Raw genomic sequence first — 57671 nt, 5'->3', positions numbered from 1 at the left:
GACGCAAAGACATTCCATTAATAAACATTAATTGCTCCAGATCCTTTAGTTGGATTATTCACCGTTTTCAATTCGATTGATTAAATCAGTCCAATTTTTTGTACCACCGCTGGATGGTTTTGTGCTGCCTAACCCTTGTGCTTTTGCTAACCATAATCCTTGTCCATTAAATGAATAGACTGGCTTTAAATCACGACGCTGGTCAGCAGGTAAAATCTTAGTTTTTAAATTATCCAAAACCAGGGGCATCGATTTTGGGGTTTCAAAATAAATCAGTACCATATGTGGCTCGTCAATCAATAATGCACGCACATACATCAAGCGCATTTTGCTTTCATCTACGCCCATTGCTTTTAAAGTAAAGTACTTAAATATGGCAAAATCCTCGCAATCACCACCTTTAGTGCCTAATGATTCAAGCGGTGTTGCCCAATAATCACTTTTGTGCCAATGCTCACTATCACTCACAAAACGAATCCGTCGATTAGCGAACTGATTAGTTAAAAGTAACTTATCGTAATCACTTACTAGAGAACCTTCATTTATGATGTCATGCCAGTCACTAAATTCTTCTACACTTTCAGTGCCATAGCGGATCTCTACTTGTTTAAAAAAATCGGGTGTAAATAGGTCGTTGGTTATGTTGGCAATACACACAGCCGAAAAAATCACTGACAAGATAAGCCAGTGACGATATTTATCCCTATAAAACAAAATTAGCTTGATACGTAAATCCTACAAAAATGATGGTTAATCATAACACTGTAACTAATTAACATAAATTTATGCAATAACGGCCACATCATAAGCTAGTTAGTAAAAGAGCGACAATAAAATGACGCCACTTACTAGAGTATATACATAAAAATAACAAATTGTCTGAGATTAGATCGAAATCAGCCTGTTCAAATCAAAACCAAGTTTGTTAGTAAACACAATTGGTGGCGGCGTCAAATTATTGGCATGATTGTTGTTATGTAAATAGGTTGTAAATTGATTTTAGTCATTTTTGTAGACAGTAGTATTGCTGGTTTTTGTGAGTTATTTACAGTTTATTTTTATTTATTGTTTTAAATCAATAGCTTTGTGGTTGATCATGCTTGTGATAAAAGAAATTTTTTCATAAGTAATAACAAAATAATTGTATTTACAGGCACAAAAATAGTGCACATGATTATTTAAAATAACATTTATGGTGCAAAAGAAACAATGTAAACAGATTTTTGTAAATCCAATTTGAAGACAAATAAGTAAATTTATAGCTGGTCTATGCCAAAAGAGTCTGAAATTAAACTACTGCTAAAGGAATGTTTTTTCAGTACTTTGATTTCTGACTGAACAAATTGTCATAAAACTGACCTTTTAATGGTGAGTGTCAAAAAACTGTCATTAAATTGCTGTATATCATATACTCATAACATTATTAAAGATGAATAATGCAAAACAGAAAGTAGAAATGGACAATTTAAACAAGGAATGAAGTCTGTGATAACAGTATTGAAGCCGTAAACCCTATGATTTTGCTTCATATTTTATCGATGTATTCTCATTTTTATATTTGTCCTATAGGGTCGAAAGGGATTATTTTCTACTGTTTCGTTTAATTCATAAAATGTTAACAATTTGAAATGAATCATAGCAATCTGGAAGCTGTAATCTAGTGGCGGTAGCGTGTCTTTTTTCTAGTGTTTGTTGAGTATGCTACCGTCAATTTTCAATGCTAGAGCTTAGTTAAACGACATAATTTGAAAGACTAAATGAAACCGATCCGATTTTGATTTAAGTCAGTACCTTAAAGTTTTGTTATTGGAGTTCAACTTTAGATGTTCCTTTGCTCACACGGTTTGCATGGGCAGATTTGCAGTCATCTTTTACCGGTCAATAGAATTTGGGCTTTAGGAAATATGCGAAGAAAAGGTTTATAAATCATAAGAGAGATAATAAATACTAATATTGGACTGATGATGAAGAGTGTTACGTAACTGTATGTCATTGGTTCAATGTGAAGCTTCTTTGCTATAATCCATATAAAACTGATTATTAGAGTATGGGAGCAAAATGTAAAAAATATGACTGAACTATATTTCCCTATATTGAATTTTTTCGTTAAAAAACAAGCTATATTCCAAAAGATTATTGCCCCAAAAACTCTAGATGTTAAAGATATTATAGTTTGAACCTCATCAGGTAAGTTTTCAGGTTTGATAAAGATTAATAAGTTTGTTGAAACTATTAATAAAATTAAACTAACAGTGAACAATAACTGGCTTTCAAATTGTTCAACATAGATATTTTTGTTTTTAGCTATGACCATTCCAAGAAAAAAGAAAATAATAATTTTATCATTAATAAATAAGTAATTGTTTAAATTAGATATTGATAAGGTTATTAATAAAACAAAGGTAACAATTGATTTTATTCCAGATGTTAACCGTAATAATAAAAATGATAGTGTTACACATACAAATATGTCTCTTAAAAAATATAAAGGTAGAATACCCGGCGTATCGTATATGGAAAGTAAGTAGTTTAGAACATTTTTATCTTCCAGTGGGGATGTGCCAAGTAGTGAGTCTTTAGTCAGTGATAAGAAGTTCCATGCCACTAAAGGTACTAATAGCGTCAATGTTTTATTTCTTAATAATTTAGTGTATTTGTATTTTGAAATGGAAGTAACGATAAGGTAACCACTAACAATACTGAGCAATGGAACACTAGACCTGCCAATAAGATTACTTATTAGCATAATAAAATAATCTTTGAAATTATTTACATCTGTTATTTCGCCATATAGAGGTGGAAAATGTACATAAATCAAACTTAAAATGCAAATTACGCGAGCAGTTGAGATTTTCTTAGATAGTGAGTTTTTCATGATTTAATAACAAATTCATTATACATTTTCGTTGATACTATTTCTTTAACTAACATAATTCAAGTAAAAATTAATAATTATGAATGACTATAAGTTGTTAAGAACAGATGTTATCTTAATATTTGTTGTATTTTCTTTCTTTTTCTCATTAGTATTTAATTCAACTATTGGTTCTTTAGCTGCGTTGATGTTTATTGTTTGTGGCGGTTCTATTTTGATTAATAATATTAGTGAGAGCTATCGAATCTTGTTGAGATATAGGGCGTTATTGATTATCCCATGTCTTGCTATAGTATCATCTTTTTGGTCCGATACTTCCATGATTGCATTTAGAGGTGGAGTTCAATTATTATTAACAACTGTATTTTCAATAGTGTTGATCTGCCGAGTAGATAAAAACTTACTACTTAACTGTTTGGTTTTTACGTTTATTATTGCAATGGGCGCAAGTCTTGCTTCCAATCGTGTTGCATTAAATGGAATGACTGGTGAAATAAGTTTAATTGGAATATTTTCAAGTAAGAATTATTTGGCTATACATACGGCTATTGGGGTTGGTGTTGGTGTTGTTATGTATTTTTATAGTGAAAAAACCAATAGATTATCACGTATTCTAGGCGGAATTTTGTTATTCCTTGCTGTATTGGTTCTATTAAAAGCAAAATCATTTGGCACCACATTATCAGTATCTATGTCGCTATTTTTAATGTATTTATTTATGTGGTACCAAACTAAAAATATTACATTTTATTTGAGATTAAATGTTAATTTTTTTATGGTGGCAATACTTATTTCAATTATTGGAATAGCGATTTATTCATTGACTCAAAGTTTTTTTGACGAATTTATGTATGATATCGGGAAGGATCCTACATTAACAGGAAGAACTTATATATGGCAAAGAGGTTTAGATTTGATTTCTGAAAACCCTATATTAGGTTCTGGGTATCAAAGTGTTTTCGTTATAAATAATATGGTTGCTGAAGATATCTGGGAGTACGCGAAAGTAGAGTCAGGTTCGGGATTTAACTTTCATAATATGTTTATTAATATATGGGTTGAATTAGGTTTTGTTGGTTTTTTTATCTATGTAGTAGGCCTTATTCTACTTATAAAAAAACTTTATAAAAACTATGACTTTACAAATCCATTATTGGTTTTGTCAATATTTGTGTTCTTCTTTTTCTTTACGCAATCTTTCCTTGAAGCTGTTCTGTTAAGACAATTTACATTAGCTCAGTTTCTGATTTGTTTGGCTTGGATTTCATTTAGTTCTGTAAGCAGGAGAATTGTTAATGTTGCATGATGTTGGTAAAAAAGTAATTGTTTTTGGTGGTTCAGGTTTTATTGGTAACCATTTGATCTGCTCATTGGATAATACTGTAGACAGAATAATATCTATTGATATAAAACCGCCAAAAAATATTGTAAAAAATGTTGAATATATTCAAGCTGATGTAAGAGATTTAGCATCTTTAGAGGTGTATGAAAATATTGATGTTATTTATAATTTAGCTGCAATCCACACTACGCCGGGACATGAACATCATGAATACTATGAAACTAATATAGTTGGTGCAATTGAAGTATGTAAATATGCTAAAAAATGCAATATAAAAGAAATTGTTTTCACGAGTTCAATTTCTGTATATGGTCCTGGTGAAGATCAAAAAGTAGAAACTACGGCCTTAAAGCCTACATCCTCTTATGGTTATTCTAAAAAGATAGCTGAAAGAATCCATCGTGATTGGCAACAATTTGATAGTAATTATAAACTGACAATTGTCAGGCCTGCTGTTGTTTTTGGTCATGGGGAAGGAGGTAATTTCACTCGATTAGCTACATTATTGTCTAAAGGTTGGTTTATTTACCCTGGACGTAAAGATACGATCAAAGCATGTATTTACGTTGGTGATTTGCTGAATGCCATCGAATTCGCCAGAGGGGCTCATAATGATGAAGTTACTTTTAATGGTGCTTACCATCATGGCTATACCTTAGAGGATATTATTAACACATTCACGAAAGAACACTTCCCAAAAGTTAATACATTTCTTGTCCCCAAGTTTATTGTGTTGGCAGCGGCTAAAGCATTCAAATTATTCAATGCACTAAATATTGGAATTCACCCAGATAGAGTGATGAAATTGGTGCAATCAACCAACATATACCCTCAGTGGCTAGTGGATAATGGTAAAACATTTGATGATGGACTTGTTAGAGCATTAGCAGAGTGGAAAAAGGACTCATCAGGAACTTTTAAGTAATGGATAAACAAAAAATTCTGATCATTATTCCTTGCTTAAATGAAGCAGAACATATCGGTCGATTGTTACATCAATTTTGCAAAAATAAGAATAGTTTAATTATTGTTGCGGATGGTGGAAGTTCAGATGGTACTCAGCGGATAGTCAAAGATTGTATCATTGTAAATTCTAATATTAAGTTGATTTTTAACGAAAAGAAAATTCAAAGTGCTGGTATAAACCTTGCTATTAAGCTTTTTGGGTTTGATAGTAAGTATTTTATTCGTATTGATGCACATGCCGATTATCCTGATAACTTTGTAACTGAGTTAATTCAGTCGGCTGAAGTAACGGATGCAGATTCTGTGGTAATAGCAATGGATACCGTCGGTAAAACAGCTATACAGAATATGTTTGCTATAACGCAAAACTCAAAACTAGGTAATGGCGGTTCGGCACATCGCAATATTAGCAATGAGGGGAAGTGGGTAGAACATGGTCATCATGCTTTAATGCGTGTTTCTGCTTTCACTGATGTTGGTGGTTATGATGAATTATTCGTTGCAAACGAAGATGCTGAATTAGATTTTAGATTAATTAAAGCAGGATTTAAAATTTGGCTAACATCATCAACCTTTATGACTTACTATCCTAGAAGTGATTTTATAGGGCTATTTAAACAATATTACCGCTATGGAATTGGTCGTGCTTCTAATGTTATTAAACATAAACAAATCCCAAAAATTCGACAACTTATACCACTGTCTGTTCTCCCAATATTACTACTTTGCTTATTATTTCCAATAAATATAATTTTTGCATTACCATTTATAAGTTGGTTAGGTCTGTGTTTAGCTTATGGTGTTTTACTGTCAATTCAGAATAAAAAATTATTTATTGTTTTGTCTGGACCAACTGCTGCACTTATGCATTTTGGTTGGTCGGCTGGATTCTGCAGAAAATTAATTTCAAAAATTTTATATAGATAGGATTAGTTATGGAAGTATGTATTGGCATCTGTACCTATAAAAGACCTGAAATTAGGTTAACTTTAGAGTCTATTAGTGCACAAGTTATACCTAAAGATGTCACAATTACAATAGTTGTTGCTGATAATGATGAAACGGCTTGTGCAAGAGAATATATCGAAGGCTTAGCGTTAGAATTAAAGTTAACTTTAAAATATATTCATGCACCTAAACGAAATATTTCTATTGCTAGAAATGCTTGTTTAGATCATACAACGAGCCCAATTTTTTTAACTATTGATGATGATCAAGTAGCATCAAATAATTGGCTTTCATTGATGCTGAAAAAATTAGAAACAGAAAATGCTGATGTTGTTTTTGGTCCTGTAAATGCAATTTATCAAGATCATACACCTAAATGGATACTCAACAATGATTTTCATTCGCATAAACCAGTGTTCATTAATAATGAAATTCAGACGGGGTATACGGGAAATACCTTAATAAATTTATCCAAAACTGATGGTTTACGTTTTAATTTAGATTATGGAAGAACTGGTGGCGAAGACACAGATTTTTTTTATAAAATGTATGAAAGTGGCGCTAAATTAGTTTTCGAACCAATGGCGATTGTTGAAGAGCCTGTTCCAGAAAATAGACTTACCAAAAAATGGATTTTGAAAAGAAAGCTTCGAATGGGTCAGTCTTTTGGACAGTTAAATTTAGATGATAATCGTGGTTTAAGTAAATTTAAATGTTTTATAATATCGTTATCAAAATTAACGTATTGCTTTGCTCTTTGTTTATTACATTTTTTTGATAATGATAAGTTTCACTTTTGGTTAATGCGCGGAACCTTTCATCTAGGGGTTAATTTAAAATCTTTGGGCTTAAACCATATTGAGAATTATTAATGGATAATAGTATTTCAGTTATAATTGCGGCCTATAATTGTGAAGATTCAATCGTAAAATGTATTAATTCAGCTTTAAATCAATCATTCGTCAAAAAAATATTTGTTATTGATGATTTCTCAACAGATAAAACACTTGAAATAATTAATAATACATACTTTTTAGAAGCTAAAGTTGAAATTCTTACTAATGATAAAAATATGGGACCTTCTTTTTCAAGAAATAGAGCACTTGAAATTTGTGATACAGAATGGGTTACTGTGTTAGATTCAGATGATTTTATGATTGAAAATCGATTTGAATCATTATTAACATATGATAATGGTTATGAAATAATTGGCGACGATCAATTTAGAACTTTTGAAAATAACCCTGCAACATTATCAAAAATGTTAAATGTTGAAATCCCACTACTTGTTGATATATATTATTTTGTTGAGTCAAATATAACTAAAAAAGATGAGTATAGAAAAGAACTTGGTTTTTTGAAACCACTATTGAGACTTAGTTTTATTAAGAAGTATCAAATAAAATATAAAGAAGAGATGAGGCTTGGAGAAGACTTTGAGTTTTATTCAAGGTTACTATTGCATGGCGCTCGCTTTATACTTGTCGAAGCATGTGGGTACGTTACAGTCGTAAGGGATGATTCTCTTTCTGCAACACATTCAGTTGAAGATTTAACATATTTAAGAGATTGTAACTTATCCTTAATAAATGATTTTGATTATGACACTAAGGTTCACTCATTATTTTATAAATTGTATTACTCAATAAATAAAAAAATAAAATGGATCGAGTTTTATACAGCAATTAAAAATAGAAATATACTGCGTTCAATATCAGTTTTGTTTTGCCGGTTAGATGTGTTTTTCTTTATTACAAGCAATTTATTGGAGCAATTTAAGATTAGGTTTTTAAATGAAAAATAAAAGCTCTATGTTTGCATTATTTATAAGTAAATTTTTTCCGCCAATTCTTAATTTTATTGTATTTGTTTACAGTGCTAGGATTCTGGACCCTGAATCCTTTGGCGAGGTGGCATTAGCATTAACATTGATTTTTCTAGTTTCTTCATTTTTACCTACAGGATGGCGAGATAATTTATTTAAGAGTGAATACATAACAAGCGAAATGATCTCTACTGTTATTTGGTTTCATGTTCTTATGTCAATTGTTCTAGTTTCTTTATTATTATTGTTTTTTTATTTTTTTGAATTTGATTTTTATACTGAAACTATTAACAATATGGTCATGTTACTTTTTGTAAAAGTCTTATTTGATTGCTTTGTAAATGTATATAATACCCTTTGTGTGAAATATGAATATTATTTCCAACTAGCTATAAGAACAGTTATTTGTACTTTGTCTTCAGCTATAACGGTATATGTTATGTTGCAGTTAGATTTTGGTGTATGGGCTTTGGTATGTAGTCAAATCATTATTTCATTATTTGGTTTTATTTTTTTATACATTAAATTTAGAGATCAAACTTTATTATATTTTAGTTTTGAAATTATTAAGGATATGTATCAGTTTTCAATGCCTGTTACATTTGTGAATGGATTTACAAATTTATTCATTCAAGCTGAATCATTTATTGTAGGGAGTTTTTTAGGTGTTAAAGAGTTAGGTTTTTTTAATTTATCAAAACGTCTATATGACATAATAGTAGATATTTTTATTAGTACGATAAATGAAGTTTCTTTAAGTAAGATCTCTAAAAATATTAATGATGTTAAAGTTGATAAAAGTAACGAATTTATAAAGCTAACGGCTGTTACTTGGTGGTTGATGTTGCCATTGATTTTTTTGGCTTATTATTTTAGCGAACCAATGTTCAATATTTTATTTACCAATAAATGGGTAGAGTCAATTAAAATATTCAATTTCTTTTGTATAATCGCATTGATTGTGTCCTTAGGTGTACCACAGAGGAATTTTATTATATTACTTGGTGGCGCTCGTCATTTATCGAAAATTCAAGTATGTGTTGCTACTATCTCTATTCCAATATATATGACTTTAGCATCATACAACATGGAATATTTCTTGTATTCTTTAGTGTTTTTTAAATTTGTTAATTATATGTCATCGTTGATATTAGTTAGGCGGTTTATTTGTTTTTCTACTAGTTCATACTTTAAAGTTTTATTTAACTCTACGTTGTCATTAATCTTGGCTAACTTTCTTTGTGAATTTTTGTTTACTGGTTTTATTCATAATATTTACATTTATATAGTTATCTACTCTTTATCGCTGATAGCTTTTTATATCGGTTTTTTAGAGTTTTTTTCTCGTCGATTTAAAATAATTCCATCGATTGGGAACTTTACTTTTTTAACAATAATTAAATAAGGATAATTTTTTGAAATTGACTTTTTTTGAATCAAACCCTCCAAACTTTGGTGATGAGTTAAACAAATATTTATGGAGTAATTTAATTGAACCTGGGTTTTTTGATGAGGACGAAAGCACTTTATTCTTAGGTGTTGGTTCAATTCTTTGGGATCATTATCCTAAAGATGCAACAAAAATAGTGATGGGTTCCGGATATGGTGGTTATACACCAATTCCTAATGTTCATGATGGTAGTTGGGATATTACGTTTGTTAGAGGTCCAAGAACAGCTCAACTACTCAATATTGATAAATCTAAAGTGATAACTGATGCTGCTATTTTAGTTAAATATCTCAAATTTCCATCACATATACAGTCACCAAATAGAGTTAGTCGAATTGGTTTTATGCCTCACTATCAGAGTATTCCTCGAGCATGCTGGAAAGAAGTTTGTGAAGTTGCTGGCCTAGTTTACTTAGATCCTACAGAACCAAATGTAACAAACACACTTTCTATGATTAAGAGTTGTGATTTTATTATTTCAGAAGCGATGCATGGCGTAATACTTGCCGATACATTACGAGTTCCTTGGATTCCTATTCAACCCAAAGTAGCTATTCATCGCAATAAATGGTTCGATTGGGCTGAGTCGATGGATTTATCATTATCCTTCAATGACTGTCCAAACTCTTCTATACTAGATTTCTGGTCTTCATTTTCGGGTTTACAAGCAACCGGAAAACGTAGCAATTATGTTCAAAATAAATTAAAAATGATCAATTCCATTTTCGTTAATAATGCAGCTAAAACATTATCGAATTTTATAATTGACGATGCTTTTTTGAGTTCTGACAGTGTTTTTGAAAGAAATTCTGTTAACGCTTTGGAAGCATTAAGTTCAAAATGCAAAATCGTTAGGGGTATCGGATGAAGCATTTAGCTGTAATTATTCCATTTTATCAAAAGAAATCCGGATTATTGCGTAATTCAATAAATTCGATTCTTTCACAGTCTGACATTGATAACATAAGAATTACTATTATTATTATTGATGATGAGTCTCCAATTAATGCTGAGAAAGAGTTAATAAATATAGAAAAAATACAAAATATAGAAATTGAAATTATTAATCAAGAAAATTCAGGCCCAGCCAAAGCTAGAAACGTTGGACTTGATTTGGCTGATTCTTTGAACGTTGATTATATTGCTTTTCTGGATTCTGATGATATTTGGCATGACGACCATATTAGTCGGGCGATGTTTTATCTAAATAAAGAAAGTGATTTCTATTTCTGTGATCATCAGCGGTTTGATAATGAAAATAGCTACTTTGTAGAAAATCCTTATATAAATGATTATGTCAATAAATATAAAGTTGAGCAATCTTTAGTTATTGAAATTAAGGCAAAAATTTTCTTTGTTAATTTAATTGAAACTTATTTTTGTCAAACTTCAACAATCGTTTTCTCTCGTAAAATACTTAATGGTTTACGTTTTGATGAAACATTGACTGTTGCAGGTGAAGATCATTTAATGTGGCTTCATTTAATTTCTCAATGTAACATAGTCACTATGGATTTAAAGTCTGGAGTTGATTATGGAGAAGGTGTCAATATATTTACGTCTAGCAATGACTGGGGAACGTCATTATCAATTAAAAATAACTTTGATCAGTTCAGCTTATTTCTTAAAATGAGTAAAGAATTTATTCTTGATAATGCAGTTAAAAAATTTGTAAAATATAAAATGGATGAAAAGTTTTCTTTTTACTCGTATCTAACAGTTAAATTTGCGCTAAGATTCGACTTCATTGGTTTTAAATTATTGTTTAATAGTGACCTTCCTAAGGTATCAACTTTTTTTAAAATTATTTATAATTTTTTCTATTTCATAATTATGAGACCATTGAAATGAGAAATGTTCTAGTTACTTGCCTTTCGGTTGGGTCTAGAATGAATAGCCTAGAAGAGTGCATTTCAAAAGTTAAATCTCTTGAAGTGAATAATTTTACTTTCGAGTTGCTTATTCTAGAAAATTCTATTACAGCTTCAACAGAAATACAAAACCTAATTGGTAAATATAGATCTAATGATTTTATTATAAATCATTGTTTAGAGAGTCGTTTAGGTATCCCATTTGCTAGAAATGCAGCTCTTAAATATGCAGTTGATAATAATTTTTCTTTTTTAGCTTTTATAGATGATGATGCTTATCCAGAAAAATTCTGGTTAAATCATCTTATGTCAACGCAAAAATCTTATAATGCTAATGCTGTTACTGGCCCACAGATCCCCATTTTTCCTCAGACGGCCAACAATTCGTTTAAATTTGCTTCAATTTTCTCTGAACGAAAGTTTGCTCACAACAAAACTATTTCATGGGCAGCCACTAATAATGTGCTTATGGATGTGAAATTTTTTAATAATAATAATCTATTTTTTAATGAGCAACTAACAGAAGGGGGAGAAGATAAAAACCTTTTTCTTCGGGCTACAAAGCAAGGAGCTACTCTTTATTGGGATGCGAATGCATTAGTTTATGAAAATGTAGTTGATTCGAGAATGACAGTAACTTGGGTAATGGATAGAAGCTTTAGGCATGGTGCAACAGGCTATGCAATTGAATCTTCGACTAAGTCAAAAATTTATACCTTTTTAACATGCTTATTTAAAGGTAATGCGTATATTTTAAAATCTTTTATCTGGCTTCCAGTTAATATTATTAATCCTAAAAAATCATTTCTAGATTCAATTTGTGATTTTTTTCATGGGCTTGGCTTCTTTTATGGTCTTTGGTCAAAAGGACGGTTTAAAAAATATATATGAATACCGTGATTGAAAATGATATAGATGTTTCTATTGTAATAGCTGCTTGGAATTCTGCTGATTTTATTGAAACTGCAATTTTTTCTGCTTTAAATCAAGTCGGTGTAAGTGTTGAGGTTATCGTCATTGACGATTGCTCGACTGATGATACCATTTCTGTTGTACAAAATATTAATGACCCTCGTCTTCGGTTAATTAAAAACATAAAGAATACTGGGCCAGGTGGAGCAAGAAATGCGGGTTTTGATGCGGCAAGAGGTCTGTGGATAGCCGTACTTGATTCTGATGATGATATGTTACCTGATCGATTATCGACTTTGCTTTCTTTAAAAAATGATAAAACTGATATTATTCTTGATAATTTTTATCAGAAACTAAATTCTGACTCAGATTTAATACCTTATTATAGTAAATCAGATCTTCCTTTGGGTGAGTTTTCTCTTTCGTTCTTGATTAATACCAACCTCATTTTTTCAAAGGTAAAATCAACTGGTTACTTAAAGCCCGTTTTTAAACGTAGTTTTATTAAAAATAAAGGGGTTAAGTATTGGCCCGAAGTTAGAGTTGGAGAAGATTATTATTTCCTCGCCAACTGTTTAGCTAATTCTGCTAATGCAGAGGTCGTTAAATATTCTGGCTACATTTATAATGTTCGTGGCGATTCAATATCAAGTGTTTTAAACTTACATCATATAAGTACATTGATTGATGCAGATACTAAACTAGTTAATTGTTTTTGTTTTGATAAAACTACTGAAATCGCGCAAGTTACCCGTACTAAAAATCTTCTACGATCATATAAATACCTCGAGATAGTTAACCTGTTAAAACAACGTAAGTTAATAAAAGCTTTTATTTATTCAATTTTATTTCCTTCAAGTTCATTTTTGTTACATCAATCAATTTTAAAAAGATTAAATATTATCTTAAGAGGCTCTAATGGATAGACCATCAAAGTTTCAATTCACTGGCGTACGATCGAATTTTTTATTACGAATTTTCGACATTGCTATTATCGCATTTTCATTATTAATTATGATGCGTGGCTATAATATTGGTTTCGATAAGGACTATTTGTTAGTTCTAATTGGTGTCTTATTCTTTTTTAGTTATGTTGGTGAATCATTAGGGTTATATCGTTCTTGGCGCTTAGGCCGCTTCTCTACAATGTGTAGAATAATATTGCTTAATGTAACCTTTGCATTTTTATTAATGACTTTAGTTTTATTTTTGTTTAAATACAGTGATACTTATTCGCGAATCGCTATGGGTGGCTGGTATTTTCTCTCTGTTGTGTTATTAGTCAGTTGGCGTTTTTGTGTTAGAGAGATAAAACGTATTCGCAGAATAAAAGGTTATAATGTTCAAAAAATTGCAATTGTTGGATTAACACAAACTGGCAAGCTCTTATATGATGAAATATTCAAACATGACGAATTAGGCTTTGAATGCGTTGGTTTTTTTGATGATAGAGAACCGAAGCGTATTGAAAACCTTGATGCGTCATTATTAAAAGGTTCTATAGACGATGCTGTCCAGTTGGCTCGTGCGGGTAATATACACAAATTATATGTTTGTTTGCCTATGTTGGCTGAAAAACGTATAGCCGATATTATTCTGACTCTCGGAGACAGCACTGTTGATGTGTTAATTACCCCCGACTTTTTGTTGAAAAACTTAATGCATGCTCGCATTGGCAGTGTTGGTGAAGTCGATACGTTAAGTGTTTTTGAGTCTCCAGTTGCTGGAATGAAGCGTTTTTACAAACGTAGTTTTGATATCATTTTTAGTTTATGTGCCATAGTGGCTATATCACCTGTACTCATTACTGTCGCTATAGCTGTTTATATATCATCACCCGGGGCAATTATTTTTAAGCAAGATCGTTATGGCTTAGATGGCCGGAAAATTAAAGTATGGAAATTTCGTTCAATGACGGTAACTGAAAATACAGATAAGGTTATTCAGGCTAAAAAAGGCGATGCCCGTATTACTAATGTAGGTGCATTTATACGAAAAACATCATTAGATGAATTACCTCAATTTTTTAATGTCCTCATGGGAGATATGTCAGTAGTAGGTCCACGTCCTCATGCTGTCTCTCATAATGAAGAATATCGTAAGTTAGTAAGTTATTACATGCTCCGACATAAAGTTCTACCGGGTATTACCGGCTGGGCTCAGGTTAATGGTTGGCGCGGTGAAACGGATACCCTTAATAAAATGGAGAAGCGGGTCGAATATGATCTTGATTATATTCGTAATTGGTCATTGTGGTGGGATATAAAGATTGTATTTTTGACTTTTTTTAAAGGCTTTGTCGGTAAAAATGTTTATTAAATATTCCGTAGGTTATTTATTCATTAACCTTTTTATCCCTTTTCTGACGATTATTTATTAGTCTTTCGGATGATGTTTGCCCTTTTGACATTCTGTTAATGTTTTGTAGGCCAAACCTAAGGCTTATAAAGTCAAACACAGCTAATTCAAGTTTTAAATTTTGCTCTTGGGCACTATAGCGTAAGTGTTGTTTTCCCCTCATACATTTTTTATAAGGATATTAGTCATGAACATACCGTTTAAATTGAGTCACATTGCTACTGTTATTACCTCATTAGTACTTATTAACCCTGTATTTGCAGCCGATGAAAAAGCTGGCATGATTCAAACTGAATCGGGTATTGATTTTATACCAGGTTTAAATAGTGGTATTAAATATGATGATAATATCAGCAGTGCTTCAGTGGATACTCAAGACAGTTGGATTTTAACTGTTACCCCAGCAGTACAAGCTCAGCTATTGGATGGTAACAATATTCATACGTTAGAGCTTGGGTTTGAATACGGTGATTATTTTAGTAGTAGTGATGATAACTATCTAGATGCTTTACTTCGGGCTAGTTCTGAAGTTGAGTTAAACCAGTCTAACCGTTTTAATTTTGAGGCTATGTACGTTGCTGGTCACGAAGATCGTGGTACTGGTGTTTTTGAGGGGAATAGCGGCTATATTCAAGAGGAACCTAATACCTATGATGTGTTTAGCGCCGGAGGGTTTTATGAATACGGTGCAAAAACAACGCCAGCGAGGGTTCGAGTTAATGCTGAACTTTATAGTAAAGAGTACAGTAATTATGAAACTATAACTCAATATCGTAATTTTGATGATACGACTTTAGGCGCTACATTTTATTACGATACTCGGTCTGTAACCAGTATTTTTGCTGATTTTCAAAGTGTTGATACCGCCTATGATTCGATGGATCCAACTGGTGACCGTGACAGTAAAACTAATACAGCAAGGTTAGGGGTCGAGTGGGAGGCTACGGCTGCTTCAGAAGGAAGTATAAAAGTCGGTTACCAGCGAAAAAGTTTTGATAATAAAGAACGTGAAGACTTTAGCGGTTTGTCATGGGAGGCTAAGGTTTCTTGGAAACCTCTTACATATTCGGTGTTTGATTTTACCACGGGCCGTACTAGCCGAGATCCTAATGGTTTCGGAGATTATGTAAAGGAAACTAGTTATGGCGTTAAGTGGAACCACGAGTGGAGTGATTTATTCTCTTCAGCCATTGGTTACAGTCATTTTGATGACATTTACACTGGCGTAGATCGTGAAGATAAAAGTAAGCTTTACCTATTTTCTGTTAATTATAACGTTAGTCGTTGGTTAACTTTAGAGGCTGGAGTCAATATTTCTGAAGTTGATTCTAATGATGAACAGTATGTGTTTGACCGTAACGTGTATTTCATCAATGTCGAAATGACCTTATAGGGATCCCATGAAGCATTTATCTCATTTATTTTTTTCTGTTATGTTTTTATTGCTGCTTATACAGCCTACGCTTGCCAGCGCTCAAACTCAAAGTTACCAATTAGGGGCTGGCGATACTATTATCATTAAAGTGTATGGTGAAGACGCATTAACACTCGAAACTAAAATTACCAATAGCGGCACCATAAACTACCCTTTTTTGGGGGCACTAGAATTGAATGGTTTAACTATTAAACAGGTAGAAAAGTTGGTTTATGATGGTTTAAAAGGCGATTATTTTATTGAGCCTAGTGTGTTTGTAGGTATGGTTGAATATCGGCCATTTTATATTCATGGTGAAGTTAAAAAACCTGGTGGTTATCCATACCAGCCTGGAATGACTGTAAACCAAGCTATTGCCTTAGCTGGTGGATTAACCGAACGGGCCTCACAAGAAAAAATTTCAATTTCTCGTGAGGGTAGCAAAGTAGAGTCTGAACAGGGCACCATTAATAGTGCCATTCAAGCCGGCGATACCATCACTATTGAACAGAGATTTTTTTAATGATCTTCCAAGAAAGACGACAAAGAGCTTCCTCAGACAATGTTATTAGCCCAGCAACAATGCAAATGGACCAGCTTATTAATGTTAAAAAACTGCTTTTACCAATATTACGTTTTAAGTGGAGAATTTTAGCTTTCACATTGTTAGTTACCGCGTTAACCATATTTGTGGTGTTAAGTATTACGCCAACTTATAGGGCTTCATCGACATTATTGATTGAGTCGGAGCAGGCTAAGGCTATTAAAATTGATGAAGTCTATGGGATTAATTCTGGTCAACAAGAATACTACTTAACTCAGTTTGAAATCATTAAATCTCGTAGTATTGCTGAACGGGTATTTAATGATCTTGATTTAATTAATCACCCGGCTTTTAACCGGCCACCAAGTTGGTTTTCTAAGCTTAAATCTCAGCTAAACTTTATTCCTAAAGAAGTGGCCACGGGTGATAGCATAGTAAATCGAGACATTGCCAAACATCAATTAATAAACAGTTTCGCTCGAAGTATCAGTATTTCCCCTGTGCGTAAAACGCAGCTGGCGTATATTAGTTACGAAAGTACAGACCCAAAGCTTGCAGCTCAAGTCGCTAATGCTGTGGGTGATACCTACATTATAAGTCAGTTAGAAGCTAAGCTTGGAATGACCCAGAAGGCTAATGTTTGGTTAGGGGGGCGTTTAGAAGGCTTACGCTTAAATTTGGACCAGTCTGAATATAGATTAGAACAATTTAAGCTTGAAAATGGTTTGATAGACGTAGAAGGGGTTACGGCATTAGATGCCAAAGAGTTAGAGCGTTTAAGTGATGAGATTACTGTGGCAAGATCGCGTAAAGCCGAAGCCGACAGCTTTATGGCAGTGGTCAAACGTTATGGCGACACTGACATTAGTCGTCTAGAAAGCTTACCTGAAGTGACGTCACATCAGTCAATACAGAATGTAAAACGCGAAGTGGTGTTAGTTGAACGAAAAGTGTCTGAATTACAACAAGTTTATGGTCAAAAGCACCCTAAAATGATTGCTGCGCAAGCTGAGCTTAATACCGTACAGCAAAATTTACATAAGCAGATAAGCCGGTTAGTCCAAGGGATTGAAGATGAAGCGCAAACTGCAGCGCAAAATTTAAAAGCCCTAGAATCGCAATTCAATTCAGCTAAAACTGCGTATCAAAACTTGAGTACCAAGGATATCGACTATCAGCGTTTATTGCGTGAAGTTGACACCAACAGGCAGTTATTTGACAGCTTTTTAGCTCGTCAAAAAGAAACCGCAGTCACAGGGGATTTTGATTCACCAGTTGCACGATTTACTGACCGTGCCGTTGAACCGTTATCACCTGAAAAACCAAAGAAAAAAATGATTGTTATTTTAGCATTTATGGCAAGTTTAGGTTTTGCTATTGTATTAGTTTTAGCTTTGGATTCGTTAAATGACACGATTAAGACTAGTGATGATGTTGAAAAAATATTGTCACAAAGGTCGTTAGGTTACGTGCCTAAAGCCAAAAAAGGCACCAGTTATGAAGACATTAATTTTGCTTTTTATGATACGAGTTTACCTCTGCATGCGGAGGCTATTCGTACCATTAGGACTTCTTTGTCATTGATGGCCATGGGTAATAAGTTATCGACCATTGAGGTGACATCATCCACTCCTAATGAAGGGAAAACCTCGACATCAATGAATATAGCATTTGCCTATGCCACTATGGAAAAAGTATTAATTATTGATGCTGATTTACGTAAGTCTAGCTTAGGGATGCGCTTTGGTTTACCAACGTACCAGACCGGTCTTGCTAATATATTATCGGGTACAGACAGTGTGGATAATTGTATTGTAAAAGAAGTAAGACCTAATGTGGATGTTATGCCCGCAGGTGCCGTACCGTTAAATCCGCAAGAATTATTGTCTTCTAGTCAGTTTGATGAATTACTCACAATGCTTAAAACCCAATACAGTAAAATTATTATTGATACACCACCTGTACATGCTGTAAGTGATGCATTAATTATAGCTTCATTATGCGATGCCACAGTGCTAGTGGTGAAAGCAGGACATACTCGTAGCGAAGCGATTAAGTTGACATTAGCTAAGTTAAATCAGGCTCGAGCTAAAGTGTTTGGCGTAGTGTTAAACCAATTCAATGTTAAAGATGCACTGCAATATCAAGGAGATTATGGTTACTACCAAGCTTATGGCGCAGATTCTACAATTAAAGACTCTGCCACCAAAAAGATTAAGGCGAAGAATAAGGCATGATTGATTTACATTGCCATATCTTACCCAATCTTGATGATGGGGCAAAATCTATTGATGAAGCCATTGGTCTAGTGGCGCTCGCTGTTGAGCAAGGGGTATCACGTATGGTCGCCACACCTCATATTCATTTGGGCATTTTTAACAACAATTTGCAGTCAATTAATAAGGCTTATGACGTGTTATGTGAGGCGTTGGCATTAACCAGTTTAGATGTGCAAATACGCACTGCCGCAGAGGTAAGAATTACGCCAGAAATCATGCTGTTTATTGAACAACAACAATTGCCTTTTCTAGGCCGTTATCAGCAAAAAGATGTGTTGCTGTTAGAGCTGCCTAGTAGTCACATCCCTCCTGGTACAGACAAGTTGATTAGTTGGTTATTGGAAAGGAATGTATTACCTATGATTGCTCATCCTGAACGTAACCGAGAATTACAATCTCACCCTGAACGGATAAACCCTTTTGTTCGATCTGGTTGTTTATTTCAGTTAACCGCAGCGTCATTAATTGGCGACATGGGGCCAGGCCCACAAAAATTGAGTGAATTTTTTATTAAACAAAAGCTTTATTCCATTATGGCTTCTGATTGTCATTCATTAAACCGCCGTCCTCCAAAGTTGATGCAAGCCAGTAATATAGTGACAGAGTTGACTAGCCAAGAATATGCATATGCGTTAACGACGTTGGTGCCAGATAATATTTCTAATGCACTATTTGCGGAGTGCGGTGATTAATGACATGGGTAAAGTTGTCTCCTCGCATGATGGTTTACGCATTAATGATATTTGCATTGTTAAGCTTACTGCCCATGTTGATGCAAAAGGGCTTAGCCAATGCATATCATTTTAAGTCGCGTTTTTATATTGACCAATGGCAACAAGGTACAAAACCTACATCGTTACAATATGCTAATGCATTATTGGCTGCTGATTATGCTTTTAGTGTTGACGACAAAAACCCTCATTATTTGTTAACGCTAGCCAAAGTAATGGAGTGGGGGGTGTTTTCGCAACAAGCAGAACCGAATATTATAGTGTTTAATCAACTGTATTTGGATGCAATTACTCTGCGACCTAGCTGGCCAAATGCTTACAGCGATTATGCGTACAATTTAGCTTTTATCCAGAAAGATATTGTGCAAGCTTGGCCGTATTTAGAGCAAGCCTTGCATTATGGTCCATATGCTCCAGAAGTGTTACATCAAACTTTAGCAATTGGTTTTGCTTATTGGCCTAGTTTAACCATGGCCCAAAAGCAAAAAGTATTTAGTAGCGCTTATATTGCAGCTAGTGCTAATTGGGAAATGTTTATCGATCTTAAAACGCTGGCTTTGAAGTATAAATTAACCCCTGTGATCTGTACTTATTTTGCTTATGCAACGCCCGTTAGTGGTGACGTTAATAAATGGATTAAACTGGATATGTGCCGCTAATGGATAATAGAATTTCCCATCCGACGATGCCTTTTGGGTTATTTAATCGTTTTATGTTGTTAGCGTTATGTGCAGTTATTATTTGGATGCCTATTCCATTAGGTAGTAATCGAATTTGGGCATTGGCGATTTTAGAATTTGTTATTATTACATTAGCTGTTGCGCATGTTGCATATTGTTTTAAACATGATGCGTTATTACTTCGTCACGAGTGGCAAAAAAAGCTGTTGTTACCCATAGTATTAATGCAGGCCTACTTGTGTATGCAATTATTTAATTGGATACCGCTAATTGATACTGTTGACCCATATCAGACGGCACAGCAATTACTTAAGACCTTTTGTTATGCCCTGTTTATTTTATTAGTGAGTCAATATTGTCAGCAAGCTAAAGCATTACGTTGGTTGTTGATTGCCATCATTATTTCTGGTTGTTTACAGGCTTTTTATGGCACTTTACTCAATTTGTTGCAGCTTGAAGTATCACCTATTTTTGGTTATCACGATGGTGATAGGGCCCGTGGATCGTTTGTGTATCAAAATCATTTTGCTAATTATCTAGCATTATGTCTTTCTATTGCCTTTGGCTGGCTATTATCAGAATTAAAAACAACCAAAAAAGAGTTCGATTTACGTGGGATGTTAATTGATTTGTTATCGACATTATTCAGTCGAAAACTCATTTTACGTTTAGCAATAGTGATCATGATTATTGGCTTAATCTTAAGTCGGTCGCGTATGGGAAATGCCGGTTTTTTTACCTCTCTGGGCGCCGTATCGCTGTTGTCGATGTTTATTTATCGTCGTCCTGCAACCTTGTTTAAGCCTTTAGTTGTGAGTATTTTTATTCTGGATTTATTGATTGTGGGTTCTATTTTTGGCGTTGAGAAAGTTAAGCAGCGCCTCAATGACACCTCTTTTGCCTCAGAAACTCGAGATGAAGTAGTTATTGATAGCCTTCCTATTATTCAAGAACATCTGTTTACTGGTACTGGTGGTGGAAGTTTTTATACTGTATTCCCGCAATACCAACCACAGTTTTATTCTGGTTTTTACGACCATGCTCATAACGAATATATACAGTTTGTCCTTGAGTATGGTCTGGTAATGACATTGATATTAGGTTTATGGGTACTTTATTCATTTTGGTTAGCTTGTCGAACTATGTATTTACGTCACAATAAACTTTACAAGGGCGTCGCATTTGGTTGTGCAATGGCAATAGTGCACATGTTGTTGCATGTTTCTGTCGACTTTCATCTGCAGTCCCCCTCTAATACTTTATTATTTTTAACCATTTTAACCTTATGTTGGTTAGTACGTTATTTACCTGCTGACACTGCGCAAACGAAGTCTGCGCTTAATCCATTTTAGTTTTTTAATTTTGTCACTTTAGTTTTAGCGTTAGCTAAATAAGGATATTTATGAAAGTTGTTATTCCTGTTGCCGGTTTGGGTACGCGTATGTTGCCTGCCACAAAAGCAATCCCAAAAGAAATGTTGCCTTTGGTGGATAAACCATTGATTCAATACATTGTCGACGAATGTGTTAGTGCAGGGATTAAAGAAATCGTTTTGGTGACTCATGCCAGTAAAAATGCTATTGAAAACCACTTTGATAAATCTTACGAGTTAGAGTCGACACTTGAGAAACGTGTTAAGCGTCAGTTATTGCATGAAGTGCAGGCTATTTGTCCTAAAAATGTCACTATTATGCATGTACGCCAAGGAGAAGCTAAAGGTCTTGGGCATGCTATTTTATGTGCTAAGCCATGTATTGGTGATAACCCATTTGCAGTAGTGCTTCCAGATGTGATTTTAGATTCGTATTCTGCAGATCAACGCACCGAAAATTTAGCTTCGATGTTAATTCGATATCGCGAATCTAAAGCGAGTCAAATTATGGTTGCGCCAGTACCTGATGATCAAGTCAATAAATATGGTATTGCCGATTGCGGTGGTGAAACGATTAATCCTGGTGATTCGACTAAAATATTTAATATGGTTGAAAAGCCTGAAATTGGACAAGCACCGTCTAACTTAGCCGTTGTCGGCCGTTATGTATTGTCTGAAAAAATTTGGGATTTACTTGCGAGAACGTTACCTGGTGCAGGGGATGAAATTCAGTTAACCGATGCTATTGATATGTTGATAGAGTCTGACACTGTCGAAGCTTTTAATATGACTGGTAAGTCACACGATTGTGGCGACAAGCTAGGCTACATGAAAGCCTTTGTTGAATACGGTTTGCGCGATCCAAAATTGGGTAGTGGCTTTAAGAAAGAACTCGCTGGTTTGCTGGAAGAGTATAGGTAGTCATTAGCTTTGTTTTTTCTCTATACCGTTATTCCGAGTGTTAATTGTTGAGAAACCATACTTCACATTTGGTAGTAAAGCTTAAGCCAAGATCTAGGCTTAAGCTTTACAGGGATGACATATCGGGTGGCGCTGGTGGATCCCGTTATAATATGAGGTTACCAGCGGTATGTACCCGTTTCAGTGATATTTTGGTTTGAGTGATAGTTGATTATCATCGAGCAGTAACACCGCAGTCATCATTAGAGTGCTAAGGCTTTCTTGAAATTATTTTTAATGAGTGAAGGCATTTTTTTGATTAAATCGTGTAATAGATTGATATCATGCAAGGTGTTGAATTTAGTTATTTTTAGCGAAATAGATTAAATCTAATAGCACCATGTATATCTATTATTTAGAAATACACAGGGACTATCTTGTAATTCCCTAGCTGCGGGCGTTATACGCTAAAGCTATCATTAGAGTATATTTCAGATGAGAAGATTAGAATTGTTAGATTATGGGCGTTTTTTCGCGGCCATAATTGTTATTTTATTTCACTATACTTTTAATGGTATGGCCAATGGAAAAATTGATTCAATAAACCATGTTGATTCGATTATTGATTTCACTAAATATGGCTACCTTGGCGTTGAATTGTTTTTTATGATTAGTGGTTTTGTAATATTTCATTCTGCTAGAAATAGAACACCTGCTCAGTTTGCCGTTTCTAGAGCGACGCGACTTTATCCTTCATATTGGTTTGCCGTTATTTTCACCTCCTTATTTGCATTTTTTTGGGGTGGCGATTTAATGTCAGTATATCCGAGCCAAATAGTTGTTAATTTTACATTATTACAAAATTACTTAGATATTGATCATGTTGACGGAGTGTACTGGACTTTAGTATATGAAATAAAGTTTTACTTTCTCGTTTTCTTTATACTGATGATAGGTTTGCAAAAAAAATTAAATCTGTTATTTATGTTATGGCCTGTTGCAATGCTTGCTGCTTATATCACTGGTTATGATTATCTTCCGTATCTAGGAGGGTATTTCTCCTATTTTTCAGCAGGGGCTTTATTTGCAATGTTACAATTAAATAAGTCGTTGAAAAATATACTATCAACCATGATATCTTTTGTTTTATGTTTATTGTACTCAATAGATATAGCAGCATCAAAATCAGAGTTGATGGGAGTGAATTTTTCAGAATATATTGTAGGCTTAATTATTATTAGTTTCTTTGCTTTTTTTATTTTTCAAAATACAAAAAAGGCTCAATTATTAACGCTTCCATTTTCAAAAACACTTGGTGCATTAACATATCCAGTCTATTTAATTCATGCTCACTTTGGATATATGTTCATTTCAAGATATGCCACAGAAGAAAATAAAATATTTATTTATATTCTAACAATATCAATTGTTTTATCAGTTGCATATTTTATGCATAAAGTTATCGAAGTGCGGTTTTCTAATGTATGGAAAGCATTATTTATGAATACTCTTTATAAAGTTATCGTTAAAGTGCAGAGCATTCATGTTGAGGTGATAATTGCGTATAACAAATTGCTCAAGCAAGGACAATAACACTTGACCATCGCTCCGCGTTTATAGGTAATCATTATTTTCCTTCTTTTTGTACATTGCTATTTCAATCCCTCTTTTGATGAGTGCTTATAGCGATGTAACTTTTTGCTTTTGGAAATAAAAAGCTAGCTTTTATCTGTGGTTCACATCAACGATTTGCCTTTAAGCAGTTTACGCAGCCACATTCTGTTTGGGTTAAGCTGTGCTTGTAAATCTAAACTTAATGGCGACAATTCACCGCATAGATTTGCCGCTAGGCATTCGGCAATGAGTGGACCTGAACTTAATCCTCGCGAGCCTAATCCACCTAATACATACAACCCTTCATAAATCGGTGCTGCTGTAGTTTGCCAGTATCGTTGCCATAGGCTGGGTTTATCTTTAGATTTTTGCTGTACGGCATAACGCGCAAATATCTCTTTAACATCAGGTACACATCCCATAACGGGGAAATGATCTCGACTCACCATTCTTTCGCCAACTCTGGCATCATTATTTGAAACATCAATATCGTTAGGCCAGTTAGCGTTAGGAAAGCTTTGCTGCATCTTTAGGCTATTTTCATGCTGTTCTTGTAAGCAAAATTCTAGATGCTTAGGATCTTTTACGTAACTTGCACCGACACAATGTAACTGATCTCGTTGTGGTGTCAGATAACCATTGGCACAGATAACCGTATTAAGCTGTGCGAGTTCACCTTGTGAGGGAACATGACTGACTTGCCCCCTAAAAGCTGTAATTTGCAGTTTTTTTGTTTGGTGGTAGCGAGTAAGTTGCGATCCTGAGGCAATAACAACCTGACTATGTGTTGCTATGGAGTTGTTATTTTCGCCACTAAACAGTTGCCAGCCAGATGAATGTGATTTAAGTGAGCTAATGTCGCTATTATAAATTACCCTCACTTTGGTTAATGTTTGTGCTTTGGCAATACTCGCCTGTGCGAATTCAAACGGGCAAGCCCAACCACCCAAGGGGTAATAAAAACCTGATTTATCGATATCGACGTTAGCAAGTCGTGTAGCTTGTTTTGGATTGACACTAAAAGCAATCTCACTTGGCCACGTTTGCCCATGAATAATTTTATCTAATCTTGTTTGGCTACGTTGATCAAAGCCCGTGTGTAATACACCACACCAATCATGTCCAATATGATAACCATCATCAACTAATGCTTGAATGCGACGCCGGCTATAGAGAAAAGCTTGTTGAAAAAACTGACTGAGTGAATTGTTTTCAGGCGTGAGTAAAGGGTAAATTGCACCTTGTTTGTTACCTGATGCACCTTGTCCTAATTGTTCATCTTTACAATAAATGATTACCGACTTTCCCCGCTCAGCTAATGATAAAGCCAGACTTGCTGAAGCTATTCCCCCGCCTATAATGGCAATGGGACCATCGTCATTACACTGGATTGCAGGAATTGGATTGTAGGCAAACTGTTGGCGTGTTTGTTGTCTGAGAGCTTCACGTTCTGCAATAGCAATATTATCCGTTGATGTGGCCGGAATTGTTTGTGAAAACCCACAAAAATCCAATTGCTTTTTGATTGCAGAGGGAATACCGTTATTATCAAGGGTAGCGGTAAAAAATGTCGCATTATCAAGACTGATACGCCCATATTGCCACAATAAATACTGATTAAAATAATGATCCGAATGAGTCACTTGGCTCGTATAAGGTAGGGCAAACCAATGTGCTATTCTGTTATTCTTCGGTGTGGCAATCGTTTTAGTTTGCTCTAAAGGCGAGCCTTGATATAGGTCAATGACTAATTCGTTGTGGTGTAGACTTAATCGTTGGCAACCTTTGATAGCCGCTATTTCGCAATTGAGTAATGCTTGGGTCAAATCAATTAAAGGGTGATCTGAATGAAGGAGTCCTTGCTGTTGCCATTTTTGTTCAAGTAGCTTTCGGTTTATAGGCGTTTGTTCAAATATACTGATGTGAACTCGGGTTTGTTGTTTAGCTAGAGAAGCATGGCTATTTATAGCTCTTAAGGCTGCCCATAATAGGATGATTTCATGGCCATCGCCGAAACCTAATTGGCCTAGCATGAGTAAATGACGTTGATTATCTGTGGCAGTCTCATGACCGTCACCGCTTTGCAATACAATGTCGATATACTGTTTAACAAGTTGGGAATATAGGCTATTTTGATGAGTGTCGGTGCCCAGTAATGAACAACTATGCATTTCTTGTAAATTGGGAGAGACAGATAATAAAGTGGTTTTATTCAAAATGTTTTACTCAGGGCCGATAACTTGGCATTATTTTACCTGTGTTTATGGAAAGCTGACCACTTAATTGCTTTAAAGAAGCTATGATTGCCGCAATTAAGTACTGACATGTACCAAATGGATAGCAAAAAAATGAAAAGAGTCGTGATCACCGGAATGGGTGTTGTTTCAAGTATCGGTAATAACAAGCAAGAAGTGACTGAGTCACTGAAAGCAGGTCGTAGCGGTATTACTCACTCAGAGCAGTTTGAAGAAATGCAATTACGCAGTAGAGTTTGGGGCGATATTAAAATTAACCCAGCTGATCATATCGATCGTAAAGCACTTCGCTTTATGGGTGATGCTGCTGCATATGCTTATATTGCTATGCAGGAAGCGATTACAGATGCTAATTTAACAGAAGAACAATATTCTAATTTTCGTGTCGGACTGATTGCTGGTACTGGTGGCGCGTCATCTAAAAACCAAGTGCAAGCTGCAGATACACTTCGTGAAAAAGGTGTTAAGCGCGTAGGACCTTATATTGTGCCTCGCATTATGTCTAGTACTGCAAGTGCTTGCTTAGCGACACCGTTTAAAATTAAAGGGACGAGCTATTCAATCAGTTCAGCTTGTGCCACCTCAGCTCATTGTATTGGCCATGCCGTTGAACTTATCCAAATGGGTAAGCAAGATATGGTATTTGCTGGTGGTGCTGAAGAAGTTGATTGGACATTAACCATGGGCTTTGATGCCATGGGTGCATTATCAACTAAGTACAATGATACTCCTGAAAAAGCGTCTCGTACTTATGATGCTGACCGTGATGGTTTTGTTATCTCTGGCGGCGGCGGGATTGTTGTTGTTGAAGAATTAGAGCACGCACTTGCTCGTGGTGCCAAGATTTATGCTGAAATTATTGGTTATGGTGCATCATCTGATGGCTATGACATGGTTGCGCCATCAGGCGAAGGTGCAGTTCGTTGTATGCAAATGGCATTAGCGGATGTTGATACACCAGTTGATTACATTAATACTCATGGTACTTCTACACCAGTAGGTGACATGCGTGAACTTGAAGCATTACGTGAAGTCTTCAGTGATAATATGCCTCCAATTGCATCTACTAAATCACTTACAGGTCATGCTTTAGGCGCCGCAGGTGTTCATGAGGCTATTTACAGCTTAATCATGATGGAAGATAGCTTTATTGCACCAAGCATTAACATCGATAACCTTGATGAGAAAGCTACTGGCATGCCAGTAGTTCGCGAAATGCGTAAAGCTGAATTGAATACCGTTATGAGTAACAGTTTTGGCTTTGGTGGCACTAACGCAACATTAGTGATGCGTAAGTATAAAGCTTAAACAGATATGTTCAGTATAAAATAGTATGAGTGGCTGTTGCCGCTAATTGATTAAAGCCAGCCTTGGAAACAAGCTGGCTTTTTTGTTGTCTTTTGTGTAAAAATCTTGGATTTTATTGTATAGAGTCGAGAATGTTTCGCGATTGAATTCTATAAAATAGATAGCAAAAAATAAGAGGTGATAGTTAGCGAACGCTGCACTTACTGAAAAACCGTGCAGATTAGGAGCTAAGATGCTGTTCACTCTAGCATATAGGCATAGAAGTTAATCAAAAACTGGATCCTTAATAAACATCTTGGCAATGACGAGGTGAGGGCATTTGGTATAAGATAATGGCCATGAAAAAGTGATGTAATGCCGTTAACTTACAGAGAACTAGATCTCAAAATGAAAATAATTGCTGATGAAAATATGCCTTATGTTGAAGCCTTATTTGGCGACTTAGGCCAAATTGAATATGTAAATGGTCGAACTTTGAGCCCAGAACAAGTCAATGATGCTGATGTGTTGCTGGTGCGTTCGGTGACTAAAGTGAATGCAGCGTTAATTGAGAATGCAGAGAAGCTTAAGTTTGTCGGTAGTGCGACGATTGGTACCGATCATGTTGATGTTGATTATCTGGCAACGCGCAATATTTATTTCACTAATGCCCCTGGGTGTAATGCTACCGCTGTAGGTGAATATGCCTTTATTGCGATGTTGGAGTTAGCTCAACGATTTGGTGAATCATTAGCCGGTAAAGTTGTGGGCATAGTGGGCGCCGGTAATACGGGTACTGCAGCAGCTAAGTGTTTGCAAGCTTACGGTCTAAAAGTATTGTTATGTGATCCAATTAAAGCATTGCAAGGTGATCCTCGTGAGTTTGTGTCACTCGACACTATCATCGAACAAGCAGATATTATCAGTTTACATGTACCAATTACGAAACAGGGGCAGCATAAAACGTGGTATTTGTTTGATGAAACGCGACTCAATCAATTAAAGCCTAATACCTGGTTATTAAATTGTTGTCGTGGCGAGGTTATTGATAATCAAGCGTTAATAAAGGTTAAGCAACAACGTGATGATATAAAGTTAGTACTTGATGTATGGGAAGGTGAACCTAACCCCATGGCAGCGTTAGTGGCGTTAGCAGAATTTGCGACACCGCACATTGCTGGTTATAGCCTAGAAGGCAAAGCCCGTGGCACGTTTATGCTGTATCAAAAGTGGTGTGAATTACTTGATTTACCAGTAGCAAAATCGTTGGAGAGCTTGTTACCGAGATTCCAATTTAGTCACATTTCCAGTCAAGGTGATTTAAACGAAAGACAATTACTGAAATTATCACGTTTAGTCTACGACTTGCGCGATGATGATTTAAGCTTCAGAGGTTGTTTTGCAACCGCTGCAGGATTTGATTTAATGCGTAAAAACCATACATACCGTCGTGAGTATAGTGCTATAGCGTTAAACCAAGTTACGTCATCGTTATCAGCTGGTGCAATTAACCAATCGATGCTAATGGCTTTGGGGTTTACTTCATAACCACGGGTGTTAATTCTGAAAGTAGTCAATTCGAATAAGCAGCGATATTGTGGGTAAAATTGAGTATTTTAAGCCTGTTGAGAAAAAATCACTTCAAAGCAGGCTTTTTTAGCATATTAACCCTAGTAAAGCATAAGCAATCTAAGGTAAATTGATTGTCCAAACTGGATAATCGGAGTCGAGCGTTAATTATGTCTCAGGAATTTAATGTAGTCGTTTTAGGTGCATCGGGCGCAGTGGGTCAAACTATGATTGAGATCCTCGAGCAGCGTAATTTCCCGGTTGCGAAGTTGTTTCCATTAGCGAGCAGTCGCAGTGCTGGCGAAACGGTCAGTTTTCATGGTAAACAAGTTGAAATTCTTGACGTAGAAACATTTGATTGGACTCAAGCGCAAATTGGTTTCTTCTCTGCTGGTGGTGACGTGTCTGCCAAATGGGCTCCAATTGCGGGTGAAGCCGGTTGTGTTGTTATCGATAATACGTCACATTTTAGATATGACGTAGACGTGCCTTTGGTGATACCTGAAGTTAACCCAGAAGCGATTGCTGATTTCCGTAATCGCAATATTATTGCTAACCCTAATTGTTCTACTATCCAAATGTTGGTTGCGTTAAAGCCTATTTATGATGCTTATGGCATTTCACGTATTAACGTGGCTACGTATCAATCTGTATCTGGTACGGGGAAAAAAGCCATTGAAGAGCTAGCGGGCCAATGTGCAAAATTATTGCAAGGTTTACCTTCAGAGCCATCAGTTTACCCAAAACAAATTGCATTTAATGTGTTGCCTCAAATTGATATGTTTATGGAAAATGGCTACACCAAAGAAGAAATGAAAATGGTGTGGGAAACCCAAAAGATATTTGGCGATGATGAAATCGTTGTTAATCCAACGGCTGTGCGTGTGCCTGTGTTTTATGGACACTCAGAAGCAATACATATTGAAACCCGTCAACCTGTTGATGCTGAAGATGTTAAAGCTGTGTTACGTGATGCACCAGGTGTGGTGTTATTTGAAAGTGACGACGAATATCCAACAGTTGTGACTGATGCAGCGGGTAACGACCCTGTCTATGTTGGCCGTGTTCGTAAAGATATTTCGCATTCTCACGGTATAAATTTATGGGTTACTGCCGATAACATCCGTAAAGGTGCAGCATTAAACAGTGTTCAAATCGCAGAAATTTTGATTAGAGATTATTATTAATTACATTTTTTAAATGGGTAATGATATTAATCAATAACGCGATTTAGTTTAAAAAGCCTGCATTGAGCAGGCTTTTTTCGTTTTACAGACCCCAATAGTAGCAGGTCAGGTGAATCTAGTTTATAGTCGTAAACATATCATTTTTAACATCAATAATATTGTCATTGCCTATAAAATGGGCTCAAGATGGATGTGATTAGATATAATTAACGACTTAATACTAACGATAAAAATTGCCTAAAGCCTGTTGCCAAGCTGGTAACTCAATAGCGCTAAAAGGGAAGGATTGATGACTTTGCGTACTTCATATATTTTGGGTTTGATTGCCTGCACTACTGTTGGTTTAACAAGTGTACAACTTGTTGAGTCTGCACAGGCAGAAACACTGAAGATTACTGGCCCAAATGGTGAGCTAAAACAACAAGTAAAACGCCAATATGGTCCAACTACAGTAAAAGATACCTTTTGGAGTATTGCACAAAAAGTCAGGCCTAATGACAAGGTCAGTGTTTATCAAGTAATGGCCGCATTATTTGATGCCAATCCACATGCATTTAGTGGTAATAATTACAATACATTAGAACGTGGGATGATATTATTAGTTCCCTCGGCAGATGTAATGGCTGCTATTCCCAATAATGTTGCTAAACGTCGTGCAGAGCAAGATGACCGCAGAGTTAGTAGAGCAACGCCACCTACTCCAGTGATTAGTAAACCAGCTCAACTTCCTAAAATTACCACACCAAAGAAACCGACTACAGGCAAACCACTGCAAATAGTTCAGAAAACACCTGCCGTAGAGGTACAAACCAAAGTCATTAAAGAAGCTAATGATGTTGTGGTCAAGGAGCTTAATAGCGAATTAGATAAAGCCAATGCAAAAACGTTAATGCTGACAGATGAGCTGGCGCGCTCACAAGATGAATTAATGGTTAGCAACAATGATAATCAAGTGTTGAAAAACAAAATTGAACAAATGTCATTGAATATTTCGTCACTTGAAGAAGATTTACAGCTATTACGTGAGAAATATGAAGGTTTAACCTTAGAAAATGAAAACCTTACTTATCAAGCTGAAAACGTCGAAACTCTTGTAGAAGAACCCACTGATTTTTGGCGTAGCTTAATGGATAACACCATTTTGTTAATCCTCGCCGCATCAATTCCGCTGCTTATGTTATTCGGCTTTATTTTCTGGTTACTCAGCCGCCGCAATAAAAAGACTCAACAGGCAGAAATAAAATCAGAAATTCAACCAGAACAACAATCGACTACTTCAACAGTTGATGATGACGCTGAAGATATTGTGGTTCATTTAGATTCGGATGATGAAGAGTCAATTGATGATTTATTGGATTTAGATAGCGTTGATTTACAGCCTGAAGCCCAAATGAGTAGTGATGCCGAGATGGATATGGCATCAGAGATGTTTATTAGTGAAAAAGAAATCGAAGATGATGAAGGCACTTCACTAGATGATTTATGGGCTGAGGCCATGGATGATCAAGATTCAGAACTTGAACCTCTAGAGGATGACGATGATCTAGACAATTTATTGGATGGATTAGATGATCAACCCGCTGCAACCATAAGCTCTACTGCACCAGAAGATGATTTAGACAGTTTATTGGCAGATTTGGATGTTGATAGCAAAGATGATGTTGATGGAATAGATGCCTCTGCAGATGATGATATTGACTCATTGCTCGCCGAATTCGATATGCCGGCAGAATCAGCTGACACTATTGTTGATGAACCCGTTAAAGCCGATAGCTCAAGCGCAGAAGATGATATTGACTCATTGCTCGCTGAATTCGATATGCCAGCGGACTCAACTGATACTGTTGTCGATGAACCCGTTAAAGCCGATAGCTCAAGCGCAGAAGATGATATTGACTCATTGCTCGCTGAATTCGATATGCCAGCAGACTCAACTGATACTGTTGTCGATGAACCCGTTAAAGCTGATAGCTCAAGTGCAGAAGATGATATTGACTCATTGCTTGCCGAATTCGATATGCCAGCAGACTCAACTGATACTGTTGTCGATGAATCTATTAAAGCCGATAGCTCAAGCGCAGAAGATGATATTGACTCATTGCTTGCCGAATTCGATATGCCAGCAGACTCAACTGATACTGTTGTCGATGAACCCATTAAAGCTGATAGCTCAAGCTCAGAAGATGATATTGACTCTTTGCTTGCCGAATTCGATATGCCGGCAGAATCAGCTGGTACTGTTGTCGATGAACCCGCTACAGCTGACGAGGCTGTTAAAGTTGATAACTCAAATGTGGATGATGATGTTGACTCATTGTTAGCCGAGTTTGATATGCCAGCAGGATATGATGAAGACATAGATGATGTTCTTGTGGGCTTGACCGCGACCAACGATGATAATGCTGATGACACAGAGCTTACGCCGGTAACGAGTGATTCCGTTGACAATGATGACGATATAGCCGCATTAATAGCTGCTGAGCTACAAGATGATGATGTCAATGACGACAAAAAAGATAATGAATCAAGTGATGAAGATATAGATGCACTATTGGCTAACTTAAATGAGCCTGTTATTGAGTCAACATTAATAGACTCAAGTGATGAGCTTCAAAACACTGAGGATGATGATATAGCAGCACAAATTGAAGCTGAATTGAATGATGAAGATGCTATTGATGAAAGTGATACTAACGACGAAGACATAGATGCGTTATTAGCGGATCTCAACCAGCCTGTTGTTGAACCTGAAACTAACGACTCTGACCGCGACTCAGTTCAAGCACAAATTGCTGAAGAATTAAATGATGAAGATGTTGCCGATGCTATTGATGACAATGATACTAGCGACGAAGACATAGATGCGTTATTAGCGGATCTCAACCAGCCTGTTGTTGAACCTGAAGCTAACGACTCTGACCGCGACTCAGTACAAGCACAAATTGCTGCAGAATTAAATGATGAAGATGTTGCCGATACTAATGATGAAAGTGACACCAGCGACGAAGACATAGATGCGTTATTAGCGGATCTGGTTGAACCTGAAACAAGCGACTCTGACCGCGACTCAGTACAAGCACAAATTGCTGCAGAATTAAATGATGAAGATGTTGCCGATACTAATGATGAAAGTGACACCAGCGACGAAGACATAGATGCATTATTAGCGGATCTCAACCAGCCAGAGATCGAGCCAGAAACAAGCGACTCTGACCGCGACTCAGTACAAGCACAAATTGCTGCGGAATTAAATGATGAAGATGCTGCCGATGCTATTGATGTCGATGACAGTGACACCAGTGATGAAGACATTGATGCATTATTAGCAGACCTTAACCAGACTGTGGTTGAGCCTGAAGTAACAGCTCAAGATATTGTCCCACAACAAGATTCAATCATTGCTGAGCCAGAAGAGGCTCCATTTGCTGAAGAATCAATATCAGATGATGATTCGCTTGATGACGATATGAATACGTTATTGGCAAGTTTTCAAGAAGATGATCAAGCTCCATCAACATCCGATCCCGAAACGGTTCTAGGGGGTGATGAGCCCATTAACGATGATGAGTTATTTGCTGAATTTGACGAATATCTTACTGATAACAATTTAACTCAAAAAGATGATATTGAAGTAGTTCAAGATGCAGAGGAAATACCAGAAACTACGGCATTTGAAGCCGATGATGGCCTTGATGCTTTACTGTCAAAAATGGATGATGATACTGCTTCGCCTACAGAACAACAAAAAATCAATAAAGATTCAGGCTTTTTTAATGACCTCAAATCAAGTAAACCTAAGCCTGAATTATTAGATTGGGAATCGGATTTACTTAATGCTGCACAATATGCAACAGAAGAGCAAAAAATCGATGAACCAGAGGTGAATGATGATGATTTACTGGCGGCATTTTCACAGTCATTAAAAGATGACAATGATGATGACTTTACTTCTGAAGACGAATATATCCTTAGTGATGATAATTTAACCGTCGATGAAGCGTTGGCTGCATTGGATCAAAATGAGCAAAGTCAATCAGTTGAATCTAAAACCACTGATGATGACTTGATGCGTTTTGAGCGTGAAAATGGTTACATTGATATCGATAAACTATTAAATGACGCCGATGAGAATGACGATAAAACGGATCAATATAAAGATGTTAATATCGATATGGGATCAGCCAATTCGCTTATGGGCAATCCCGATATGGTCGATGTCGATGATGAAGAAAACTCTGTTAATGCCAAGCTCGATTTAGCTAGAGCCTATATTGAAATTGAAGATCAAGACAGTGCCAGAGCATTGTTAAAAGAAGTGCAAATGGACGGCAATGAACGACAGAAACTAGAGGCCAAAAGTTTACTGGAAAGCTTCAGTTAACTAGGTCTATTAGCTCAGTCAATTAATTGGAACAATTGATGCTACATAAGTAAAATATAAGCTTATGTTAACCATAGAAAAGCAAACGGCGCAGATACATGCGCCGTTTTTTTGTGGTAAACTGCGCGCGATTATTTACGAGGGGATATAGGCATGCGGGTCGCGTTAGGTGTTGAATATGATGGTAGTAGTTTTTATGGGTGGCAGCGCCAACTCGATGTCGATTCAGTGCAAGCCCAGATTGAAAAAGCCTTAAGTTTTGTGGCTAACGAACCTATAAAAGTATTATGTGCCGGACGGACTGATACGGGGGTGCATGGTACAGGGCAGGTGGTTCATTTTGACACCAATGTTCAGCGTCCAATAACGGCTTGGACCCAAGGTGTAAATGCTAATTTACCAGACAGCGTAGCGGTACGGTGGGCAAAAGAAGTCGATGATAGTTTTCATGCTCGATATAGTGCTACAGCAAGACGCTATCGCTACGTTATTTATAATCATAAACTGCGACCAGGCATTTTAAGTGCAGGTGTTAGTCATTATCACGGCGTTATTGATGAAACCTTGATGCATCAAGCTGCACAACTTTTAGTCGGCGAACATGACTTTACCACTTTTAGAGCTTTGCATTGCCAAGCTAATACTCCCATTCGAAACGTGCATCAAGTCAATGTGACTCGCCAAGGCATGTATGTGATGGTAGATATCCAAGCTAATGCATTTTTACATCATATGGTACGTAATATTGTCGGTTCACTGCTTCAAATTGGTTTAGGCAATCAACCTATTGAGTGGATAACACAACTCTTGGCAGTAAAAAATCGCAAACAAGCAGCAGCCACAGCTAAACCGAATGGCTTGTATTTGGTTGATGTGACTTACCCAGAGCACTTTCAATTACCTAAGTTAAGTCTCGGTCCCTTGTTTATGCTCGATTAAGATGCTTTGTATCGTATTTATTGAGATGCAAAATGAATGTTATTTTGTCGCAATGCCTTGTAAGGTTTGCCTAAGTCAAAGGGTAGTGAATTTTGTCAATCGAGTCTAAAATGACGGTACCCAATCAACAATCAAGTTTACATCAATGGCTTGATTATTTGCTGGCAATTCATCCTAGTGAAATTGATATGGGCCTAACGCGAGTTAGCGCCGTAGCCAAACGTATTGACGTGATCGATTTGGCTCCAGCTAAAGTGATTACCGTTGCGGGTACCAATGGCAAAGGTACTACCTGTGCAATGCTTGCCGCTATTTTACGCCAGGCCGACTTATCTGTTGGTGTTTACAGCTCACCTCATTTATTGCAGTACAATGAACGAGTACAGATTAATCAACAAGATGCCAGTGATGACTCTCTTATTGAGGCATTCAGTGCCATTGAAACGGCTCGAGGTGATATTTCATTAACCTTTTTTGAATATGCGACACTCGCAGGCTTATATTTGTTTAAAGCTGCTAAAGTCGATGTGATTATTCTTGAAGTGGGCTTAGGTGGTCGATTAGATGCCACCAATATTATCGACTCCACTGCCACTATTTTGACCTCTATCGATCTTGATCACCAAGAATATTTAGGTGATACCCGAGAACTGGTTGGCAGAGAAAAAGCCGGGATATTCCGCCCCAATTGTGTCGCTATTATTGGTGAACCAGACTTACCCATGAGCGTGACTGAATATGCGGATCAGACTCATACGTCTTTGTATCGTGTTGGTCATGAGTTTCATTACCATAAAGACCAGAATCAACCAGCATTATGGCACTTTGAATCAGCGCAACAGTCTTATACTGATTTAGCAGTGCCAAGGTTACCGCTCGCTAACGCTGCAAGCGTTGTCGCGTTGTTAAGTCATATTTGGCCACATATAAGCCAACAGCACATTAACCAAGGTTTACAACAAGCTCAACTTGCAGGGCGATTAGAACAGGTGAGTGAGCAACCATTAGTATTATTGGATGTCGCGCATAATCCGCATGCTGCAAGATATTTAGCGCAGCAATTGCAGGTCTATAAAGGTCGTCGTATTATTGCTTTATGTGGGATGCTTAAGGATAAAGACATTAAGTCGGTACTGGCCACATTGGCCGCACAAGTTAGTCATTGGAACATGGTGAGTTTAAATAATCCTCGCGGCGCATCAGCACAAGCATTGTGTCAAGCACTGCCTAATGACGATTGCCGTCAACATGTCAGCGAATTTACTGACATCAGTAGCGCATGGCAAGCAATACAAGCTACCGTAAATGCTAATGATGTGGTCATTGTATTTGGATCTTTTTATACTGTGGCAGGATTTAAATCTTTATAAACATTATTTATGTCAGACGTTGGTTGTACAAACCATCATTAACGTCATTTCGTTGAAAAAGGGAATTAGCTTTGAATCGTCAATTTCAAAATCGTTTGGTGGGCACCATTGTATTAGCAGCCTTAGGGGTGATTTTTTTACCTGATTTACTCGACGGAAAAAAAACACAGGTGGTCGAGGAATTCACTGAAATTCCTTTACGTCCAGTTCAGTCAAGTTCTTCAAATGGGGCCAAGTCGGGCAATACCGACGATTCAGTGGAAGAATTCCAAGTACTAACGATTGCTGAGCCACAAGATATTAGCAACGATATCGTGGCATTAGGCGAAGATAAACCCAAAAAAGAGGGTAGCCAAGTAGTTCAACAGTCCGCTTCAGCCATTTCGACAGTGAAAAAACCTGAGACACAAAATGCCAGTAAAACTAAATCTCCCGTTACCGCTGGTTTTACACTGCAGTTGGGCGGTTTTAATAATGTAACTAATGTGAAAGCTTTGATTATTCAGCTTAGAAAAGCAGGATTTAACGCTTATACACTGCCTAAAACCCCTGTTGAAGGTAAATTAACACGTGTGTTTGTTGGCCCAGAAGTGTCAGAAGAAAAACTTAAAGCTCGTCAACAACCTATATTAAAATTAACGGGGTTAAAAGGCAAAATCGTAGCCTATAATCCTCAAGAACAATAACCTGTTTAGACGGCAGTTTACGTGCGTGATAAATATTTACAATTTGATTGTTCTAAATCACGCAAGAATAATTTGTACAATCGGAGGTGAGAAACATCTCTGTCTCTGTTAGAATCCCGCCGTCTTGAACCCTATACCGGATCCCCATCTTTATGGTTTGGATTGATTACGCAATAATTATTGTCATTGGATTATCAACTATTATTAGTTTGATCCGTGGGTTTGCCAAAGAAGCCATGTCTCTTGTGGTTTGGTTTGCCGCTTTCTTTATCGCTAGCCAGTTTTATCTCGATCTTGCTGCTCATTTAACTCAAATGCAGGACGAGTTAGTCAGAAACGGTGTGGCGATTGCCATTCTTTTTATCATTACCCTGATCCTAGGGGCATTAGCTAATTATTTGTTAGGCCAGTTAGTCGATAAAACTGGTTTATCGGGCACAGACCGTGTTTTAGGCCTGTGTTTTGGAGCCATTCGTGGCGCGTTAAATTGTTAGCGCATTACTGTTTTTTATGGATGCTTTTACGGCATTCCCTGACACTAAATGGTGGCAGGATTCTGTACTTGTACCTGAATTTGGCGTGGTTATTCAGTGGTTTTTTAACTATCTTGAAAACACCTCAAGCTTTGTACCCAAAATTTAAACCTAAAACACTTTACAGTGAGGAACCTTACCCATGTGCGGTATCGTCGGAATAGTAGGAAAATCAACAGTTAATCAGACCATTTATGATGCACTAACTGTGCTTCAGCATCGTGGTCAAGACGCAGCAGGTATTGTGACTGTTGACATGAATGCGTTTCGTTTACGTAAAGCAAACGGCTTAGTCAAAGATGTGTTTGAACCTAAACATATGCAGCGTTTACAAGGCAATGCCGGTATTGGACATGTTCGTTATCCTACCGCTGGCAGCTCGAGTGCATCAGAGGCTCAGCCGTTTTATGTTAACTCGCCATTTGGTATTTCGTTAGCCCATAATGGTAACTTGACCAATACGATTGAATTAGCAGATGTTTTGGTGACAAAGCGTCGTCATGTAAACACCACCTCTGACTCCGAAGTTTTGTTAAATCTGTTTGCCGATGAGTTGCAAGAAACGCGCAGCTTAACCTTAAGTGCAGACGAAGTATTTGATGCTGTAGCTAAAGTGCATGCACATATTCGTGGTGCTTATGCCGTGGTGGCAATGATCATAGGCCAAGGGATGGTGGCATTTCGTGATCCGTTTGGCATTCGTCCTTTGGTACTTGGTAAGCATGAAACACCAACTGGCACTGAATATATGGTGGCCTCAGAGAGTGTGGCTCTGGATGCTGTTGGGTTTGAAGTCATGCGCGATGTAGCACCTGGTGAGGCGATTTATATTTCACTTGATGGGCAGTTATTTACTCGTCAATGTGCTGTTAATCCAAGCCATGCTCCATGTATGTTTGAATTCGTGTATTTTGCACGTCCAGATTCTAGCATCGATAAAATCTCTGTTTATGCCAGTCGGGTAAATATGGGCGCTATGTTAGGCAAAAAGATTCAGAAACAATGGGAAGATCATGACATTGATGTTGTTATCCCTATCCCAGAAACCTCATGCGATATAGCGTTAGAAATTGCACGTTGTATGGAATTACCGTATCGCCAAGGGTTTGTTAAAAACCGTTATATCGGCCGTACCTTTATCATGCCCGGTCAGCAAGAACGTAAAAAGTCTGTGCGTCGTAAGCTAAACGCGATTAATACCGAATTTAAAGGTAAAAACGTGTTGTTAGTTGATGATTCGATCGTTCGTGGTACTACGTCTGAGCAAATCATTGAAATGGCACGTGAAGCAGGCGCAAAGAAAGTGTATTTTGCTTCAGCAGCACCTGAAATCCGTTTCCCGAACGTATATGGTATCGATATGCCAACGTCTAATGAGCTTATTGCCCATGGTCGTGATGCAGATGAAATTGCTAAAATCATTGGTGCTGACGGTATTATTTTCCAAGACTTAAGCGACTTAATTGAAGCGGTAAGAATGGAAAATCCTGAAATTAAACGTTTTGAAACATCAGTATTTGATGGTCATTATATTACCAATGACGTTGACCAAGCTTACTTGGATCATTTAACTCAATTACGTAATGACGATGCCAAAGCCAATCGCTCAAAAGACATTGGTACTAACTTAGAAATGCACAACGAGTGTCATCCATAAGCTAGCCTGATTGTTTGCCAATAAAAACCAGCATATTTTATGCTGGTTTTTTTATGCGCGAATTAAGAGCTTAGTCGCTTTGCAGCGAGATTCTATCCAAGCCAAGTCTAAAAATCAGTGTAATGACTAGTAAATGATGTGTTGATAATGACTCTGGATTTTATCATCACGAAGCAAACTCGTAAGGTAGTCCTATCTAGCTCCTCATTTCTATGCTTATTTGGCGATAATACTCAAGCGCCTGTGACGCTGCATTCGGATTGAATTTGTTTATCTTGCTGTAATGTTCTAGCGTTTTATGCAAATAACGTATGACTAAATCTTGTTGGTGTGGATCGTTTGAATGCCATATTTTATCGCCAACAGGGTTAATTCTATTGTCATTGCTCATAGTTGGTCGGGTGTTGCGCTCATCCATGTTGTTATTAGTGTCGTTATTATTTAACTCATTAGTGTTTTTATGGGGTTTCTGGCCACCATATCGGACATACAAAATTTCATAAAAACGACGGTTTTCTTCAATCAGTTTTTCGTCAATTAAATCACAATCAAGTTTAATAAGTTGTTGGCGTAGTTCATATTGGTGATGAACAGGACACAAGATAAAGTCGATATTGCGTGCAGAATGTTGTTGGCAAAGCGAATTAACCAACTCGATCATCAAATCTCCGCCAACACCCGCAATAATCACCAAAGGTGTTTGCGGGTGTTGCTCCAGTGGTATCGCTGATACGTCACTACAATGTACCTGCCATTGACGAGATGTTTGTTGCGGATAAAACCGCTCAAGTTTAGTGGTTAACTGTTGCATTAGTGCAGGCACAATATCGACAAAATGGATCATGTTAGCAGCTTGCTTATCTAGCAACGCAGCGCCAAGCAATCCATGGTCGCAACAACAATCCCAAATGTGACTGTAACCCTTGGGGAACATGTTATTGATATGTGTTAAGCGTTGGCCGAGTTTCATCTGTTTATCATGCTTAAGAGTGAAGCTGCGCATTGTAATGATTTGAGCAAAAAAGTGGATAATTATTTGGTATTTGCAGCTTGGCGTATTTAGCGCTAATCTATACTGTAAATTTATACAGTTAAGTGGCGTTATTAAGTTCATTCAGTTGAACGTTAGCGACCCAATAATGGATTATGATTCTATATATTGCTGAAAAACCGAGTTTGGGTCGCGCTATTGCTGATGTTCTGCCAAAGCCACATAAAAAAGGTGATGGTTTTATTACAGCTGCCAATGGTGATTGCGTGTCATGGTGTATTGGACATTTACTAGAGCAAGCCGAGCCAGATGCTTATGATGATGCCTTTAAATCCTGGAAACTCGAACACCTTCCCATAGTGCCGCAAACGTGGAAATTACAGCCTAAACCTAAAACACGCAGTCAACTTACGGTGTTACGTAAACTGGTTAAACAAGCAACGTCGATCATTAATGCTGGCGATCCAGATCGTGAGGGGCAATTGCTGGTGGATGAAGTTATTGCCTATTTAGGCGTAAAAGGTGACAAGCTCAACCAAGTTCAGCGGCTATTAATCAGTGATTTAAATCCACAAGCCGTTAAACGAGCGCTAGGGCAGTTACGCAGTAATCGTGAGTTTATTCCTTTATCGACTTCAGCATTAGCTCGCAGCCGTGCTGATTGGCTGTATGGCATGAACATGACCCGTGCTTACACCATTCAAGGTCGTAAAGTGGGTTATCAAGGGGTGTTGTCAGTTGGCAGAGTTCAAACGCCTTTGTTGGGCTTAGTGGTACGCCGCGATGACGAGATTGCAGATTTTAAACCCAAGTCCTTTTATGAGGTGTTGGCACATTTAGTTACCGACCAACAACTAACCTTTAGTGCTAAGTGGCAACCTAGCGAAGCGTGTCAACCTTACATGGATGAAGACGGCCGAGTTTTAGCCAAAGGCTTAGCTGAAAATGTGGTTACTCGTATTAATGGACAATCAGGTGAAGTGACTAAGCTTGAAGCCAAAGATAAACGTCAACATCCACCATTGCCTTATAGTTTATCTGCACTGCAAATTGATGCAGCTAAACGTTTTGGCCTGTCTGCTAAAGAGGTACTGGACACCTGCCAAAGTTTGTATGAGCGTCATAAGTTGATTACTTATCCGCGCTCAGACAGTCGCTATTTACCTAAAGAGCAACATGCTTTGGCACCAAAAGTATTGGATGCAGTACTCAAAGGCGCTGCAGCATTAGTTGATGGTTGCGATTATCCTAATGCCAAGCTTAAATCTAAAGCGTGGGACGACAGTAAAGTGGATGCTCACCATGCCATCATACCAACAGAAAAAGTGGCTAATTTGTCTGCGCTATCAAGTCACGAGGCTAAGTTATATCAACATGTTGCGAGGCAATATTTAGCTCAGTTTTACCCTGCTTATATTTATGCTGAAACCGCCGTTGAAGTGACTATTGCCGGTGGATTATTTACCACTAAAGCTCGCCAAGATAAAACCCTAGGTTGGAAGCAACTGTTTAAACGGGCTGCCACAGCAAGCCAATCGAATAGCGAAGACAATAACGACGAAGCTGTACAATCGTTACCACCACTGGTTAAGGGGCAAATACTCCAATGCGAACGCGGAGAATTATTAGAGAAAATGACTCAAGCGCCAAAGCATTTTACCGACGCGACTTTATTAGGTGCAATGACCGGAATTAGTCGATATGTAACGGACAGTGACATTAAAAAAATCCTTAAAGAAACCGATGGACTCGGCACTGAAGCGACTCGTGCAGGAATTATTGAACTGTTATTTAAGCGCGGTTATTTAGTTCGTCAAGGTAAATCAATTCTAGCCACCCCTGTCGGAAAGGGGTTGATCCGTAGCTTACCAGAATCCGCAACCACACCCGACATGACCGCATTATGGGAAAACAGCTTGGATGCCATCAGCCAAAAACGACTCAAGTATGATGCGTTTATGCAACCCTTACTGAGTCAATTAGATGGCCTAATAACCCAAGCATCGAACCAGTTACCTTCAGCATTACAAGGTGTCGCCAGCAGTGCTCCAAAGCGCAGCTTTAAAAAGACCTATAAGAAGAAAGCCAAAGTAAAAAATTAAAATATAAAACTAATGGTGGTAAACAAGTGGTGAAAATCGACAACAACAGATCACATGAGTTTATGATTAAACGTCTTAAGCCTAGGCGCTTGGAAGCTCGATGCGATATAAACAAAATCAAAAGCTGATCGGTCATCGATAAAATTCGAAATGTTTTTCAAAAAGTGTCCACTTGGAGTTGATCAAAACACTTAACTAAATCTCCCTAATGCAGGAAAGTAGAATTTATATTATCTATTGGCAAATTAAAAAGTAGCAATTTCAATCAAGAATTAGTTTATGCCTACAGATAACATGTTCCTGACATCTTAATTGGGTTAGAAGGTAGATAATGAGTGTAAACAAACACCATGAAGAGCGAATAAAAAGAGTTTGTGATTACATCAACAATCATTTAGATGAAGATATATCGTTAGAAAAATTGAGCGCAATTGCAATATGTTCTAAATATCATTTTCATCGTATATTCAAATCATTCATGGGGATTAGTACTATTCAGTTTGTGCAACTTACTCGAATGAAGCGCGCTTCTTTTAGGTTGGCATTCGAGTCTGAACAAAGCATTATTGATATCGCTTATGAAGCTCATTTCGAAAGCCCTGAAGCATTTTCGCGAGCCTTTAGAAGAACATTCAAGCAATCACCTTCCCAATTTAGGATCAATCCAGAGTGGCACTCATGGCACTCAAAATATGAATTTAAGCCGCCAATAGTTGGAGAAAACATTGTGGATATAAAGATTACTCATTTTGAAGAAAAGAACGTCGCTCTGATCGAGCATAAAGGTCACCCAAAATTAGTTTTAGATACAGTTGCAAAATTTATTTCTTGGAGAAAAGAAACGGGTTTATCACCGATAAAAAAGAGTGACTCTTTTGGTATCCCATATAGCGATCCAAATACAACACCAAGTGAAGAGTTCCGCTTTGATATTTGTGGTACGCATAATGGTGAAGTACCAGATAACAACTATGGTGTGAAATCAGGGCTCATTCCAAGTGGTCGTTGTGCGGTTGCCCAGCATAAAGGTAGTCATGATCAAATTAGCGATACTATTTATTATTTGTATCGACAATGGTTACCCGATAGCGGTGAAGACTTACGTGATTTCCCTTGTTTTTTCCACTACTTGAATTTTGTGCATGAGGTGGATGAGTGTGAATTACTCACGGATATTTACCTGCCTATAAAGTAAAAAATTTCACATCAGGTAACACTCTAATGGTTACCTGATTATCATATTGTTGAGTTTTAGTGTCCATCTCCAGTAGTAGGAGCTTTATTGACTTTACTCGCGCCTAAGTCAGTTACCTCGACGATTAATCGCAACCAATGTGGGTTAACAAACTTCTGTTTAAGCAGACAAAGTAAGCGTGTTTACGAATTAACAGTAAACAGTCAATAGTGTCGTTATCGCTACAGAAGGACGTCTTAGTCTTTTTCCTGAGTAAGGTCGTTTTCAGTTCTTGGATCCATTTCGTAAGCCGCTGGACCAGCCATATCAGTCACCGCGCGGAAACTTTCTTTAGTCTCCAAATTAGACGGTAATACGTGACTACCTCGTCTTAAAAATACGATAATAAAAAATATGATAAGGCATCCACTTGTAAAGGCATAAAGACCTTTGGCTCCCAATAAACCCATAGCAAGCGACGCCAACGGAGCCCCAATCGCTGAAGACAAACCAAGTGTAATTAACATTGCACTGCTTATTTCAACAAAATCTTCTGATGTTGCATTATCGTTCGCATGTGCTAAACATATTGCATATAACGTCATGCAAGTCCCCCCCCAGAAAAATGCAGAAATAGAAGCTGCCCATCCGCCAAATGTGGTCACAATGTAGGGTAAACCAACGAATAATAATGATACCGCTGAACCAGCTAAAGCCATAAACATCAATACAGTTCGTCTATCAAACCTATCAGAAATCCTTCCTAATGGTAGTTGAAAACATGCTCCGCCAAGCACTGTAGCAGATAAAAATGCTCCTAATTGGCTGCTGTCAAAGCTATTATCTTTTGCATATATTGGTGCTAAAGACCAAAATGCGCCCGTAACCAAACCAGCAACAACGGCTCCAATGAGTGCTATGTGTGAATGTCGCCAAACCTTGAACATATTTAATTTTACTTGATGAACCACAGCAGGAGCCGCTGAACGAGTAAGCGAGACAGGTATAATTGCAATAGATATAAATATGGCTGCCAAACTAAATAGCATTGACTCTTGCGCACTCCCTAAATTGAATAATTGCTGCCCGCACATAACCATGACTAAATTTAATGTTGTATAAATAGAGAGTATTGAACCACGATTATTTGAATTTGAGGTTCCATTCAGCCAGCTTTCGATGATCATATATAGGCCAGAAATGACAATACCTATGATGAATCGCAGTAGCATCCAGGTATAAAATTCTGGTAATAAGGGGAAGATCAAGATTACGACAGAATAGCAAGTCGCTAACACTGCAAAGCTACGAATATGACCCACTCTTTTCAACATATAAGGTGTGGCTATGCATCCTGATACAAAGCCTAAAAAATAGGCTGAACCTGTCAATGCGACTTGGGTATCAGAAAACCCCGATTCACTAGCTGCAATAGGCAACAAAGTCAGTAATAATCCATGACCAAGCAGTAAAAATGCATTAGAAATGAGTAAGGAAGAAATTGGGACTAATGCGTATAACATGTTACTCCAAATAGGTTTTACTTTGAATGTAGTGTGAAAATCACTCTGTTCATAGCCATACCAAAATTGTTTACTTTTTTTAATTCAGGCTTTATTTATGTCCGCAAAAAACCATAAATAGTTTCGATTGTTGTTAAAACTTCAAACAGAATGTCTTTATTGGCATTTATGAAGTCATTGAGCATTAAATATCAACATCGTTGCTGTTGCCGCCTGTGTTGATAGGGGAGTTTGCTTGTCCGTCGTTAGTGTCTAAATGTATTGACTACTCAACAATGAATATAAGTTAAATAGAGTCTTTACGAGCAAAATTCGCAGAATACATTTATTAAAAGGAAGAATTATGCCAAGTGTTAATTAAATTTTTTGTGTAATTTAATCAACATGTTATATTTTCTAAAAAAGATAGGTTCGTGTTTTTAGCACCAATGTGGTTTGAACAGTCCAACAATGCACTTATTTTGTACAAACAAACTCTGCAATAAAATCAATAGCCAAAAGTAAGTAAGCTATCCAGATTTGTTGCCTAGGGGGATGCGAGCCGCGTACCGAAACGCAGTATAAAAACAACGTTAAGGCGTAAAGCTGAAAAGCTAGAAGGCTATCGCAATATAGGTTGAAAGAGGCTTGAATGGTGATGACTTGAGTTGTTACCTTTTTTCATCACAATAAGCTTACTCCCCAACAGATTTATGCAAGGTGGTGTTTTTACCGCCAGCTAAACCACACAATGCACATAACACACCCGCAATAGCACATAACCATAATGGTACTTCCCAACTCCCAGTAGCAGTATGTAATTGGCCTGCCAACATAGGGCCGACGGCGGCCAGTAAATATCCAACACTTTGTGACATACCTGAAAGCGACGCCGCTTGGTGTGGGTCATCGGTACGTAAACTGATAAACGATAACCCTAAAATAAAACACGCCCCAGAGCAAAAGCCCAACATGAGTGTCCATACAAAAGCAAAGTGAGGTATATAAAGTAAACCTAGTGCACTTGCTGCACTGAGTAGCGCCAAAATAAAGCTCAGCGCGCTTTGATCTTTTAACTTAGCCAGTAGCGGTATTAATACTAAACCTGGTAGTGCGGTCGCAATTTGAAAAGCCCCATGATATGCCCCAGCTTCAACCGCAGAATGGCCTGTGTCGGTCAGTATGCTTGGTAGCCAAGTAATGATGATGTAATTCAAAAAAGAGTTTAACCCTAACAACAAGCTAATTTGCCAAGCTAATAAATAACGCCATACACTTTTTGATGGTGCTGATTGGTGTGCGGAATAGGTGGGCTTAGTGTGTTTACCCAGTTGAGCTGTCCATACAATTAAGCTGGCGACAGAAATAATGGCTGCCGAACCAAGTGCAAATTGCCAGCCCAAACCATTTAGCTGGCTAAGTGGGAATACCAATGTTGAAAAACCACCAGATACAACGCCCATTGTTAGCACGTAAGCGGAGGTCATCAGTGCCACTTTTGTAGCGAAATCACGTTTAATTAGGCTGGGTAATAATACGTTAGCAATCGCAATACCTATACCAATGATGGCAGTACCAACAAATAGCATGGTTGATGAATTAATAAACCGAGCCACAATACCTAATAAAATCAGTATTAGCGCAGTAAACAATGCATGTTCTAAGCCTTGTTTACGGGCGAAAATAGCCGCCATAGGAGAAATAACTGCAAAAGCAATTAACGGTAATGTGGTTAAAAAACCTGCTTGAGATCCGCTTAGGCCAAAGTGACCAATTATTTGCTCTAGCACTGGGGCAATGCCGGTAAAAGGAGCGCGTAAATTAGCCGCAATAAGCAAAATACCCATCACCAATAATACGCCTGAAAAGCGAGATGGTACTTTGTTATGTAATATAGCTGAGCTCATGCAGTATTTAGTTTTCATAGTCGATAATGGAGCCTAGTATAAAGATTTTGTCAGTTAAATAATTTAGAAATAGTGATATTTATTCATATAAAACGGACAACACTATGTTTGATGAAGTGCATAAGTGAGTTAAATGCTTACTGGGGTTGTCAAAGTCATCACTTTACATGAGTAATTAATAGAGTCGATATTGTCAGTAAGCTTGCTATGCGTTAGAACCTTTGTGGCATTTTTATTGGTCAATTTGCGGTTGTATGTTTTTTGTTAAAAAGTAATACTCATTGGCTGCCGCATCAATATTGGTAGCTAACTCAATAAAGTCTAAGGATGAAGCCTGGGCTGTCACAAGGATATCCATGAAAAAAACACCCATTATCGCTGTGCTTACCATTCTTCAAGCACTGCCTGTCCTGCTTACTATCAGTGCACTCACTAGTTTCGCTTTCAATGAATCAACCAGTACTTGGTTGATGGTGAGTAGTCTAGCCACAGTCTTACTGACAGGTTATTTAGGGATCCCAGCAAGTGTATTATTGTTTAAGGGACATAAATTAGGTTATCAATTGGGGACGGTTATTTGGGGTTTTGCCATCATAGTAAAGTTTTTAGCACTGTGGGAGGTTGCTGTAGGTTCTAGTGAGCTTGTCGGCGGAACGATAATGTACATTGCACTGACTAAATTAGTTTTTTGGTTAATGGTCAGTGTTGGTATTTTTATTTTATTGGTTAAAGCGCTCCGACAACCTAATAACATATCAGCCAATATTGTCTCGGCCGATCCAGACACAACAGTAACGGAACAAACGTTTAACAACACTAGCTTTAAATCGCTCGCGCTATGGCTTATCTATACCGGAATTGTTGTGATATTTTATCAGCTGAGTTAACAGTGTTATGGCCATTAAAAGACATAGACATCAACGGCTAAGTTTATCTCTGTTTAATTTAGTAACATTAAGTGTTTTGACCATAAAGTTATAATAAAATATTGCTGTCTTTTAATCTTATTTATCACTTAAAAATGGTGATTATTACGACAATGAAATTGCTTGTTGCAGCTTATAAAAAAGTAAAATTAAACGTAGATCACATTTTGTGTTAGTTATTAAATTACGATAACTTATCAATTCTGCTGGCTATTTATGCTAATGAAAATTTAAAACATGAAAATACATCAGAATAATGCAATTTAGATCACGTAATTTTAATTTGTGTGATTCTGGTCGGTTAATTTGGTTGTGTTGTAGTTAAAAGCATACAAAATATAGCACTTTGATAAGTATCACCTATGCCTTAGATTCGTTGAAAATAAAATTATTCCAAGGCTGTACCTATGTCACCAAATTCAAAAAATAACATCCCCTCCGAAACACCCACAACGGAGGGGGGGCTTGATCAAAAGAAAATGCTGATTTTAATTTCAGACGTTATATTGTTATTTGCTTTATTTTACGGTTTACCCTTTGAGCAAGGGATAAACACAGGGTTAGCTATCTTGGTATTTACGGCCATTTTATGGGTTACAGAAGCGATTCACATTAGTATTACAGCAATATTAGTTCCTATTTTAGGTGTTTGCTTTGGCGTGTTTGAAACCAAAGTTGCGATGACTAATTTTGCCAATCCCATTATTTATTTGTTTTTTGGTGGCTTTGTGTTGGCTGCAGCTCTTAATCATCAGAAAATTGATACATTAATTGCACAAAAATTACTAGTTGCGTCAAAAGGCAGATTAGGGGTTGCTTGCTTTATGCTTTTTGGGGTAACAGCTTTGCTTTCGATGTGGATTAGCAATACGGCCACAGCGGCGATGATGTTGCCATTAGCGTTGGGGATATTGTCGCAATTAGATAAAGATAAATATCATAGTACCTATTTGTTTTTGCTTTTAGGTATTGCCTATTCTGCCAATATTGGTGGTATAGGAACCTTAGTCGGCAGTCCACCTAATGCCATTGCAGCAGCGCAAGTGGGATTAAGCTTCAGTGATTGGCTGGAATTTGGTATACCTACCGTTATTATTTTACTGCCGTTAATGTGGTTAGCTTTATATTGGTATTTCAAGCCTAATCTTGCTGCCAAGATTGAAATTCAACGTGAAAGTAAAACACTGACGCGTCGAGGTAAGCTAACGTTACTCATTTTTATTACCACAGTTTGTAGCTGGATATTTAGTGTGCCCTTAGCTAAAGCATTGGGTGGTATTCCTCAGTTTGACACTATTATTGCCTTAAGTGCCGTGGTTGTACTGGCAAGTTTAGGCTTGGTTAGTTGGAAGAAAATTGAAACAACGACTGATTGGGGAGTATTAATTCTATTCGGTGGTGGTTTAACCTTGAGTGCTATTTTAAAAGCGACGGGCACCAGTGTATTTCTGGCTCACTTTATGACGGATATTTTTGGCAGTACACACATGTCGCTATTTGTGTTTGCCGTGGTTGCATTCGTAGTGATGTTAACTGAATTTGCCAGTAATACTGCTAGTGCAGCCTTGCTAGTACCTGTTTTTGCTGCCATTGCTGAAGCGTTAGGCTTATCGCCAGTGATGTTGTCTGTCATGATAGGCATCGCGGCGTCCTGTGCCTTTATGTTACCTGTTGCGACACCACCTAATGCGATTGTGTATGGGTCGGGTTTTATCAAGCAATCTGAAATGATGCGTGTAGGTATGATCATCAACGTGATTAGCATGATAGTACTCGGGGTAATCGCACATCTATTCTGGAATATCTAACGGAAGAATAGATAGCATTGAACAAACGGCGCATTTTGCGCCGTTTTTTATAGAGCAATAAACTCGGTATTACCATTCTGTAGTTTATGTTTATATTTTGGGTTTTGTGCCGAACCCTTCGAGCAGTGTTTGTTGGTGATTTTTACTGCGTTATCAACTTTTTATGTAGAATAACTACACATCAAAGTCTTTGCTTTGTACAAATGGCCAACAATTCGCTGCAAACATGACCTTGAAAGATCAACAGGCCCTAAGGTTATTTGAAAGTTTTATTCTGTTTAGTTGGTCTTTTAATGTAATCAATTGCTTTTAGTCGGGTTATTTATAAGTTCTTCGGTGACATGTTGCCAGCACATTCGTTTAAGCTTAATGACAGTATTGCTTATATTAATGGTTACAGTCGTGCTTTCACCCTAGCTTTTCCCAGCTATATTGATATCAAATCGCGAGTGCTGCGTGATATCTACAGCGATGCTTACTCTTGTTGATATTGAACTCAAATTTTTGATAATTTCCGTCAATTTATATATTTGAAAGATGGAAAATGCGGTCGTAATTAAAGCGTAAAGCCGTTATGTTAATTGTCATAAAATTGGGTGGTTTGATTATGTTGTAAGCGTTTAAATTATTAAGATCATATTGTAGCTATGTTAGAGATAAACATGCCAACAACCTTGAAAATAAAGGAAATATTATGAAAATTACACTAGGGTTAATAATATTAGCAGCAAGTTTATTGTCTTATGCTTCTAATGCCAATGCAGATAAAACCATTTTGGCTGGTGGATGCTTTTGGTGCATGGAGTCTGATTTTGAAAAACTTGATGGAGTAACCGATGTGATCTCCGGATTCACAGGCGGAAACATAAAAGACCCCATATATAATGGTAATCATAGCGGTCATTTTGAAGCGGTTCAAATAACCTATGATCCTAACAAGGTGAGTTACAAAGAGCTGTTAGATTATTACTGGGTTAACATTGATCCCTTTGATGCAAAAGGACAGTTTTGTGATAAAGGTACCAGCTATTTAAGCGCGATTTTCGTGGCAAACGCAACAGAAAGAGACATTGCACAACAGTCTAAAAAGGACATCGAAAAGCAATTTCCTGATAGCAAAGTTATTACGCCTATTTTAAATGCTTCAATTTTTTATCCTATAAAAGGCGATGAAAGTTACCATCAGGATTACTATAAGAACAACCCTATTAGATACAATGCTTACCGCTGGAGTTGTGGTAGGGACAAAAGATTAAAAGAAATTTGGGGTGATAAAGCGACTCATTAAGCTTTTTTATTTATGGCATTCGGGCATTAATGTTGTAGCGCTTCCCCCATACTATCCGATGTTACATCCTGTAGCGTGAAAGCTAAGCTCACATGGATGTGAGCTTCACGCACTCTTGTATAAAGAGTCTTCAACGGCCTCAAGGTCAGAGTTAAACCTGTCCATTTTAAATTATAGCCGGCTGACTCATTTATGCCCCAAAATGAGTTGTAAGGTTCTCAGTCTAATCGGGTAAATATTCCCATTTACTCAATCATTTTCATATAATGTTCGTAAGTGAGTTTAATGTTATTTGTTGGAGATTTAATGATAAAAGGCTTACGCAAATTGTTTCCCGACATTGAGGATAAACAAGCCCAAGCATTGGTGGAGATATGGGAAGAGGTTGTCGATCTGATATTTCATGAGATGGATAGGATTTCCCAACCGCAAATGACAGAACTTCACATTAACTTACGAGAAGAAATTATCCTCGAATTTGCTAAGTTGAGGCATCACATTGAGTCTAAGGTCATTGAAGCACAAACATTAGAACAGCTGCCAAATGAAATTGACTTAGCCGCCGAGAGAGAGCTTTGTCTAGGTGACATCGGACAACAAAAGATACTGAATACAGGAAAAATTATAGCGGAAAATGTATGGCTGGAAAAATATCATAACCGTTGGAAACTAAAAACAAGATCTGCCCTTGAGAAAGAGAAAGCTCCTCCTGTAGCAAAGGAGTTAAAAATTAATGAGGTAACAGACAATCATTTCATTCCCAAATCATTTATTAAGAGGTATTGGTCAGAAAAAGGGGTGATCAGAAAGAACTCGATATCAAAAGGGGTTGTCAACTATATTGATACTTCATTTGGTAAGTGGGGATTTGTTCGAAATCTGTATTCAGATCAGCTAGAGGCATATTTCGGATTAATTGAAGGTGATGCTTCAGTCCCTATACAAAAGGTCTTAAAAGTTGAGCCTCTCAATACCCCACAGAAACAGGCGCTGGTTGGTTTTATAGTTATCCAACGCATTAGAAATCCAGCGTTTATCGACTCACACAACGCAAAGTTGAAACCAGTCATTGAACAGCATTGTGGAGTAGAAAAAGCTAATAATCCTGAGTACGTTCAATTTATTTATGAAAGTATTTTTAAAAACCATGAAGTGTATCGGAACCTATCTAAACCTCTTTTTCATAACCAATGGGTACTTGTTCGCTCACCACAAAAATCTATCGTCTTACCTGATACGTGCAATATCTTCACTGACGTAAATGGTGAGACGTTTATTGTTGTGCCGCTCACGGTATCAGATTGTTTAGTTATTTTGCCGAAGAAAGCTGATGAGTTCCCTTGGCCATGGTATGTAACAGCAACACCTGAATTAGAACGATTGTTACTGTGTTTTGGAATTGAACATAGCCATACTGAATTTTTGAGCAGCACACAGCAAGATATTGTGACCGTAGAGATTGTCGAAAATAGTAGTGAAAAAATTATCAATTCGATTTTAAGACTAGCTAAAAGCAGAGGTGTACCCGCAAAATAGAGTTCGTTTCAATACCACTGTTCTCTAAATCACTTTTGTCCAACAACGAGTTAGTCTTGCTTAAAAATGGATAAATTCAACTCTGAACTTGAGGCTGTTGAAGAAAATAGCGTGAGCCTGACAGGCCTTTCTCGCACATCCATGTGCTTTAAGGCATTCAGACATCCTGTCTATCAGGCGTCAGGCTAAGTTTAGTCTTAATTCATCATAAAATTGGGTGGCTAAATTTAGTCTGCTAAGCTTAGTCGATTACAGACTAAGTAATTGAATCAAAAATAGGAAATCTGATATTGTTTATTCATTAATCAACACAAATTTAAAACGAGTAACTCTCCAGGCTCGTTAGAGGGAGATGCATGAAAGCAGCTGTTAATTGTATTTGCAACGGTAAAGAAATTGAAGTCGCAGAGGCACTAGAACTCAGGGATGGTAGTAAAGAAAATTCTTACTTTACTTGTGTTAGCTGTGGAGAACCTGTCCGAGTTCATAAGGCTGGAGCAAATAGCTTGGCTCATTTTGAACATCATGAGCGAAACTATTCATGTCCGTATAGTGAAGGTAAAAAAATAAAAGAAGATACTTTCTCTCTTGATGATCCCCGAGCAATTGAAGGGTATGAAATTGATCGTAAGATACTATCTGGCGCTCGTAACTCTTCTCTTGCTAGGCAACGAAAACAGATGGATAGTTATAAGTGTATCGCTTGTGGCTTTAAACTAAAGCTTAATGGTCGGTTTGTTATCGAGTGTCATCATAAAGATCCAATAGGCACTGAAGGAGTCAGAGAGACCTCACTTGAAGATTTAATAAGTTTATGTCCGACTTGTCATCGAATTTCACATACACGGGAAAAACCATTAAGCCTTAATGAAATCGTTGAGGCGCGAAAATCCCTCTAACAAGAGACTATGGCGTCAACAGTTGGCTTTGTTTCGCTTCGCTACACTATTTTACCCAACTATTTCTGTCCGCTTAAATGGGCGTTGAGATTGTAGAATTATTCAAAAATGAAATTTACACAAAAATCTTAAGCGCTGAGTTTTTATTAATTGTAGTTTTTATCGCTATATTGGGTCAGAATTCACATCGACATGTGATTTTGAGTCTTATTTATAACAATTTTACTGCTGTTTTTTTCGAAATCGAAATTCTACAGTCTCGTTATGTGTAAGGAAGTACTGATGACTAATCTGAAATATTATAATTTAATCAGGCTATTAGCTGCCATATTTTTTGTGGCAATCGCATTTGAATATTGGGGCAATAGCTTCATAGGTCTAGCTGTATTATTGTTTCCATATATACTGGTATTTTTGTTGGCTAACAAATTAGCGTACAGAACTAAACTCAGAACTATTTTACGAACTTTCGCTGGTCTCTTGGTCTCAGTACTAGCAATAGGCCTATTATTTGGTATTAAATCTGATGCTCAATCTGGCATTGTTGTTTCACATATTGCCATATCACAATACAGTGCTATTTTTGTAGCTGAAGCGATTATAGGTCTATGTACTTACGAAGATAATTGCACATAACACATATGAGCCTTCTGCCAGTCAATAGGCGAGCCATTTGTCTAACCGAAAGTATTTGACTGTTTTTACAGTCAAATTTAGATCAATTAACAAATTCTTCGACTTCGCCTGTTAAATCATCGCGCCTTTAGAAATAACAGCATGCAAACACATATAGAGGCTCATTGAAGCCATAAACAACTTTATTGATTGTATTCATTGATGAGCGTCAATAAGAAGTTTCATAGCAGTGGCTTATCAATCCAACACGCTTTTATCCAATATGCCTTTCTCAATCAGTTGCTGCAAAATACTGTGGGTCTTTTGCTTTAAGGTGTCACGTAGTAACCGCGCTGCAGGCGTTATTGATTGCCTACTTGGGAATATCAGCCAAAGTTCGGTCGGTTTTACTTGGTATTCGGGTAAAATGTGTACCACATTTTCGGCAAGTAAGTCGCTCGACATATCAAGACAAGATTTAAGCCCAATGCCTTTACCTGAAAGACACCAACGATGAACCAGTTCACCGTCGTTAGAGACTCGATTACCTTTCATTTTGATTTTGTACTGTTCATCATTGCGATAAAAATCCCACACATCATAAGTAATATTATTGAGTTGATATAACAATCCGTTATGGGAGGCTAGGTCTTGTGGGTGTGTAGGGGTGCCATTCGCTTCAAGGTAGGCTTTGGAAGCACATAACAATCTAGGAATATTACAGATTTTAAAGCCATATAAATTAGCGTCGTTTGGTGAACCATATCGCAGGGCTAAATCGACTGAATCACGATAAAAATCTAAATTACTGTCATTAATATTGGCATGTAGGCTGATTTTTGGGTGAGTCGCCATAAATTCATCAAGCCAAGGGATAACAATATTACGACCGAGATCCGATGATATGGCTAAGCGTAAGTCGCCGTCAATAATGTCCAGTTCACCTTTCATGTTCTGCTTTGCTTGCTCCAGCATCAACATAGCTTGTTCGCACTGTGGGATGTACTTTTCGCCAGCGCTCGATAAACGTAATTGTCTGGTAGTGCGGATAAATAACTCTACACCTAGCGAACTTTCGACACGTTTAACAGCGGCGCTGGCGGTTGCTGTGCGCATATCAAGATTGGTCGCTGCGGCAGTAATGCTTCGAAACTCAGCCACTTTCAAAATAACCTGTAGGTCCTCTAATAACATATTGTCTAATTATATTTGATAATGTTTCAATTATTATGCTGTTTATGCGGAGTAAAACAAGGGCTAATATAGCTTCATTGAAAATTAATCCCATTTAAATCGTTTACTAATAGGAATCACATTATGAAAGCCATCGGATACACACAATCATTACCCGTTACTCACCCAGAATCGTTAATTGATGTTGAGTTACCACAACCTATTGCGACAGGCCGTGACTTATTAATCAAGGTGAATGCTATTTCGGTTAACCCTGCAGATTACAAAGTACGTTTATATATGCCGCCAACAGACGGTGCTGTAAAAGTGATTGGTTGGGATGCTGTTGGTGAAGTGATTGCTACTGGCGATAAAGCCAGCCAATTTAAGCCGGGTGATGTGGTTTACTATGCGGGTGATATTACTCGTCAAGGTTGCAATGCAGAATACCAATTAGTTGATGAACGTTTAGTTGGCTTTAAGCCAAAAAGCTTACCAAATGCAGAAGCTGCGGCACTGCCTTTAACAGCCATTACCGCATGGGAACTGTTGTTTGAGCATTTAGCTATTAAACAGCAAAACCCTGCATCGACTGACAAATCAGATGAAGTCATTTTAGTTGTTGGCGCTGCTGGTGGTGTAGGCTCTATTTTTGTTCAGTTAGCTAAAGCTATTACAGGTGCAACTATCATTGCCACAGCGTCACGTGAAAGTTCAAGTGCATGGGTTAAAAAGTTGGGTGCCGATTATGTAGTTGATCACACCAAACCGCTTGCTGCGCAAATTGAAGCGTTGAACATTAGCCCAGTTACTCACGTGGCAAGCTTAAACAGCACCGATAGTTATTTTGAAAGTTACACTCAATTGTTAGCACCATTTGGTAAAATTGCTATGATCGACGATCCGGAAGCTCTTGATATCACAAAATTGAAGCCAAAGAGTTTGTCATTACATTGGGAGTTTATGTTTGCTCGTTCAATGTTTAATGCTGCAGATATAGATGAACAAAGTCGTTTATTAAATCGTGTGGCAGATCTTGTAGACCAAGGTTACATTCAAACAACGTTAGGTCAGCACATGGGCACAATTAACGCAGCTAACTTGCGTGCAGCTCACAAAGCATTAGAAACAGGTCGTTCTATTGGTAAGATTGTACTAGAAGGCTTTTAGTCTTTTATAAAGTCTGTTCTAATCCCATATTTATAAACAGTTTATTTTATTGATTGTATGATTAAAAGGAACATAACATGTCAAAGTTAACTATCGTAGCCAACATTAAAGCCAAAGCTGACAAAGTCGATTTAGTTAAAGCTGAATTACTAAAGTTAATTGAAGTGACTCGAGCCGAAACGGGTTGTATTAGCTATGATTTACACCAAGATAATGCCAATCCCGCACATTTTATGTTTTATGAAAACTGGCAGAGTCGTGAATTGTGGCAGATTCATATGAATAACCAACATTTAGCTGATTATGTGGCCGCGACAGAAGGTGCTGTCGTTGAATTTACCTTGAATGAAATGACGATAATCGATTAAGGCTTGCGATAACTGAGTTTTACAAGATTAACTGAAAAGCAGACCATAAAAATGGTCTGCTTTTTTGTCGATTTAATAAACCTACTTATGAGACACTCTGGTGATAAATGAGTACAAATCGACAAGGGTAAGCGCCAAAATGGAAATCCGGTTTACACAACTGCAATGTCGTTCGTCTAGTGTCATGATGGACATTGAAGATTGGCTAATTAAATCGCATCAATCTTGGGGAGTGTTTAGTACCGAAGGTGACTTAGGCGCCTTACT

Annotated in this window: 47 protein-coding genes and 1 pseudogene (2 of these 48 only partly in view); 39 read left to right on the top strand and 9 right to left on the bottom strand. The window is 37.2% G+C overall.

The window, feature by feature from the left end; genetic code table 11:
• The 3 genes from FH971_RS12815 to FH971_RS12805 form a co-directional block, all read right to left on the bottom strand.
• A protein-coding gene (locus tag FH971_RS12815) for a bifunctional diguanylate cyclase/phosphodiesterase (RefSeq protein WP_140234554.1) crosses the window boundary here: on the bottom strand, positions 1–28 show its 5' end (the start). It extends 2063 nt beyond the left edge of the window; only the first 28 of its 2091 coding nucleotides appear in the window; its start codon is at positions 26–28; the stop codon falls past the left edge of the window.
• 26 nt (positions 29–54) lie between these two features.
• Positions 55–672 carry a transglutaminase-like cysteine peptidase gene (locus FH971_RS12810; RefSeq protein ID WP_240778501.1) on the bottom strand — a complete coding sequence of 206 codons (618 nt, stop codon included), beginning with the start codon at positions 670–672 and terminating at the stop codon, positions 55–57.
• A gap of 1192 nt (positions 673–1864) precedes the next feature.
• A complete protein-coding gene (locus tag FH971_RS12805; protein ID WP_140234553.1) occupies positions 1865–2875 on the bottom strand; it encodes an acyltransferase family protein in 1011 nt (336 codons plus the stop codon).
• A gap of 94 nt (positions 2876–2969) precedes the next feature.
• On the opposite strand from FH971_RS12805, the gene FH971_RS12800 reads away from it, so the two are divergent.
• From FH971_RS12800 to FH971_RS12710, 19 genes are all read left to right on the top strand, one after another.
• Positions 2970–4181 (top strand): O-antigen ligase family protein, encoded by a 1212-nt coding sequence (locus tag FH971_RS12800; protein WP_167496019.1) that lies wholly within the window; start codon positions 2970–2972, stop codon positions 4179–4181.
• Positions 4171–5142 (top strand): NAD-dependent epimerase/dehydratase family protein, encoded by a 972-nt coding sequence (locus tag FH971_RS12795; RefSeq protein WP_140234551.1) that lies wholly within the window; start codon positions 4171–4173, stop codon positions 5140–5142. Before FH971_RS12800 ends, FH971_RS12795 begins: the two co-directional genes overlap by 11 nt.
• Entirely contained in the window at positions 5142–6110 is a 969-nt protein-coding gene (locus tag FH971_RS12790; protein ID WP_140234550.1) for a glycosyltransferase family 2 protein, read from the top strand. The genes FH971_RS12795 and FH971_RS12790 overlap by 1 nt, the downstream gene beginning before the upstream one ends.
• 8 nt (positions 6111–6118) lie before the next feature.
• Entirely contained in the window at positions 6119–7003 is an 885-nt protein-coding gene (locus tag FH971_RS12785; protein ID WP_140234549.1) for a glycosyltransferase family 2 protein, read from the top strand.
• Positions 7003–7935 carry a glycosyltransferase family 2 protein gene (locus tag FH971_RS12780; protein ID WP_140234548.1) on the top strand — a complete coding sequence of 311 codons (933 nt, stop codon included), beginning with the start codon at positions 7003–7005 and terminating at the stop codon, positions 7933–7935. Before FH971_RS12785 ends, FH971_RS12780 begins: the two co-directional genes overlap by 1 nt.
• The gene (locus FH971_RS12775; RefSeq protein ID WP_140234547.1) at positions 7925–9361 is read left to right on the top strand and encodes an oligosaccharide flippase family protein; all 1437 of its coding nucleotides are present in this window, start codon (positions 7925–7927) and stop codon (positions 9359–9361) included. The genes FH971_RS12780 and FH971_RS12775 overlap by 11 nt, the downstream gene beginning before the upstream one ends.
• A 10-nt stretch (positions 9362–9371) precedes the next feature.
• Entirely contained in the window at positions 9372–10274 is a 903-nt protein-coding gene (locus tag FH971_RS12770) for a polysaccharide pyruvyl transferase family protein (RefSeq protein WP_140234546.1), read from the top strand.
• Positions 10271–11257 (top strand): glycosyltransferase family A protein, encoded by a 987-nt coding sequence (locus FH971_RS12765; RefSeq protein WP_140234545.1) that lies wholly within the window; start codon positions 10271–10273, stop codon positions 11255–11257. The genes FH971_RS12770 and FH971_RS12765 overlap by 4 nt, the downstream gene beginning before the upstream one ends.
• 38 nt (positions 11258–11295) lie before the next feature.
• A complete protein-coding gene (locus FH971_RS12760; RefSeq protein ID WP_167496018.1) occupies positions 11296–12168 on the top strand; it encodes a glycosyltransferase family 2 protein in 873 nt (290 codons plus the stop codon).
• The gene (locus tag FH971_RS12755; RefSeq protein WP_206194422.1) at positions 12165–13115 is read left to right on the top strand and encodes a glycosyltransferase family 2 protein; all 951 of its coding nucleotides are present in this window, start codon (positions 12165–12167) and stop codon (positions 13113–13115) included. The genes FH971_RS12760 and FH971_RS12755 overlap by 4 nt, the downstream gene beginning before the upstream one ends.
• Entirely contained in the window at positions 13108–14508 is a 1401-nt protein-coding gene (locus tag FH971_RS12750) for an undecaprenyl-phosphate glucose phosphotransferase (protein ID WP_140234543.1), read from the top strand. The genes FH971_RS12755 and FH971_RS12750 overlap by 8 nt, the downstream gene beginning before the upstream one ends.
• Before the next feature lie 226 nt (positions 14509–14734).
• Positions 14735–15940 (top strand): outer membrane beta-barrel protein, encoded by a 1206-nt coding sequence (locus FH971_RS12745; protein ID WP_140234542.1) that lies wholly within the window; start codon positions 14735–14737, stop codon positions 15938–15940.
• Positions 15941–15947: 7 nt separating this feature from the next.
• Positions 15948–16484: a polysaccharide biosynthesis/export family protein gene (locus tag FH971_RS12740; protein WP_140234541.1), complete on the top strand. Its 537-nt coding sequence runs from the start codon at positions 15948–15950 to the stop codon at positions 16482–16484.
• Positions 16484–18742 carry a GumC family protein gene (locus tag FH971_RS12735; protein ID WP_140234540.1) on the top strand — a complete coding sequence of 753 codons (2259 nt, stop codon included), beginning with the start codon at positions 16484–16486 and terminating at the stop codon, positions 18740–18742. The genes FH971_RS12740 and FH971_RS12735 overlap by 1 nt, the downstream gene beginning before the upstream one ends.
• The gene (locus FH971_RS12730; RefSeq protein ID WP_140234539.1) at positions 18739–19476 is read left to right on the top strand and encodes a tyrosine-protein phosphatase; all 738 of its coding nucleotides are present in this window, start codon (positions 18739–18741) and stop codon (positions 19474–19476) included. The genes FH971_RS12735 and FH971_RS12730 overlap by 4 nt, the downstream gene beginning before the upstream one ends.
• Complete coding sequence (locus FH971_RS12725) at positions 19476–20174, top strand: hypothetical protein (protein WP_140234538.1); 699 nt, start codon at positions 19476–19478, stop codon at positions 20172–20174. The genes FH971_RS12730 and FH971_RS12725 overlap by 1 nt, the downstream gene beginning before the upstream one ends.
• Entirely contained in the window at positions 20174–21547 is a 1374-nt protein-coding gene (locus FH971_RS12720; RefSeq protein WP_140234537.1) for an O-antigen ligase family protein, read from the top strand. Before FH971_RS12725 ends, FH971_RS12720 begins: the two co-directional genes overlap by 1 nt.
• Positions 21548–21597: 50 nt before the next feature.
• Positions 21598–22488 (top strand): UTP--glucose-1-phosphate uridylyltransferase GalU, encoded by an 891-nt coding sequence (gene galU, locus FH971_RS12715; protein ID WP_140234536.1) that lies wholly within the window; start codon positions 21598–21600, stop codon positions 22486–22488.
• Between the two features lie 474 nt (positions 22489–22962).
• A complete protein-coding gene (locus FH971_RS12710) occupies positions 22963–24060 on the top strand; it encodes an acyltransferase family protein (protein WP_140234535.1) in 1098 nt (365 codons plus the stop codon).
• Between the two features lie 143 nt (positions 24061–24203).
• Here FH971_RS12710 and mnmC1 read toward each other — a convergent pair whose 3' ends face one another.
• Positions 24204–26297, bottom strand: coding sequence for an FAD-dependent 5-carboxymethylaminomethyl-2-thiouridine(34) oxidoreductase MnmC1 (gene mnmC1, locus FH971_RS12705; protein WP_240778300.1), 2094 nt, complete (start codon positions 26295–26297; stop codon positions 24204–24206).
• Between the two features lie 132 nt (positions 26298–26429).
• Here mnmC1 and fabB point away from each other — a divergent pair, with 132 nt between their 5' ends.
• From fabB to purF, 9 genes and pseudogenes are all read left to right on the top strand, one after another.
• Positions 26430–27644 carry a beta-ketoacyl-ACP synthase I gene (fabB, locus tag FH971_RS12700; RefSeq protein WP_167496098.1) on the top strand — a complete coding sequence of 405 codons (1215 nt, stop codon included), beginning with the start codon at positions 26430–26432 and terminating at the stop codon, positions 27642–27644.
• 387 nt (positions 27645–28031) lie between these two features.
• A complete protein-coding gene (locus FH971_RS12695; RefSeq protein ID WP_140235593.1) occupies positions 28032–29171 on the top strand; it encodes a 4-phosphoerythronate dehydrogenase in 1140 nt (379 codons plus the stop codon).
• A 191-nt stretch (positions 29172–29362) separates the two neighbouring features.
• Positions 29363–30379 (top strand): aspartate-semialdehyde dehydrogenase, encoded by a 1017-nt coding sequence (locus FH971_RS12690; RefSeq protein ID WP_137226678.1) that lies wholly within the window; start codon positions 29363–29365, stop codon positions 30377–30379.
• 289 nt (positions 30380–30668) lie between these two features.
• Entirely contained in the window at positions 30669–34760 is a 4092-nt protein-coding gene (locus tag FH971_RS12685) for a FimV/HubP family polar landmark protein (RefSeq protein WP_140234534.1), read from the top strand.
• A gap of 153 nt (positions 34761–34913) precedes the next feature.
• Positions 34914–35699 carry a tRNA pseudouridine(38-40) synthase TruA gene (gene truA, locus FH971_RS12680; protein ID WP_140234533.1) on the top strand — a complete coding sequence of 262 codons (786 nt, stop codon included), beginning with the start codon at positions 34914–34916 and terminating at the stop codon, positions 35697–35699.
• A gap of 110 nt (positions 35700–35809) precedes the next feature.
• Entirely contained in the window at positions 35810–37069 is a 1260-nt protein-coding gene (gene folC, locus FH971_RS12675) for a bifunctional tetrahydrofolate synthase/dihydrofolate synthase (RefSeq protein WP_167496017.1), read from the top strand.
• A gap of 71 nt (positions 37070–37140) precedes the next feature.
• Positions 37141–37755, top strand: coding sequence for an SPOR domain-containing protein (locus FH971_RS12670; protein ID WP_137226682.1), 615 nt, complete (start codon positions 37141–37143; stop codon positions 37753–37755).
• Positions 37756–37907: 152 nt separating this feature from the next.
• Positions 37908–38397, top strand: a pseudogene (locus FH971_RS12665) (CvpA family protein).
• A gap of 33 nt (positions 38398–38430) precedes the next feature.
• A complete protein-coding gene (purF, locus tag FH971_RS12660; protein WP_137226684.1) occupies positions 38431–39945 on the top strand; it encodes an amidophosphoribosyltransferase in 1515 nt (504 codons plus the stop codon).
• A 196-nt stretch (positions 39946–40141) separates the two neighbouring features.
• Here purF and FH971_RS12655 read toward each other — a convergent pair whose 3' ends face one another.
• Positions 40142–40915, bottom strand: coding sequence for a tRNA (adenine(22)-N(1))-methyltransferase (locus FH971_RS12655; RefSeq protein WP_140234531.1), 774 nt, complete (start codon positions 40913–40915; stop codon positions 40142–40144).
• A gap of 176 nt (positions 40916–41091) precedes the next feature.
• Between FH971_RS12655 and FH971_RS12650 the strand changes: the two genes are divergently transcribed.
• Both FH971_RS12650 and FH971_RS12645 read left to right on the top strand, forming a co-directional pair.
• Positions 41092–43038, top strand: a complete 1947-nt coding sequence (locus FH971_RS12650) for a DNA topoisomerase III (protein ID WP_140234530.1) — start codon at positions 41092–41094, stop codon at positions 43036–43038.
• 331 nt (positions 43039–43369) lie between these two features.
• Entirely contained in the window at positions 43370–44233 is an 864-nt protein-coding gene (locus FH971_RS12645; protein WP_140234529.1) for an AraC family transcriptional regulator, read from the top strand.
• A 236-nt stretch (positions 44234–44469) separates the two neighbouring features.
• On the opposite strand, the gene FH971_RS12640 is transcribed toward FH971_RS12645, so the two are convergent.
• From FH971_RS12640 to FH971_RS20630, 3 genes are all read right to left on the bottom strand, one after another.
• Positions 44470–45735, bottom strand: a complete 1266-nt coding sequence (locus tag FH971_RS12640; RefSeq protein ID WP_140234528.1) for an MFS transporter — start codon at positions 45733–45735, stop codon at positions 44470–44472.
• Between the two features lie 674 nt (positions 45736–46409).
• A complete protein-coding gene (locus tag FH971_RS12635) occupies positions 46410–47621 on the bottom strand; it encodes an MFS transporter (RefSeq protein ID WP_420853419.1) in 1212 nt (403 codons plus the stop codon).
• A gap of 232 nt (positions 47622–47853) precedes the next feature.
• Entirely contained in the window at positions 47854–47979 is a 126-nt protein-coding gene (locus FH971_RS20630; RefSeq protein WP_276611777.1) for a hypothetical protein, read from the bottom strand.
• Between FH971_RS20630 and FH971_RS12630 the strand changes: the two genes are divergently transcribed.
• The 6 genes from FH971_RS12630 (at position 47978) to FH971_RS12600 (ending at position 54714) form a co-directional block, all read left to right on the top strand.
• Positions 47978–48508: a hypothetical protein gene (locus FH971_RS12630; protein WP_140234527.1), complete on the top strand. Its 531-nt coding sequence runs from the start codon at positions 47978–47980 to the stop codon at positions 48506–48508. The two genes, FH971_RS20630 and FH971_RS12630, sit on opposite strands and share 2 nt — an antisense overlap.
• Positions 48509–48954: 446 nt before the next feature.
• Positions 48955–50355: a DASS family sodium-coupled anion symporter gene (locus FH971_RS12625; protein WP_140234526.1), complete on the top strand. Its 1401-nt coding sequence runs from the start codon at positions 48955–48957 to the stop codon at positions 50353–50355.
• Between the two features lie 694 nt (positions 50356–51049).
• The gene (gene msrA, locus FH971_RS12615) at positions 51050–51643 is read left to right on the top strand and encodes a peptide-methionine (S)-S-oxide reductase MsrA (RefSeq protein ID WP_140234525.1); all 594 of its coding nucleotides are present in this window, start codon (positions 51050–51052) and stop codon (positions 51641–51643) included.
• 306 nt (positions 51644–51949) lie between these two features.
• The gene (locus FH971_RS12610) at positions 51950–53179 is read left to right on the top strand and encodes a DUF4238 domain-containing protein (protein WP_140234524.1); all 1230 of its coding nucleotides are present in this window, start codon (positions 51950–51952) and stop codon (positions 53177–53179) included.
• A 356-nt stretch (positions 53180–53535) separates the two neighbouring features.
• Positions 53536–54078 (top strand): DUF7830 domain-containing protein, encoded by a 543-nt coding sequence (locus FH971_RS12605; RefSeq protein WP_140234523.1) that lies wholly within the window; start codon positions 53536–53538, stop codon positions 54076–54078.
• Between the two features lie 282 nt (positions 54079–54360).
• Positions 54361–54714 carry a hypothetical protein gene (locus FH971_RS12600; protein ID WP_140234522.1) on the top strand — a complete coding sequence of 118 codons (354 nt, stop codon included), beginning with the start codon at positions 54361–54363 and terminating at the stop codon, positions 54712–54714.
• Between the two features lie 237 nt (positions 54715–54951).
• Here FH971_RS12600 and FH971_RS12595 read toward each other — a convergent pair whose 3' ends face one another.
• The gene (locus FH971_RS12595) at positions 54952–55887 is read right to left on the bottom strand and encodes a LysR family transcriptional regulator (RefSeq protein WP_140234521.1); all 936 of its coding nucleotides are present in this window, start codon (positions 55885–55887) and stop codon (positions 54952–54954) included.
• 123 nt (positions 55888–56010) lie between these two features.
• Between FH971_RS12595 and FH971_RS12590 the strand changes: the two genes are divergently transcribed.
• The 3 genes from FH971_RS12590 to FH971_RS12580 all read left to right on the top strand — a co-directional run.
• Positions 56011–57036, top strand: a complete 1026-nt coding sequence (locus FH971_RS12590; protein ID WP_140234520.1) for a zinc-binding alcohol dehydrogenase family protein — start codon at positions 56011–56013, stop codon at positions 57034–57036.
• Positions 57037–57113: 77 nt separating this feature from the next.
• Complete coding sequence (locus FH971_RS12585; RefSeq protein ID WP_140234519.1) at positions 57114–57404, top strand: putative quinol monooxygenase; 291 nt, start codon at positions 57114–57116, stop codon at positions 57402–57404.
• A 139-nt stretch (positions 57405–57543) separates the two neighbouring features.
• A protein-coding gene (locus tag FH971_RS12580; protein WP_140234518.1) for an ATP-binding cassette domain-containing protein crosses the window boundary here: on the top strand, positions 57544–57671 show its 5' end (the start). 1342 nt of this gene lie beyond the right edge of the window; the window shows 128 of its 1470 coding nt (coding positions 1–128); the start codon lies at positions 57544–57546; the stop codon falls past the right edge of the window.

Origin of the sequence: Shewanella polaris (assembly GCF_006385555.1) — a bacterium.
In the GTDB taxonomy this organism is placed as follows: domain Bacteria; phylum Pseudomonadota; class Gammaproteobacteria; order Enterobacterales; family Shewanellaceae; genus Shewanella; species Shewanella polaris.
Note: the sequence above shows the minus strand (reverse complement) of the source record. Positions and strands in the feature narration are given on the sequence as shown.

Bases quoted from the DNA above. Each gene is read 5' to 3' on its own strand.
- FH971_RS12805 (WP_140234553.1), bottom strand. From the start codon at position 2,875: ATGAAAAACTCACTATCTAAGAAAATCTCAACTGCTCGCGTAATTTGC.
- FH971_RS12795 (WP_140234551.1), top strand. From the start codon at position 4,171: ATGTTGCATGATGTTGGTAAAAAAGTAATTGTTTTTGGTGGTTCAGGT.
- FH971_RS12790 (WP_140234550.1), top strand. From the start codon at position 5,142: ATGGATAAACAAAAAATTCTGATCATTATTCCTTGCTTAAATGAAGCA.
- FH971_RS12785 (WP_140234549.1), top strand. From the start codon at position 6,119: ATGGAAGTATGTATTGGCATCTGTACCTATAAAAGACCTGAAATTAGG.
- FH971_RS12780 (WP_140234548.1), top strand. From the start codon at position 7,003: ATGGATAATAGTATTTCAGTTATAATTGCGGCCTATAATTGTGAAGAT.
- FH971_RS12775 (WP_140234547.1), top strand. From the start codon at position 7,925: ATGAAAAATAAAAGCTCTATGTTTGCATTATTTATAAGTAAATTTTTT.
- FH971_RS12765 (WP_140234545.1), top strand. From the start codon at position 10,271: ATGAAGCATTTAGCTGTAATTATTCCATTTTATCAAAAGAAATCCGGA.
- FH971_RS12760 (WP_167496018.1), top strand. From the start codon at position 11,296: ATGAATAGCCTAGAAGAGTGCATTTCAAAAGTTAAATCTCTTGAAGTG.
- FH971_RS12755 (WP_206194422.1), top strand. From the start codon at position 12,165: ATGAATACCGTGATTGAAAATGATATAGATGTTTCTATTGTAATAGCT.
- FH971_RS12750 (WP_140234543.1), top strand. From the start codon at position 13,108: ATGGATAGACCATCAAAGTTTCAATTCACTGGCGTACGATCGAATTTT.
- FH971_RS12745 (WP_140234542.1), top strand. From the start codon at position 14,735: ATGAACATACCGTTTAAATTGAGTCACATTGCTACTGTTATTACCTCA.
- FH971_RS12740 (WP_140234541.1), top strand. From the start codon at position 15,948: ATGAAGCATTTATCTCATTTATTTTTTTCTGTTATGTTTTTATTGCTG.
- FH971_RS12735 (WP_140234540.1), top strand. From the start codon at position 16,484: ATGATCTTCCAAGAAAGACGACAAAGAGCTTCCTCAGACAATGTTATT.
- FH971_RS12730 (WP_140234539.1), top strand. From the start codon at position 18,739: ATGATTGATTTACATTGCCATATCTTACCCAATCTTGATGATGGGGCA.
- FH971_RS12725 (WP_140234538.1), top strand. From the start codon at position 19,476: ATGACATGGGTAAAGTTGTCTCCTCGCATGATGGTTTACGCATTAATG.
- FH971_RS12720 (WP_140234537.1), top strand. From the start codon at position 20,174: ATGGATAATAGAATTTCCCATCCGACGATGCCTTTTGGGTTATTTAAT.
- galU (WP_140234536.1), top strand. From the start codon at position 21,598: ATGAAAGTTGTTATTCCTGTTGCCGGTTTGGGTACGCGTATGTTGCCT.
- FH971_RS12710 (WP_140234535.1), top strand. From the start codon at position 22,963: ATGAGAAGATTAGAATTGTTAGATTATGGGCGTTTTTTCGCGGCCATA.
- fabB (WP_167496098.1), top strand. From the start codon at position 26,430: ATGAAAAGAGTCGTGATCACCGGAATGGGTGTTGTTTCAAGTATCGGT.
- FH971_RS12695 (WP_140235593.1), top strand. From the start codon at position 28,032: ATGAAAATAATTGCTGATGAAAATATGCCTTATGTTGAAGCCTTATTT.
- FH971_RS12690 (WP_137226678.1), top strand. From the start codon at position 29,363: ATGTCTCAGGAATTTAATGTAGTCGTTTTAGGTGCATCGGGCGCAGTG.
- FH971_RS12685 (WP_140234534.1), top strand. From the start codon at position 30,669: ATGACTTTGCGTACTTCATATATTTTGGGTTTGATTGCCTGCACTACT.
- truA (WP_140234533.1), top strand. From the start codon at position 34,914: ATGCGGGTCGCGTTAGGTGTTGAATATGATGGTAGTAGTTTTTATGGG.
- folC (WP_167496017.1), top strand. From the start codon at position 35,810: ATGACGGTACCCAATCAACAATCAAGTTTACATCAATGGCTTGATTAT.
- purF (WP_137226684.1), top strand. From the start codon at position 38,431: ATGTGCGGTATCGTCGGAATAGTAGGAAAATCAACAGTTAATCAGACC.
- FH971_RS12655 (WP_140234531.1), bottom strand. From the start codon at position 40,915: ATGAAACTCGGCCAACGCTTAACACATATCAATAACATGTTCCCCAAG.
- FH971_RS12650 (WP_140234530.1), top strand. From the start codon at position 41,092: ATGATTCTATATATTGCTGAAAAACCGAGTTTGGGTCGCGCTATTGCT.
- FH971_RS12645 (WP_140234529.1), top strand. From the start codon at position 43,370: ATGAGTGTAAACAAACACCATGAAGAGCGAATAAAAAGAGTTTGTGAT.
- FH971_RS12640 (WP_140234528.1), bottom strand. From the start codon at position 45,735: ATGTTATACGCATTAGTCCCAATTTCTTCCTTACTCATTTCTAATGCA.
- FH971_RS12635 (WP_420853419.1), bottom strand. From the start codon at position 47,621: ATGAGCTCAGCTATATTACATAACAAAGTACCATCTCGCTTTTCAGGC.
- FH971_RS12630 (WP_140234527.1), top strand. From the start codon at position 47,978: ATGAAAAAAACACCCATTATCGCTGTGCTTACCATTCTTCAAGCACTG.
- FH971_RS20630 (WP_276611777.1), bottom strand. From the start codon at position 47,979: ATGGATATCCTTGTGACAGCCCAGGCTTCATCCTTAGACTTTATTGAG.
- FH971_RS12625 (WP_140234526.1), top strand. From the start codon at position 48,955: ATGTCACCAAATTCAAAAAATAACATCCCCTCCGAAACACCCACAACG.
- msrA (WP_140234525.1), top strand. From the start codon at position 51,050: ATGAAAATTACACTAGGGTTAATAATATTAGCAGCAAGTTTATTGTCT.
- FH971_RS12610 (WP_140234524.1), top strand. From the start codon at position 51,950: ATGATAAAAGGCTTACGCAAATTGTTTCCCGACATTGAGGATAAACAA.
- FH971_RS12605 (WP_140234523.1), top strand. From the start codon at position 53,536: ATGAAAGCAGCTGTTAATTGTATTTGCAACGGTAAAGAAATTGAAGTC.
- FH971_RS12600 (WP_140234522.1), top strand. From the start codon at position 54,361: ATGACTAATCTGAAATATTATAATTTAATCAGGCTATTAGCTGCCATA.
- FH971_RS12595 (WP_140234521.1), bottom strand. From the start codon at position 55,887: ATGTTATTAGAGGACCTACAGGTTATTTTGAAAGTGGCTGAGTTTCGA.
- FH971_RS12590 (WP_140234520.1), top strand. From the start codon at position 56,011: ATGAAAGCCATCGGATACACACAATCATTACCCGTTACTCACCCAGAA.
- FH971_RS12585 (WP_140234519.1), top strand. From the start codon at position 57,114: ATGTCAAAGTTAACTATCGTAGCCAACATTAAAGCCAAAGCTGACAAA.